Origin of the sequence: Thermomonas flagellata (assembly GCF_022419185.1) — a bacterium.
Classification (GTDB): Bacteria; Pseudomonadota; Gammaproteobacteria; order Xanthomonadales; family Xanthomonadaceae; genus Thermomonas; species Thermomonas flagellata.
Window position 1 is genome coordinate 225,706 of the sequence record NZ_JAJOZK010000003.1, and the last position, 55,414, is coordinate 281,119.

Here is a 55,414-nt window from a genome sequence, read left to right on the forward strand (position 1 = left end):
CGATCTTGCCCAGCCACAGGAAGCTGACCACGAACACCAGCAGCATGACCCGGCTCAGCCAACCGCGGTAGCGGTAGGACTTGACCGGCGCCTTGTCCAGCCACGGCACCAGGAACAGCACCGCGATCGCGCCGAACATCACCAGCACGCCCCACAGCTTGATGCCGAAGAACGAGGGGATCACGCGCAACATGGCGTAGTACGGGGTGAAGTACCACACCGGCTTGATGTGCTCGGGGGTGACCAGCGGGTTGGCCTGGGTGAAGTTGTCGTGCTCCAGGAACCAGCCGCCGAAGGTCGGGGCGAAGAAGATGATGAAGGCCGCCAGGATCAGGAAGAAGCCGGCCCCGAACAGGTCCTTGACCGTGTAGTACGGGTGGAACGGGATGCCGTCGGCCGGGGCGTCCGGCGACCAGCGGTTGCCCTTCGGGCCCTTCTTGATCTCGACCCCGTCCGGGTTGTTGGAGCCGACCTCGTGCAGCGCGCCCAGGTGCAGCACGACCAGCAGCAGCAGCACCAGCGGCAGCGCGATCACGTGCAGGGCGAAGAAGCGGTTGAGGGTGGCGTCGCCGGGGTTGTAGTCGCCCATGATCCACTCGGTCAGGCCGGGGCCGACCACCGGGATCGCGCCGAACAGCGAGATGATCACCTTCGCGCCCCAGTACGACATCTGGCCCCAGGGCAGCACGTAGCCCATGAACGCCTCGGCCATCAGCACCAGGTAGATGACCATGCCCAGCAGCCAGACCAGCTCGCGCGGCTTGCGGTAGCTGCCGTACAGCAGGCCGCGGAACATGTGCAGGTAGACCACGATGAAGAACAGCGACGCGCCGGTGCTGTGCATGTAGCGGATCAGCCAGCCCCAGTCGACGTCGCGCATGATGTATTCGACCGAGTCGAACGCACCCGCCGCGGACGGGTTGTAGTGCATCGTCAGGAAGATGCCGGTGACGATCTGGTTGACCAGCACCAGCAGGGCGAGCGAGCCGAAGTAGTACCAGAGGTTGAAGTTCTTCGGCGCGTAGTACTCGCTCATGTGCTTGCGGTACATCGGCACCAGGCCGGGCGCGCGCGCGTTGACCCAGTCCATCACGCTGCAGGCGGTACGGGTGATCAGGTTCGCCATGGCTCAGGCCGCTCCGTTCGGGCCGACACCGATCACCACCGTGGTGTCGTTCTGGAAGTGGTAGGGCGGGATCGCCAGGTTGAGCGGCGCCGGCTGCGCCTTGAACACCCGCCCGGCGAGGTCGTAGCGCGACTTGTGGCAGGGGCAGAAGTAGCCGCCCTTCCAGTTCGGGTCGAACGGCTCGGGCTTGACCTCCGGCTTGAACTCCGGCGCGCAGCCGAGGTGGGTGCACACCCCGATCACCACCAGGATGTCCGGCTTGATCGAGCGCCACTCGTTCTGCGCATAGGGCGGCTGCTCGGACGCCTTGGAGTCGGGGTCGGCCAGCAGCGGGTCCATCTCCGGCAGGGTCGCCAACATGGCCTTGGTGCGGCGCGCGATGTAGATCGGCTGGCCGCGCCAGCTCAGCACCAGCTGCGCGCCCTCGGCCAGCGCGCTGATGTCCTGGGTCACCGGGGCGCCGGCGAAGCGCGCGCGCGCGCTCGGGTTCCAGGACTTGATGAACGGCACCGCCGCGAACCCCGCCCCGACCGCGCCGACCACGGCGGTGGTCGCGGTCAGGAACCTGCGGCGGCCGGTGTCGACTTCTTCGTTGGCCATCCCCACTCCGAAACGGTTGTCGGACTGCATCCGCCGGCCGCCACATCCCGCGCGGGCATGTCGCTGGCGGCAAAAGACGCCGAAGTGTAACGGAAGGCTTAACGGGCGGACAATCCGGCATTGCCGCCGGCACCGGAACCCAGTACGCCGCGGTAACGCTCGGCCAGCACCGCCACCCGCTGCACGTAGCGGCGGGTCTCGTCGAAGGGCGGCACCCCGTTGTACTTGTCGACCGCACCCTCGCCGGCGTTGTAGCCGGCCGCGGCCAGGGTCAGGTTGCCGCCGTAGCGGCGCAGCAACCAGGCCAGGTACTGCACCCCGCCCTGGATGTTCTGGCCGGCGTCGAACGGGTCGCCGACCCCGAACCGGCGCGCGGTGGCCGGCATCAGCTGCATCAGGCCCTGCGCGCCCACCCGCGACAGCGCCAGCGGGTTGAACGCGGACTCGGCGTGGATGATCGCGCGCACTACCGCCTCCTCGACCCCGTGCGCGCGCGCCGCGGCACGGATCTCGTCCTGGTAGGCGGTGGTGTTCAGGCGCACGCTGGAAAAATCCACCCCCGGCCGCGCCGCGCAGGCGTAGCAGGTCTCCATGTAGCTGTAGTGGATGGTGCGGACCGCGCTGGCGGCGATCCCGGTCGGGCGGGTGCTGGTGTAGTTGCGCACGCCGTTGCGATCGACGTAGGCATAGACCTGCCCGCGCACCAGGCGCGGCCCGGGCGGCCGCGGCGCGGCGGCGCCGGCCACTGCCGGCGGCGATGCCGGCACGCCCTGGGACGGGGCCGGTGGCGTCGAGGCCGGCACCGGCGCCGGCGCGGAGGACGCCGCGGCGGCCAGCGCCGGGGCGGACGCCGGGACCGCCGGACGCGGCGCCGGCCGGCGCGGCGGGGCATAGCTGCCGACCAGCCGGCAGCTGGCGCCGGGCACGCGCTTGCTGCCGTATACGACGGTACCGTCGCCGCCGTCGCAGCGGTACACCCGCCCGGCCAGCGCCGGCATGGCCGTGGCCGACAGCAGCAGCAGCGTCAGGCAGGCGGCTCCCCTCATGGCGCGCAGTCTTGAGCAGTTCGGCATTGCCGCGCAAGTCCTTGATTCCCGGGACGTGACCGCGGTCCAGCGGCGGGCCACGCCCGGCCGACGCCCGCCGCGCACAGCGGCTAGAATGCGCGCCCCGGCGCGGAATCACCGCCGCCCCCCCGGAGCCTGCCATGTCCGCCACGCCCCCCCTGCCCGCCCCCGGCGGCGCGTCCGCCGCGCCCGCGCGCGGCAAGGTCTTCATCGAGACCCACGGCTGCCAGATGAACGAGTACGACTCGGCGCGCATGGCCGACCTGTTGGCCGCGCACGAGGGCCTGGAACTGACCGCCGACCCGGCCGAGGCCGACGTGGTGCTGGTCAATACCTGCTCGATCCGCGAGAAGGCGCAGGAGAAGGTGTTCAGCCTGCTCGGGCGCTGGCGCCAGCTCAAGCAGGACGGCCGCCCGGTGTTGATCGGCGTCGGCGGCTGCGTGGCCAGCCAGGAGGGCGAGGGCCTGCTCGCGCGCGCACCGTTCGTGGACCTGGTGTTCGGCCCGCAGACGCTGCACCGCCTGCCGGAGCTGATCCGCGCCCGCCGCGCCAGCGGCCGGCCGCAGGTGGACGTGCGCTTCCCGGAGATCGAGAAGTTCGACCGCCTGCCCGAGCCGCGCGCGGAGGGGCCGGCCGCGTTCGTCTCGATCATGGAGGGCTGCTCGAAGTACTGCAGCTTCTGCGTGGTGCCCTACACCCGCGGCGAGGAGGTCAGCCGCCCGTTCGAGGACGTGCTGGTCGAGGTCGCGCAGCTGGCCGCGCAGGGCGTGCGCGAGGTCAACCTGCTCGGGCAGAACGTGAACGCCTACCGCGGCCGCCTGGGCGAGGGCGAGACCGCCGACCTGGCCCTGCTGATCCGCGCGATCGCCGAGATCGACGGCATCGGCCGCATCCGCTTCACCACTTCGCACCCGCTGGAGTTCAGCGACTCGCTGGTGGAGGCCTACCGCGACGTGCCCAAGCTGGCCAACTACCTGCACCTGCCGGTGCAGTCCGGCAGCGACCGCGTGCTCGCCGCGATGAAGCGCGGCTATACCGCGCTCGAGTTCAAGCAGAAGATCCGCAAGCTGCGCGCGGTGCGCCCGGACATCTCGATCAGCTCCGACTTCATCGTCGGTTTCCCCGGCGAGACCGAGGCCGACTTCGAGAAGACCCTGGCGCTGATCGCGGACGTCGGCTTCGACCAGAGCTTCTCCTTCATGTACTCGCGGCGCCCGGGCACGCCCGCCGCCGAGCTGCCCGACGACGTCCCGGACGCGGTCAAGCACGACCGCCTGGCGCGCCTGCAGGAGGCGATCAACGGGCATGCGCGGCGCATCTCCGAGGCGATGGTCGGCAGCGTGCAGACGGTGCTGGTGGAAGGCCCGTCGAAGAAGAACCCGGACGAGCTGACCGGCAAGACCGAGAACATGCGCTCGGTGAACTTCGCCGCGCCCAAGCGGCTGATCGGCCAGTTCGTGCCGGTCGAGATCACCGCCGCGCTCAGCAACTCGCTGCGCGGCCGGGTCCTGACCCGCGAGGCCGCCTGAACGCGCTGGCGGCGGCCACCGGCGCGCGCTACCCTGCGCGCGCATGAGCGCGCACCGCGACTTCACCCTGGAGCCGGCCGACAGCGAGCGCCTGGCCAACCTGGCCGGCCCGTTCGACGCCCACCTGCGCCTGCTCGAGCTGCGCCTGGGGGTGGAGATCGCCAACCGCGGCAACGTGTTCCGGGTCAGCGCCGCGGACGCGCGCAGCGCCGAGCGCGGCGAGCGCCTGCTGCGCCGGCTGTACGCCGAGACCGCGCACGAGACCCTGGACGAGCACGCCATCCACCTGCGCCTGGGCGCGCACGCCGAGCCGGCGGAGGCCGGCGGCGGGTACGTGCCGCAGGAGGTCGCGATCCGGGTCAAGCGCGGCACCCTGCGCGGGCGCGGCGACAACCAGCGCAAGTACCTGCATGCGATCGCCACCCACGACATCAACTTCGGGATCGGCCCGGCCGGCACCGGCAAGACCTACTTGGCGGTGGCGATGGCGGTGGAGGCGCTGAACCAGTCGCGGGTGCAACGGGTGGTGCTGGTGCGCCCGGCGGTCGAGGCCGGCGAGAAGCTCGGCTTTTTGCCCGGCGACCTCAGCCAGAAGGTCGATCCCTACCTGCGCCCGCTGTACGACGCGCTCTACGAGATGCTCGGGGTGGAGAAGGTCGCGCGCCTGCTGGAGAAGTCGGTGATCGAGATCGCCCCGCTGGCCTACATGCGCGGGCGCACGCTCAACGACGCGTTCGTGATCCTGGACGAGGCGCAGAACACCACCATCGAGCAGATGAAGATGTTCCTGACCCGGCTCGGCTTCGGCAGCACTGCGGTGATCACCGGCGACATGACCCAGATCGACCTGCCGCGCAGCGTGCGCTCCGGGCTGAAGGACGCGGTCGAGGTGCTGCGCGGGGTGGAGGGCGTGAGCTTCACCTTCTTCGAGGCGCGCGACGTGGTCCGCCACCCGCTGGTGGCGCGGATCGTGGACGCCTACCAGGCGCGCGACGCGCGCGACGCCACCAGCGGCCCCGGGGCCGGCGCATGACCCGCGGCCCGGTCCGGCTCGAGGTCAGCGTCGGCTACGCGGTGCCGCGCAAGGGCCTGCCGGCCGCGGTCAGCTTCCGCAAGTGGGTGGCGGCCGCGCTCGACGGCCGCATCCGCGAGGCCGATCTGGCCCTGCGGCTGGTCGGCGCGCGCGAGGGTCGCGCGCTCAACCGCCACTACCGCGGCCGCGACTACGCCACCAACGTGCTCAGCTTCCCGGCCGAGCTGCCGCCGGGGCTGCCGCCCGGGCTGCGCCTGCCGCTGCTGGGCGATCTGGTGCTGTGCGCGCCGGTCATCGCCCGCGAGGCGAAGGAGCAGGGCAAGCCGCTGGCGGCGCATTACGCCCACCTGACCGTGCACGGCGCGTTGCACCTGCTTGGCTGGGACCACCAGGACCCGCGCGAGGCGGAGGCGATGGAGCAGCTGGAGCGGCAGATCCTGGCCGGGCTCGGCCTGCCCGACCCGTACCGCTGAGCCGCCCGGCCCGCATTCCGCTTCACGGCCGGTCGCCGCGGTCGGCTAGACTTGCGCCGGCGGCATCCGCCGCGCACCGCTGCCAGACCCACACGATGTCAGAGGACGACAGTCGCCACGAGGCGCCCGCCCCCGAACGCCACCCCGACAAGCCGCGCCGCTCCTGGCTGGACCGCATCGGCGCCGCCCTGTCCGGCGAGCCTACCACCCGCGAGGACCTGGTCGAACTGCTGCGCGACGTGCAGGCCGACGGCCTGATCGGCCCGGACACCCTGCGCATGATGGAGGGCGCGATCGCGGTCGCCGACCTGACCGTCGCCGACGTGATGGTGCCGCGCGCGCAGATGGTGGCGCTGCCGGTGGACGGGCGCTTCCTCGACCTGATGCGGCAGGTGGTCGAGTCCGGCCATTCGCGCTTCCCGGTGCACGGCGAGGACAAGGACGAGATCCTCGGCATCCTGCTGGCCAAGGACCTGCTGCGCGGAGTGGTGGCCGACAACGGCCCCGGCAGCATCCGCGAGCTGCTGCGCCCGGCGGTGCTGATCCCCGAATCCAAGAAGCTGGACGTGCTGCTGCGCGAGTTCCGGCAGTCGCGCAACCACATGGCGATCGTGATCGACGAGTACGGCGGGGTGGCCGGGCTGGTCACCATCGAGGACGTGCTCGAGCAGATCGTCGGCGAGATCGACGACGAGCACGACGACGGCGAGGAGGAGGCCGCGCGGATCGCCGCGCGTGCCGACGGCGCCTACGTGGTCGACGCGCTGACCCCGGTCGCCGACTTCAACGCGCGCTTCCACGCCGACTTCGACGAGGACGAGGCCGACACCATCGGCGGCCTGCTCACCGCGCGCATCGGCCATCTGCCGGAAACCGGCGAGGAAATCGCGCTCGGCCGCTTCCGCTTCCGCATCGCGGACGCCGACGCGCGCCGCCTGCGCAGCCTGCACGTGCGGGTCGATGGCGACCGCTGAGCGCCTGCGCCGCGCGGCCGCGGGCGCCGTGCTGGCCCTGCTCGCCGTGCTCGCCGCCGCGCTGTTGCCGGGGCCGGCCGCACGGGCGCAGCCGGCCGCGCCGGCGCCCATCGTCGCCCTGCAGCCCGAGCCTGCGCCGGTGCCGGCGCCGCGGATCGGAGTGGTGACGATGGGGCCGGGCGAGGTCTTCTGGGAGCGCTTCGGGCACGACGCGATCGTGGTCGAGGACCCCGCCACCGGCACGCGCACCAACTACAACTTCGGGTTCTTCGACCTCGACGAGCCCGGCTTCCTCGGCCGCTTCCTGCGCGGCGACATGCGCTACAGGCTGGTCGCGCTGCCGCTGGCCGAGGACCTGGACTACTACCGGCAGGTCGGGCGCGGGGTGCAGGTGCAATGGCTGGATCTCGACCCGGCGCAGGCGCGCGCGCTGGCCGCTGCGCTGGCCGACAACGCGCGCCCGCAGAACGCGCGCTACCGCTACGACTACTTCCGCGACAACTGCAGCACGCGCGTGCGCGACGCGCTCGACCGCGCCCTCGGCGGGCAGCTGCAGCGCACCCTGATCGGCCGCTCCAGCGGCGACACCTGGCGCAGCGAGGCGCTGCGGCTGGCGGAGCCGGCGCCGTGGATGTGGCTGGCGTTCGACATCGGCCTCGGCCCGCGCGCCGACCGCCCGCTGTCGCGCTGGGAGCTGGCCTTCATCCCGAGCCGGCTGGCCGAAGGCCTGCGCGAGACCCCCCGCGCGGACGGCCGCCCGCTGGTGCAGTCCGAGCAGGTGCTGCTGCCGCAGCGGCTGCCGCCGGAGCCGCCCGGCGCCGCCCCACGGATCTGGCCGTGGCTGCTGGCCGGGCTGCTGGCCGGCGCCGGCATCCTCGCCCTCGGCGCGCGGCGGCCGCGCCTGCTGGCGGCGCTGGCGCTGCCGTTCTGGTTCGCCTGCGGGCTGCTCGGGCTGGTGCTGCTGTTGGGTTGGGCCTTCACCGACCATGAGGCGATGTGGGCCAACCGCAACCTGCTGCTGTTCGACCCGCTGTGCCTGCTGCTGCTGCCGGGTGGCTGGGCGCTGCTGCGCGGGCGGCCGCCGTCGCCGCGCATGCGCGCGCTGCTGGTGGCGGTGACCCTGCTCGCGCTGCTGGCCTGCCTGCCGCTGTGGCTGCAGCTGTACCCGCAGCGCAACGGGCACTGGATCGCGCTGCTGCTGCCGATCCACGCCGCGCTGGCACGGGTGTGGACCCGGCGCGCGGCTTGATGGCGACGCGCGCCACCGGCAGGATGCGGGCATGTCCAGCATGAGCCATGCCCAGCGCCAGGCGGTCGTCAACTGCGCGGTGTACGACCGCGCAGGCCGTCGCCGCGACATCCCGCTGGAGGCGATCAGCGACGTGCTGGCGCAGGACGACGGCAGCTTCGTCTGGGTCGGCCTGTACGAGCCGGAGGAGGCGGTGCTCGACCTGCTGCAGGAGGAATTCGGCCTGCACGACCTGGCGGTGGAGGACGCGCACAAGGCGCACCAGCGGCCCAAGCTCGAGACCTACGGCCAGAGCCTGTTCATCGCGGTGCGCACGGCGCAGCGGATCGACGGCGAGGTGCGCTTCGGCGAGACCCAGATCTTCGCCGGCGCGCGCTACCTGGTCACCGTGCGCCACGGCGCCTCGCTCAGCTATGCGCCGGTGCGGCAGCGGCTGGAGCGCGAGCCGGCCCTGCTCGCGCTCGGCCCCAGCATCGCCCTGCACGGGGTGCTGGACTTCGTGGTCGACAACTACCAGCCGATCGTGGCCGACTTCGAGGACGAGCTGGATACCCTCGAGCAGGACGTGTTCGCCGAGAGCTACCGCCGCGCCACCCTGCAGCGCCTGTACCGGCTGCGCAAGGACCTGACCCGGATGCGGCTGGCGGTGCTGCCGATGCAGGACATCCTGGCCCAGCTCAAGCGCGCGCCGGCGTTCCCGATCCCGGACGAGGTCAAGCCCTACTTCCGCGACATCCACGACCACGCCGCGCGCGAGGGCGACACCATCGACACCCTGCGCGAGATGGTGGCCGCGGCGATGAACACCAACCTCGCGCTGGTGACGGTGGCCCAAGGCGAGGTGGTGAAGAAGCTGGCCGGCTGGGCCGGGCTGCTGGCCGCGCCGACCCTGATCGCCAGCTGGTACGGCATGAACTTCGAGCACATGCCGGAGCTGCACGGGCGCTACAGCTACGCCGTCCTCACCGCGACCGTGGCGCTGGTCTGCCTGCTGCTGTACGCCTACCTGAGGCGCATCCGCTGGCTGTAGCCCCGGCTCAGGCGGCCAGCGCGCGCAGCGCCAGCCCGGTGAGGTAGGCCCCGTAGGTGCCGAGCGCGTAGCCGAGCACCGCCAGCAGCACCCCGACCGGGGCCAGCGCCGGGTGGAACGCACTGGCCACCACCGGCGCGGAGGCGGCGCCGCCGATGTTGGCCTGCGAGCCGACCGCGAGGAAGAACAGCGGCGCCCGGATCAGGCGCGCCACCGCCAGCAGCAGCGCGCCGTGCACCGCGATCCAGATCAGCCCCATCGCGAACAGCCACGGCCGCTCCAGCAGCGCGCCCAGGTCCATCTGCATGCCGATGGTGGCAACCAGCAGGTACAGCATGGCCGAGCCGATCCGCGAGGCGCCGGCGCCCTCCAGCGCGCGCGCGCGGGTGAAGCTCAGCAGCAGGCCGAAGGTGGTGGCCAAGAGGGTGATCCAGAAGAAGCCCGAGGTCAGGCTGTAGTCCTGTAGCCGCCATTCGGCCGGCAGCGTCTTCAGCCAGTCCACCAGCGGCCCGGCGAGGGCGTGCGCCAGCCCGGTCGCGCCGAGCCCGACCGCGAGGATCAGCATCAGGTCGGGCAGGCCGGGGACGCGCGCGTGCGCGGCCTGCCAGTCCGCCATGCGCTGGCGCAGCGCGTCGATCGCGCGGGTGTCGGCGCGCAGCCACGCATCCACCCGCGGCGCGCGCGCGGCCAGGAACAGCAGTACCGCCATCCACACGTTGGCGACCAGCACGTCCACCGCGACGAACTGGCCGAACAGGTCCGGGTCGACCGCGAACACTTCCTTCATCGCCGCCTGGTTGGCGCCGCCGCCGATCCAGCTGCCGGCGACCGTGGTCATCCCGCGCCAGGTGTCGCCGGCCACCGTCTGCGGATGGATCGCGCGCATCGCCAGGAACGCGACCACCGCGCCGAGCATCACCCCGAGGGTGCCGGTGAAGAACATCACCAGCGCCTTCGGTCCCAGCCGCAGCACCGCGCGCAGGTCGATCGCGATGCACAGCAGCACCAGCGCCGAGGGCAGCAGCACGTCGCGCGCCACCGGGTAGAGCGCCGAGCCGCGGCCGTCGATGATGCCGGCGCTGTTCAGCAGCGCCGGCACCAGGTAGCACAGCAGCAGCGCCGGCACCCAGGCGTAGAAGCGCGCCCAGAACCCGGACGGGCGCGCCGCGGTCCAGAAGATCGCGCCCAGCACCACCGCCAGCACGCCGAGCACGACGATGTCGTTGCCGATCAGCGCGGCGCGCGCGGGGGCCTCCGCCAGTGGTGCGCTCATGCGCGTCCCCGGGGCCGGCGGCTCAGCGGCCGAGGTAGCGGCGCAGCCAGGCGTTCACCGTTTCGTGCCACTGCACGCTGTTCTGCGGCTTGAGCACCCAGTGGTTCTCGTCCGGGAAGTACAGGAACTGCGACTCCACGCCCTTGCGCTGGGCCGCGGTGAAGGCGGCGATGCCCTGCTCCACCGGGATCCGGAAGTCCTGCTGGCCGTGCACGATCAGGATCGGCACCCGCCAGTCCTTGACGTGGTTGGCCGGGTTGAACTTCTGGTAGCCGGCCGGGTTGGCGTACGGGGTACCACCGTTCTCCCATTCGCTGAACCACAGCTCCTCGGTGGAATACCCCATCATGAAATTGTCGAACACGCCGTCGTGGGCGACGATGCACTTCCACGGCGTGTTCCACACCCCGGCAATCCAGTAGGCCATGAAGCCGCCGTAGCTGGCGCCCAGCGCGCAGGCCTTGTCGCCGTCGAGGAAGGGATAGGCCTTGAGCGCGTAATCCCAGCCCTTCTGCAGGTCCTCCAGCGGGCGGTCGCCCCAGTGGCCGGAGATGGAATCGGTGAAGGCCTGGCCGTAGCCGGTGCTGCCGTGGAAGTCGATCATCACCACCGCGTAGCCCTGCCCCGCGTAGGTCTGCGGGTTCCAGCGGTAGCTCCAGCCGTTGCCGAAGCTGCCCTGCGGGCCGCCGTGGATCAGGAACGCCACCGGGTACTTCCTGCCCGGCTGGTAGTCCCACGGCTTGACCACGTAGCCGTACACGGTCTCGTCGTTCCAGCCGCGGAACTTGAACTGCTCGAACTGGCCCCAGGCCACGTCCGGCAGCATCTGCGCCGCGCTCGGGGTGATCTGCCGCAGCGGTGCCTTGCCGTCCGGGCTGGTGATGTAGAGCACGTCGCCGGTCTGCAGGGTGCTGCGCGCCACCGCCAGGGTCGGCCCGGCGAGGGCGAACGCGGAGACGCTGCCGTCCTTGACCACCGTCTCCACCTCGCCGTTGGCCAGCGCCACCCGGAACAGCGGGTGCTGGCCGAGTTCCTGCGCGGTGGTGTAGATCCACCGGCCGTCCGCCGAGAGCTGGATGCCGTCGGCCGAGGCGTCCCAGCGCGGCGCGATCTCGCGGATCTTGCCGGTAGCCAGGTCCATCGCCATCAGCGCGAAGCGGTCGGCCTCGAAGCCGGGGCGCTGCATCGCGCGGTAGTACAGGGTCTTGCCGTCCGCGCTGAACACCGGGCCGGCATCCCAGGCCTTGTTGGCGGCGGTGAGGTTGCGCGCGCCGCGGCCGTCGGCATTCACCAGCCAGATGTCGAAGTTGGTGCTCCACGGCTCCTCGCGGTCGGCCTGGCGCACGCTCATCGCCACGGTCTTGCCGTCCGGCGACCACGCGAAGTCCGACAGGTCGCCGAACGGCTTGGACGGGATGTCGCCGTGGATGTCGCCGCTGAGCAGCGTCGCCGATTTGATCATGTCCTCGCCGCCGAGCCGGGCGGCGAACACGCGGTTCAGGCGGCCGTCGTTCCAGGCGTCCCAGTGGCGGATGAACAGGCGGTCGAACACCTTGCCGGTGGCCTTGGCCGCCTCGGCCTCGTCCAGCTTCTTCCTGGTGCAGGCCAGGTCGGCCTGGCAGTCCGGGAACACCGCGAATGCCAGCGCCACCTGCCGGCCGTCGGGCGCGAGCTTGTAGGCCTCCACGTCCAGCGGGAAGTCGGTCAGGCGCCGCGGCTCGCCGCCGGCCAGCGGCTGCGCGTACAGCTGCATCGACCCCGACTTGGCGCTGAGGAAATACAGCGTCTTGCCATCCGGCGCGAACGCCGGCGAATTCACGCTCCAGCCTTGCGGCGAGACCTGCTGCGGCGGGCGCAGATCGCGGGTGACCAGGTTGCGCATCCACAGCGAGGTGCTGGCCTTGTTGGTGGCCTTGTCGACCACCCGCTTGGCGAACACCAGCACGCGCCCGTCCGGCGACAGGGTCGGTGCGGAATAGCGGTCCATGTAGGCCAGCTCCTGCACGGTGAAGCCGTGCCTGGCGGCCGGCGGCGCGTCGGCGGCCAGCGTCGGCAGCGACAGGGCGAGGGCGAGCGGAAGGAGGGCGTGGCGGAGGCGCATGGCGAAGGTTCCGTGTTGCTGGGACAGGAAGACGCCCGCGCAGGCGCGGGCGCCGCTGGATCAGGCGTTCGGGTTGGCGCGGGCGCCGGTGCGGTAGAGCAGCCAGGCCACCACCGCCAGCACCGCCAGGCCCACGTACTTGCCGAATTGCCACGCGGGCGGCAGCGCGAGCACGTCGGCGCGGCCGGAGACCACGATCGGGATCGCGATCAGGATGCCCATCAGCGCCTCGCCGGTGATCAGGCCGGCGGCGAACAGCGTGCCGGGGCGGTGCAGGCGGTCGCGCGCGGCCTCGTCGTGGCTGCCGGCCAGGCCGTGGCGCTTCTCCACCAGGTAGGCCAGCAGGCCGCCTAGGAAGATCGGCACCATGAGTTCCAGCGGCAGGTAGATGCCGATCGCCGCGGCCAGCACCGGCACCCGGAAGTGGCTGCCGCGCGCCTTCAGCCATTCGTCGAGCGCGATGATCGCCGCGCCCACGCCGGCGCCGATGGCGATGATCGTCCACGGCAGCTGGCCGCCGAACAGGCCCTTGGCCACCGAGGCCATCAGGGTCGCCTGCGGCGCGGCCAGCGAATTGGGATGCTGCGGGGTGGGCGCGCCGATGCCGTAGGCCTGCGCCAGCAGGTTCAGCACCGGGGCCATGATCAGCGCGCACGAGAACGCGCCGATGCCGAGCATCAGCTGCTGCTTCCACGGGGTGGCGCCGACCAGGTAGCCGGCCTTGAGGTCCTGCAGGTTGTCGCCGCCGACCGCCGCCGCGCAGCACACCACCGCGCCGATCATGATCGCGGCCACTGCGCCGAGCGGCGCGCCGGCGACCCCGACCGCGTGCTTGCCGCCCTCGCCCAGCAGCACCAGCAGCACCACCGAGGCGAACAGGATGGTGGCGATGGTGATGCCGGAGACCGGGTTGTTGGACGAGCCGACCAGGCCGGCGAGATAGGCCGAGACCGACACGAACAGGAAGCCGGCCACGATCATGATGATGGCCATGGGGATGCTCACGTGCCAGACCCCGACGATCGCCTGGTACAGCAGCAGCAGCGGCACTACGAACGCGACCAGCGCCACCAGCATCCACTTCATCGGCAGGTCGCGCTCGGTCTCGGCCACCGCCTCGCCGCTGCCCTTGCGCGCCGCGGCGATGCCGCTGCGCACGCCGGACAGCAGCGACTTGCGCAGCGAGAACAGGGTCCATACCCCGCCGATCAGCATCGCGCCCACGCCCAGGTAGCGGATCTTGGCCGACCAGATCGCGCCGGCGATGTCCTCCGCGCCGGCCCCGGCGATGCTGCTCGCCAGCGCCGGATCGGAGGCGAGGAAATAGCTGTGGTACAGCGGGATCGCGATCTGCCAGGACAGGATCGAGCCGGACACGACGACGATGCCAATGTTGAGGCCGACGATGTAGCCGACCCCGAGCAGCGCCGGCGAGAGGTTGGTGCCCATGTAGCCGAGGTACTTGCCGAAGAAGCCCGCGCCGGCGGCGGTGTCCGGGATCAGGCGCAGGCCGCTGGCGGCGGCGGCCTTGATCGCGCCGCCGATGGCGGCCGAGAACGCCAGGATCTTCAGGCCCGGCCCGGGGTTCTCGCCCGCCTTCAGCACTTCCGCGGCGGCCTTGCCCTCCGGGAACGGCAGCGGCTCCTCGACGATCATCGAGCGCCGCAGCGGCACCGAGAACAGCACCCCGAGCAGGCCGCCGAGGCCGGCGATCGCCAGCACCCAGGAATACTTGAAGTCCTGCCAGTAGCCGAGGATGACCAGCGCCGGGATGGTGAAGATCACCCCCGCCGCGATCGAGGAGCCGGCCGAGGCGCCGGTCTGCACGATGTTGTTCTCGAGGATGGTGCCGCCGCCCAGCAGCCGCAGCACGCCCATCGACACCACCGCGGCCGGGATCGCGGTGGCGATGGTCAGGCCCGCGAACAGGCCGAGGTAGGCGTTCGCGGCGGACAGGATCACCGCCAGCACGATCGCCAGCACCACCGCGCGTACCGTCAACTGCGGGGTGCCCGCGCCCGCCCGTGCCTGTGCCGCCATGCCTGCGCCTCCCACGGCCATGAATCCGGCGCACGCTAGCCGCTGGCGGCGGCCAAGTCCAGTGCGGATCGGCCGGCCTATACTGCCGCGCCGCCACCGCGACGCCGCGCATGCCCGCCATCGCCCTGCCCGCCCGCGAGGACTTCCTCGGCCACCCCAAGGGCGTGTACGTCTGCTTCTTCACCGAGATGTGGGAGCGCTTCTCCTTCTACGGGATGAAGGCGCTGCTGCTGCTCTACCTCACCAAGTACCACCTGTTCGGCGACAAGGCCGGGCTCGACCTGCTCGGCGCCTACGGCGGGCTGGTGTACTGCGTGCCGGTGCTCGGCGGCCTGCTGGCCGACCGCTGGCTGGGCATGCGCAAGGCGGTCACCTTCGGCGGCGTGCTGCTGGTGCTCGGCCACCTCGGCATGGCCTACGAGGGCCATGCGGCCAGCATGCAGGCCGGTCTGCCGGTGCGCGACGAGGGCGCGCTGCAGGTGATGTACCTGTCGCTGGCGCTGATCATCCTGGGCGTGGGCTTCCTCAAGCCCAACATCTCCACCATCGTCGGCAAGCTCTACGCCGACGACGACCCGCGCCGCGACTCCGGCTTCTCGCTGTTCTACGCCGGCATCAACCTCGGCGCGCTGTTCGCCTCGCTGGTGTGCGGCTACGTCGGCGAGACCTGGGGCTGGAAGTACGGCTTCGGCGCCGCTGGCCTGGGCATGCTCGCCGGGCTGGCGATGTTCCTGTGGGGCCAGCGCTACCTGCATGGCCACGCCGAGCCGCCGGACCCGGCGGCGCTGCGCGCGCGCGTCGCCGGGCTGCCACGCGAATGGGCGATCTATGCGCTGGCGGTGCTCGCGGTGCTGCCGCTCGGCTGGCTGCTGTGGGCGGCGGCGAACGGCGCGTTCGCGCTGGGCGGCGAAGTCTCGCTGGCGCTGCTGCTGATGCTGCTGGTGCTGGGCGCGGTGCTGGTCTGGTTCGCTTGGTTCACCGGCACCCGCTGCACGCCGGTCGAGCGCCAGCGCATGCTGGCGCTGATGGCGCTGATCTTCATGGCGCTGGTGTTCTTCACCCTGTACGAGCAGACCTACGGCTCGTGGGTGACCTTCACCGACCGCCTGCTGACCAAGGACATCGTGCCGGCGCTGGTGGTGCGCGACGGCACGCCGTGGCCGTGGTCCGCGCTGTCGCTGCTGCTGGCACCGCTGGCGTTCTTCGTCGCGGCGCGGATGTCCGACCGCGATCCGGCCTCGCCCGCCCCGCGCGTGCTGTTCCTCGCGGTCGGCGCGCTGATCCTGGTCCTGCTGGTGCGCGACTGCGTGGCGCTGCCGCAGACCGCCGGGTCCCTGACCTACCTCGGCGCGTTCTTCCTGGTCGCGCTGGCGCCGCTGTTCGCCGGCCTGTGGGGCTGGCTGGACAAGCGCGGGGCGGATCCGAGCAAGCCGGCGAAATCGGCGCTCGGGCTGCTGTTCGCGGGCCTGTCGTTCATCCCGCTGGCGGTGGCCGCGCAGCAGGTCGCCGCGAGCGGGCAGATGGCCAGCGTGTGGTGGCTGGTGCTGGCCTATCTGGTCCTCGAGATCGGCGAGATGTGCCTGTCGCCGGTCGGGCTGTCGGCGGTGACCCAGCTGGCGGTGCCGCGGGTGGTCAGCCTGATGATGGGCACTTGGTTCCTGGCCACCGCGTTCTCGGAGACGCTGGCCGCGCTGTTCGGCAAGCTGGCCGCGATCGAGGTGCCGCAGGGCGAGGCGCTGGATCTGGCCGCGGCGGCGCCGAAATACGCGCACCTGTTCTGGCTGATGACCTGGATCGGGATCGGCTGCGCGCTGGCCGCCTTCCTCGCCGCGCCCTTGCTGCGGCGCATGATGCACGGGGTGAAATGAGGCTGAACCGGGCCCGCTGGCGCGACCGGCGGGCACTGCTACACTCGCCGCCCTGCCCGCACCGGAGCCGCCGCATGCCCCAACCGCGCACGCTCGCCCTGGCCACCGTGATGGCCCTCTGCGTCGGCCTGAGCGTCCCATCCACGGACGCCGCCACCCGCAAGAAACCCGCCGCGCGCAAGCCCGCGGCCGCGGCCAAGCACCCTGCCGCCTGCACCGATTTCTATGCCGAGGCCAATGCCGCCTGGCTCAAGGCCAATCCGATGCCCAGCAGCGGCGCGATCTCCTCGCTCGGCCAGCTCGCCGCGCTGTCGCTGCAGCAACAGCGCGACCTGCTGGATGCGGCGATGAAGGCGCCACAGAACGAGGTCCAGCGCCTGCTCGGCGACTTCTGGGCCAGCGGCCTGGACGAAGCGGCGGTCGAACGCGACGGCGCCGCCCCGATCGCGCCGCTGCTGCAGCGGATCGATGCCATCCGCAAGCCCAAGGACATCGCCCCGGCGATCGCGGCGCTGCACCAGGTCGGCATCCCGGTCGCGTTCGGCTTCGGCGCCGACCTCGACCTGCGCGACCTCGGCCGCCACATCGGCTACTTCAGCCAGGGCGGCCTGGGGCTGCCGGATCCGGCCTACTACACCCGCGGCGACGCCGACACCCGCGCCCTGCTCGGGCACTACCGCGACTACGTGCAGAAGATCCTGGTGCTGACCGGGGTGCCGCCGCAGGAGGCCCCGGCGCAGGCGCAGCAGGTGCTGGAGCTGGAGACCCGGCTGGCGGCGCTGGCGCGCCCGCTGCCCGAGCTGCGCGATCCGCGCAAGAACTACGCCCCGGTGGCGACCACCGGCCTGGCCAAGCAGTACCGCAACCTGCAGCTGGACGCGTTCCTGAAGGCGCAAGGGGTCAACGACGACACCGTGTCGCTGGCCAACCCGGCGCTGTTCGCCGAGCTCGACCGGCTGGTCGCCGGGCTCAAGCCCGAGCAGTGGAAGGCCTACCTGCGCTGGCGGGTCGGCGATGCGATGGCGCCCTACCTGTCCGCGCCCTGGCGCGACGCCGAGTTCGCCTTCCGCGGCAAGCTGCTGCGCGGCCAGGCCGCGCCGCCGCCGCGCTGGCAGCAGGTGCTGGAGGCGATCGACCTCGCCGCCGGGCCGATGCTGGGGCGCGAGTACGTGGCGCGCTACCTCGATCCGCAGACCCGCCAGCAGGCGGAGCTGATCGCCGGCCAGGTGCGCGATGCGCTGGCGCGCGACGTCGCCGCCAGCACCTGGATGAGCGAGCCGGCCAAGGCCGAGGCGCTGGCCAAGCTGAAGACCCTGCGGATCGAGATCGGCGCGCCCGCGCGCGACCTCGACTACAGCGTGCAGCCGATGGGCCGCGGAAGCTTCGGCAGCAACATCCTGATCGCCTCGACCTGGCGCCACCGCGAGGAGATGCGCCGGATCGGCAAGGCCAACGCCGAGCGCCGCTGGGACGTGCTGCCGCAGGACCCGGCCCTGCTGTACGACCTGGCCCACAACCGCCTGATCGTGACCGCGGCGATGCTGCAGCCCCCGGTGCTGGACCACACCATGCCGCTGGCCGGGCAGTACGGCGCCTACGGCGCGCTGGTCGGGCACGAGCTCAGCTACGCGGTGGACAGCCACGGGCGCATGGTCGACAGCAGAGGCAACGTGCGCGACTGGTGGACGCCGGCGGATGCGGAGGCGTGGAACGCTCGCCTGCAGAAGGTGATCGCGCAGTACGACCGCTTCCCCTACCCGGGCCTGCCCGGCACCCACGTCAACGGCAAGCTGGTCGGCGAGCAGGCGATCGCCGACCTGGCCGGGGTCGAGCTGGCGCGCGCCGCGTTCGAGCAGGCGGTGCCGCAGCCGAACCTGGAGGCCAACCGCGCGTTCTGGCGCGCCTGGGCGCAGGTCTGGGCGCAGCAGGTGACCGAGGAGGAAGCGCGCCGGCGCAGCCTGCAGGACGTGCGCGCGCCCGGCCCGTGGCGCACCAACGGCCCGCTGATGCAGCAGCCGGGGTTCGCCGCCGCCTATGCGTGCAAGCCGGGCAGCCCGATGCAGGTCGAGCCGGCGCAGCGGATCACGGTGTTCCCCTGAACCGCGCGGGCGGCGGCCGCGGCCGCCGCCTCACACCACCCGGCGGATGCGCGGCCCACCGCCGCGCCCGAACGGCGGCTGCCCGCGCCAGTAGCGGATCAACAGCCAGCCGAACAGCATCCCGCCCAGGTGCGCGAAATGGGCGACGCCCGGCTGCAGGCCGGTGAAGCCGAGCAGCAGCTCCAGCGCGCCGTACACGATGACCAGGGTGCGCGCGCGCATCGGGATCGGCGGGATCAGCAGCATCACCCGCTGGTGCGGGAACAGCATGCCGTAGGCCAAGAGCAGCCCGAACACCCCGCCGGAGGCGCCCACGGTCGGCCCGATGTCGCCGCCGCTGGCGGCCATCCAGGTGCCCACCGCCAGCTGGCACAGCCCGGCGCCGACCACCGAGACCAGGTAGTAGGTGAGGAACCGGCGCTCGCCCCAGGTGTATTCCAACGGCGCGCCGAACATCACCAGCGCCAGCATGTTGAAGGCGATGTGGGCCAGCCCGGACGGGTCGTGCAGGAAGCCGTAGGTCAGCAGCTGCCACGGCATGAACAGCTGCTCGGGCGCGCCCGGCAGGTAGGGCCACAGCGCGAACAGCGCGAACGCGCGCTCGCCGACCAGCCACATCAGCAGCCAGACGCCGACGTTGATGGCCAACAGCAGCTTGGTGATGCGGGGGAGTTGGAACGGCATCCGTGCACTCGCCGGGCGTTGCGATGCAACATGATACGGCGCGCGCGCCTAGCGCGGCGCCCACAGCAGGGCGTCCAGCGCCGGCGCTTCAGCCGCCGGCGGGGCGACCCGGCCGGCGCGCACCACCACCCCTTCCGCACGCAGCCGGCGCGCCTGCTCGCGATGGCCGGCCGAGCCCGGCGCGAAGCCGATCCGACCGTCGGCGCGCACCACCCGGTGCCAGGGCAGCGCCGGATCCGCCGCCGCGGCCAGGATCCGCGCCACCTGGCGCGCGCCGCGCGGGCGCCCGGCAAGGCGCGCGATGTGGGCGTAGCTCCTCACTTCGCCGCGCGGGATCGCCCGCACCGCGGCCAGCACCGCGTCGACGAAGGCGCCGCCTGTGGCCGTCGTTGCCATCGCGGTAGCATAGCCGCAGCCACCACGACCCCCGCACCGATGCAGAACTTCGAGCAGATCCGCAGCCACCTCGCCGCCAGCGGCTACCGCGTGACCCTGCAGGAGCCGTTCGTGGCCTGCGTGGAGCTGTCGCTGGCGCACGGCCGCCGCCACCAGGCGATCTTCCTGTCCGAGCTGCAGGACGACGACGGCCGCGACTACCTGCGGGTGAGCACGGTGGTCGGCCCGATCACCGGGCTGGATGCGCGCCGCGCGCTGGCCTTCAACTGGGCCAGCCGGGTCGGCTACCTGGCGATCGGCGACCTCGACGGCGTGCCCTACCTGCAGCTGTGCGAGAACCGCCCCTACGCCGGGCTGGACGCGGCCGAGGTGGAGCGCCTGGTGCTCGAGATCGGCGGCGTCGGCGACGAGATGGAGCGGCGGATGTCCGCCGGCGGGGACCTGCTGTGAGCGCTCAGGCCCAGCCCAGCGCGCGCGCCGCGCGCAGCAGCAGGTAGCCCACCCCGCCGGCGGCCGGCAGGGTCAGGATCCACGCCCACACGATCCGCTCCACTACCGACAGCCGCAGCTTGCGCGGGTTCTTGGCGAAGCCCACGCCCATGATCGCGGTCGAGATGCTGTGGGTGGTGGACACCGGCATGCCGTAGGCGGAGGCGGTGACCAGGATGGTCGCCGAGGCGGTCTCCGCGGCGAAGCCGTCGATCGGCTGCAGCTTCACCATCTTGTGCCCGAGCGTCTTGATGATGCGCCAGCCGCCCATCGCGGTGCCGGCGGCCATCACCAGCGCGCAGGTGGCGATGATCCAGCTGTCGATGTGCTGCTCGCCGCCGTCCGGGTGCAGGAACGCCAGCCAGCCCGGCAGCCCGTCCAGCACCCCGGACTGCTGCGCGCCGAACACCGCCAGCGCGATGACGCCCATCGTTTTCTGCGCATCCTGCTTGCCGTGGGCGAAGCCCATGTAGGCGGCGGAGAACACCTGCGCACGCCCGAAGAAAGCATTCACCCAGCGCGGCCGCGCCAGCCGCGCCAGGCGCCCGCCGGCGCGCGCCAGCGCCCAGATCAGGGCGTACAGCAGGGTCAGGATCAGGATCCCGACCAGGAACCCGGCCACGGGCGAGCTGACCATCGGCAGCAGCACCTTCCACAACAGGCCCTTGTTGCTGGCCCAGCCGCCATCCCCGGCCTGCGACCACACCAGCGCATGCCAGTTGCCGTCCGCGGCCGCCAGCGCCGAGCCACACAGGCCGCCGATCAGCGCATGCGAGGACGACGACGGCAGCCCGAACCACCAGGTCACCAGGTTCCACACGATCGCCCCGGACAGCGCGCACAGGATCACCTGCGAGGTGACCTGCACCACGCTGGTGTCCACCAGCCCGCTGGCGATGGTCTTGGCCACCGCGGTGCCGGCGAACGCGCCGACCAGGTTCATCCCGGCCGCCAGCAGCACCGCCTGCGCGGGCGAGAGCACCTTGGTCGCGACCACGGTGGCGATCGAGTTGGCGGTGTCGTGGAAGCCGTTGATGAACTCGAACACCAGCGCGGCGAAGATCACCAGCAGCAGCAGGCTCAGCATGGCGTGCACCCGGCCGGCTCAGCTGTTCTTGAGCACGATCTGGTAGGCCACCGCCCCCGCCTCGCGGCAGCGGTCGATCGCCTTCTCCATGATCTCGAAGAACTCCTTGAGCAGGAACATCTCGCCCGGGTCCATGTGCCCGGCGTAGATGTCGCGGTGCAGCTCGAGGATCAGGCGGTCGGCCTCCATCTCCAGCATGCGCAGGCGGTCGTTGAGCTGCTTCATGCGGTCCAGGCGCAGGCGCGGCAGCTCGCGCACCATCTCCACCACCACGCCGGCCGCCTGCTCCAGCATCGCCGCGCGCGGCGCGAAGTCGATGTGGTGCAGGCGGTGGCGGGCGAGGTCGAAGCGCTCGGCGAAGCGCTCCACCTGCTTGGGGATCTTGTACAGCGCCGAGCCGAGCGCCTCGATGTCCTCGCGCTCGAACGGGGTGATGAAGCTGTCCACCAGCGCCTGGTTGATCTTGTCGGAGGCCTCGCGCTCGCGCTGGCGCGCCAGCTTGAACGCCTCCAGCGACGTGGTGCGCGCCGGGTCGCGCAGCATCGCGTGCAGGGCGCGGGTGCTGTCCCAGGCCGCGCCCGCGGCCTCGTCGAACAGCGCGTAGAACTGCTTGCCTTGGCCGAAGATGGTCTGCAGCGAGAACATGCGGGGGTGCCGGGGACGGAAACCGCTATTATGACGGTTCCGTGACAGCCCTGCGCATCGGCCCGCGGTGAGCGCCCTGCTATCATCCGGGCGCGCCTCCGGCGCCTGCCCATGCAACCTCGACCACGCCCCGCCCGCGCCCGCCTGCCGTCCCCACCCCGGGGCGGTGCGGGCGCACGCCGCGCGCGGCCGCCCGGACCGCGCCGTGGCTGAACTGCTGGTGGTCCTGCTGCTGATCGCGCTGAACGCCTTCTTCGCGCTGTCGGAGATGGCGCTGGTGACCTCGCGCAAGCTGCGCCTGAAGCAGCTGGCCGAGGACCCGGAGCGCCCCAGCCGCGGCGCGCGCGCCGCGCTGGCGCTGGTCGAGCGCCCGGACGACCTGCTCTCGGCGGTCCAGGTCGGGATCACCCTGATCACGATCCTGACCGGCGTGCTCGGCGGCGACGCCCTCGGCGGGCTGATCGGCGAGCGCCTGCGCGCGCTGCTGCCGGCCGGCGCCGGCTATGCCGCGCCGCTCGGGGTGGCGATCGCGGTCGGGCTGATCACGGCCGCATCGGTGATCTTCGGCGAGCTGATCCCCAAGCGGCTGGCGCTGACCGCGCCGGAGCGGATCGCCAGCGGGGTCGCGCTGCCGCTGCAGGCGCTGGCGACCGCGGCGCGCCCGGTGGTGGCCGCGCTGGCCGCGATCAACCGCGGCGTGCTGCGCCTGCTCGGGATCCGCGACGACGCCCGCGGCGCCATCACCGAGGAGGAGATCCAGCTGCTGGTGAGCGAGGGCCACGAGCAGGGCGTGCTCGACCTGGACGAGCGCAACATGATGAACCGGGTGATGCGGCTGGGCGACCGCACGGTGGCCAGCCTGATGACGCCGCGCACCGACATCGCCTGGCTGGACGCGGCGGCGAGCGTGGAGGACAACCTGGCGACCATGCGCGACACCCCGTTCTCGCGCTACCCGGTGTACCGCGGCAGCGATGCCGACGTGGTCGGCGTGCTCGAGGCCAAGCGCCTGCTCGACCGCCTCGGCGCCGGCGGCCCGCCGCCCCTGTTCGACCAGCTGCGGCCGCCGGTGTTCGTGCCGGAATCGACCCATGCGCTGAAGCTGGTGGAGATCCTGCGCGAGGCGCAGCAGTCGCTGGCGCTGGTGGTGGACGAGTACGGCGACATCCAGGGCCTGGTGACCATCAGCGACGTGATGGACGCGATCCTCGGCCGCCTGACCGCGGGCGAGCCGCACGACGCCGAGGCACTGGTGGTCGAGCGCGAGGACGGCTCGCTGCTGGTGGACGGCGGTCTGCACCTGGACGAGCTGCGCGAGCTGACCGGCGAGCGCCTGGCCGACGCCGAGGAGCACGACTTCCACACCGCGGCGGGCCTGGTGATCGCGCATTTCGGGCGGATCCCGCAGGTCGGCGAGCACTTCCGCCTCGGCCACTGGCGGATCGAAGTGGTGGATCTGGACGGCCCGCGGATCGACAAGCTGCTGCTGCAGCGCGCGCCGGTCGCGAGCGAGACGGCCGATGCCGGCAGCTGACAGCCCGCGGCGCGAAGCCGGCACCCGCGCGGTGCTGGATGCGCTGATCGACGGCGACGCCGCGGCGGTGCCGGACCTGCGCCAGCTGTGCGAGGGCCTCGGCGAGCGCGGCTTCGGCCTGCTCCTGCTGGTGGCGGCGCTGCCGGCGTTCATCCCGGTCCCGGCCGGCGGCGCGATCAGCGGGCCGCTGGTCGCGCTGCTGGCGCTGCAGCTGCTGCTCGGGCGCCGGCGTCCGTGGCTGCCGACCTTCCTCGCCCGCCGCAGCCCGCGCCGCGAGGCGCTGCTGCGCTTCGAGCGCCTGGCCGACCCCTGGCTGCGACGGCTGGAACGGCTGGTGCGTCCGCGCCTGCCGCGGCTGTTCGAGCATCCGCTGGCGCTGGCCCTGACCGGCGTGCTGGTGCTGCTGATCGGAATCCTGCTGTCGCTGCCGATCCCGCTGACCAACTACCTGTTCGGCGGCCTGGTGCTGCTGTTCGCGCTGGCCCTGCTCGAGCGCGACGGCGGCCTGCTGCTGTTGGCATGGGGGCTGGGCGGCGGCGCGGTCGGGGCGACCGCCACCGCGTCCGGCCGCCTGCTGGCGCTGGCCGGCCAGTGGCTGGCCGCATGACCCCCGCGGCTCAGGCCTCGAGCAGGCGCGCGAACGCCTCCGCCGGCATCGGCGCGCCCAGCCAGTAGCCCTGCACCAGGTCGCAGCCGCGCTCGCGCAGCAGGTCGTACTGGCCCTGCTTCTCCACGCCCTCGGCGACCACGGTGATGCCCATCGAGTGCGCCATGGCGATGATCGCACCGGTCAGGGCGAGGTCGTCCGGGTCGCGCAGCAGGTCGGCGATGAAGCTGCGGTCGATCTTCAGCCCGTCCACCTGCACCCGGCGCAGGTGGCTGAGGCTGGAGTAGCCGGTGCCGAAGTCGTCCAGCCACACCCGCACCCCGACCTCGCGCAGCTGCCCGAGCAACTCGATCGCATGCGCCTCGTCGGCGATCACCGCGGTCTCGGTCAGCTCGATGTGCAGCCGCTCCGGCGCCAGCCCGCTGGATGCCAACGCGTCGCGGATCTGCCCGAGCAGGCCGACGCTGCGCAGCTGGCGCGGGGACACGTTGACCGCGACGAACGGCGGTTCCGGCGCGCCCGGCGCGGGCGGCCAGTGCAGCGCCTCGCGGCAGGCCGCGCGCAGCACCTCCGGCCCGATCGCCTCGATCAGCCCGCTCTGCTCGGCGACCTCGATGAACACCGCCGGCGCGACCGGGCCGTCCACCGGGTGCTGCCAGCGCAGCAGCGCCTCCGCCCCGACCAGCACGCGGTCGGACGTGCGGTAGATCGGCTGGAACGCCAGGCTCAGCTCGCCGCGCTCCCAGGCCCCGCGCAGGTCGTGCTCCATCCGCACCCGACGCTCGACCGCCTGGTCCATGGTGCGGCTGTAGAAGCGCTGGCAGTTCTTGCCCGCCACCTTGGCCTGGTACATGGCGATGTCGCCATTCTTCAGCAGCAGCGAGGCCGAACTCGCATCGTCCGGGAACACCGAGATCCCGATCGAGACCCCGAGGAACAACCGGCGGCCGTGCAGCAGCAGCGGCTGGCCCAACTGCTCCAGCAGGGCGTCGGCCAGGCGCGCGGCGAGCACGCGCACGTCCTGCCCGCCCGCCTCCGGCGCGGCCTCGAGCAGGATCACGAACTCGTCGCCGCCGAACCGCGCCACGGTCGCGCGCGCCGCCGGCTGCGCCTGCACGATCGCATCGATCCGCTCGGCCACCTGCAGCAGCACCTCGTCGCCGGCCTCGTGGCCGAGGGTGTCGTTGATCCGCTTGAAGTCGTCGAGGTCGGCGAACAGCAGCGCCAGCTGGCGGCCGACGCCGTTCAGCTCGCGCATGCGCGATTCCAGCAGCTCGCGGAACGCGAGCCGGTTGGACAGCCCGGTGAGCGCATCGCTGTAGGCCACCCGGCGGATCTCGCGGTCGTGGCGGAGCACGCTCTCGCGCATGCGCGCGAAGGTGCGGATGAGGTCGCCCAGTTCGTCGCTGCGGCGGGTGACCAGCGGCGGGCGGTCGTAGTGCCCTTCCTCGATCGCGCGCGCGGCATCGCCCAGGAGGCGGATCGGGCGCAGCAGCAGGCGCTGCAGCAGGAACACCGCCAGCAGCGCGATCGCGGCCAGCGCCGCGCACACCAGCAGCAACCAGTGCAGGTCGCGCGCGGCCACCGCGTCGAAGCGCGCGCGCAGCGCGGCCATGGTGCGCGTCTCGGCGGCGTTCATCGCCGCCAGCGAATACCCGATCCGCACCCCGCCCAGGCGCTGGTCGCCGATCGTAATCGGCGCCGACACGTCCAGCCACTGCGGGCCGGCGTGCAGGCTCGGCCCGTCCGCCGCGACCACCTGCGCCGCGAGCGGGTCGCGCATCGGCTGGCCGTAGGCGGCGATGTCGCCGGAGCCGTCGTGCAGGATGCGCCCGGCCGGGTCGTACACCAGCACGTACTCGACGTCGGACTCGCGCAGGGTGGCGCGCGCCAACGCCCCGATCGCATCGAGGTCGAAGTAGTACAGCGGGTTGGCCAGCGCCTGCGCCAGCTGCTGCACCTCGGCCTGCGCATCCGCGCGCACCTGTTCCTGGAGCAGGGCGTGCATCGCCTCGCGGGTGGCCTCGGCGACCTGGCGCCGGCTCGCCTCCTGGCGGTCCCACAGCAGCACCAGCACCAGCACCAGCAGCGCCAGCAGCAGCACCACCCCGGCCAGGAAGCGGGCCTGCAGCCCGAGCCGCAGGCGGCTCATTCGACCTCCAGCCGGATCCGCTGCACGCCGCGGGCCAGCATACCGATCGCCTCGCGGTCGGCAGCATCCAGCGGCACGAAGCGCGAGGTATTGATGAAGCGGCGCAGCGCCTCGCCGGCCTCCGGGTCCTGCGCGGCCTCGAGCAGCACCTCGCGCAGGCGCGCCTCCACCCGCGGCGGCAGGCTGCCGCGGGTGAGGATGAGCGCGCGCGGCACGGGCTGGCTCTCGGCGATGATGCGGAAGTCGCGCGCATAGGCCGTCGGCATCCGCTGCGGGTTCTGCCAGTCGAGGTTGCTCATCGCCCCGGCGTCCACCAGCCGCTTGTGCACCCAGGCGCCGATGTTGGTCTCGGTGCGTGCGAACACGTAGCCCACCATCCCCGGCGAGGGCTTGTCCATCGGCGTCAGCAGCGGCTCCACCGGCAACCCGGCGTCCAGCAGCAGGATGGTGGGCAGGTAGTAGGCGGTGGTCGAGAACGGGTTCTGGAACGCGATGCTGCGCCCGCGCAGGTCCTGCAGGCTGCGCACCGGGCTGTCGGCGCGCACGAACACCAGGCTGCGATAGTGGGTGGCGCCGTCGCGCTCGGTGCCGAGCAGGAGGTGGGCGCCGGCGATGCGCTCCAGCGACGCGGCGTTGCCGGCGGTCTCGGTGACCCAGTCGACCTGGCCGCGGCGCAGGTAGGCGGCCATCTGGCGCAGGTCGCGCGCCATCAGGATGCGGCCGGAGCGGATGCCCACCCCGGCCATGCGCGGCACCACGTAGTCCAGCAGCGGCTTGAGCTGCTCGTAGTGACTGCGCGGATCGTCGCTGATGCGGCCGAGCACCAGCACCGACTCCGGATCCTCGACCGCCTGCGCGGCCGGCGACGCCGCCGCGCCGGACAGGCACACCAGCCCGGCCAGCAGCCAGGGCCAGGTCAGCAGGCGGAACAAGCGGAATCGGGCCAAGAGATGCACTCGCACGGGGCGGTCGCAGCCTACCCGATTTTGCCGGCCGGCATCCCGGCCAGGTGCGCCATGCGCTGGGCGTCGGCGAGGATGCCGCGCAGCAGGCGCACCTCGGCCGCGTCCAGGTTGGCGCGCAGGAACAGCCGGCGCAGCTTGCGCATCGCGGTCTGCGGGTTGCGGCCCTTGTGGAAGTCGATCGCGGCCAGGGTGTCCTCCAACTGGCCGAAGAAGCCCTCCAGCACCGCGTGCGGTACCGCGTCCGCTGCTGGCGGGACGGCCCGCGCCGGCGCGGGGTCCTGCGCCGGCATCGCGGTCTCGGCCTCCAGCGCGGCGCAGCGCAGCTCGTAGGCCAGCACCTGCACCGCCGCGGCGAGGTTCAGCGACGGGAACGCCGGATCCGAGGGGATGTGCACGGCCGCGTGGCAGAGCGCCATCTCGGCATTGTCCAGGCCGTTGCGCTCGCGCCCGAACACCAGCGCCACCGGGCCGGCGGCGGCGGCGGCGGCGGCGCGCAGGCTACGCCGCGCGGCCTCGCGCGGGGCCAGCGGCTCCAGCTGGATGCGCCGGCTGCGCGCGGTGCAGCCGAGCACCCAGCGGCAGTCGGCGACCGCGTGGGCCAGGTCCGGAAACACCGGCGCGGCCGCGATGAGGTCGTCCGCGCCGGCGGCCAGCGCGAAGGTTTCGTGGTTGGGCGGTTGCTCCGGGGCCACCAGCACCAGCCGGCGCAGGCCCATGGTCTTCATGGCGCGCGCGGCCGAGCCGATGTTGCCCGGATGCTGGGTGCCGACCAGGACGATGCGCAGGTCGGGGTCGGCGATGGCGGGGCGTTCCATGCACGAATGGTAAACTGCGCCCGGGCCCGCGCGCCCGCCGCTCTTTCCCACTCCCCCGCGACCGCACCCGACCGAGGCGCCTACCGCCATGCAGAAACCCGTCGTCAACCTCATGGTCAAGGCGGCCCGCGCGGCCGGCAACGTCCTGCTGCGCAACATGAACCGGCTGGACGCGCTGGCGGTGGTGGAGAAGGAGCGCATGGACTTCGCCAGCGAAGTGGACGAGCAGGCCGAGCAGGCCGCGATCCGCGAGCTGCGCCGCGCGCACCCGGACGCCGGCTTCCTCGGCGAGGAGTCCGGCGTGCAGGGCAAGGGCCACAGCCTGTTCGTGATCGACCCGCTGGACGGCACCAGCAACTACCTGCGCGGGTTGCCGCACTGGTGCGTGTCGATCGCGCTGGTCGAGCACGGCGAGCCGCAGCACGCGGTGGTGTTCGACCCGCTGCGCAACGAGCTGTTCACCGCCAGCCGCGGCAGCGGCGCGGTGCTCAACGACCGCCGCATCCGGGTGGCCGCGCGCAAGGACCTGGGCGGCGCCCTGCTCGCGACCGGCTTCCCGCCGCGCGAGCGCGCGAGCGCGCCGGCCCAGCTGGAATGCGTGCGCGAGCTGCTGCGCGAGGCCGAGGACATCCGCCGCACCGGCTCGGCCGCGCTGGACCTGGCCTACGTCGCCTGCGGCCGCCTCGACGGCTATTTCGAGGCCGGGGTCAAGCCGTGGGACATCGCCGCCGGAGTGCTGCTGGTGCGCGAGGCGGGCGGCCGCGTGTGCGACTTCCGCGGCGCCGCGACCGGCCCGCTGGACGCGCGCGGCGTGCACGGGCGCGCGCTGGTGGCCGGCAACCCCAAGCTCAGCGAGGCCCTGCAGAAGCAGATCGTCGCCTCCGGCTACGCCGCCGCATTCGACTGACGGCGGCGCGGCCCGCGGCCGCGGATCGCGCCGGCATGACCTCCGGATCATCCGCACGCCATCTGCCCGGGCTAACGTGGCGCAAGGCTACCGTCCCTGCACGCCCATGCCGCGTCCTGCGCCCGCCCATCTGCACTGGCTGATCCAGCGCCTCAACCAGATCGACCGCGACCTGCCGGCCGATCTGGCCCGTCGCCGCGTCCTGCGCCTGGCGGCTGGCGCCGCCGCGATGGCAATGCTGCTGCCTGCCGCCGGCCGCGCGCTGGCCAAGCCGATCTTCGTGGACTATCCGTTCAAACTGGGCGTGGCCTCCGGGCATCCCACCCCGAGCTCGGTCGTGCTGTGGACCCGGCTCGCGCCGGATCCGTTCCACGGCGGCGGATTCGACGAGGTCAAGCTGCCGATCCGCTGGGAGCTGGCCGAGGATCCCGCCTTCGGCAAGGGCATCCGCAGTGGCCAGTTCTGGTGCAGCCAGGCCCTCGGGCACAGCGCCCACGTCAGCGTGGAGGGCCTGGCGCCGGGCCGCGACTACTACTACCGCTTCATCGCCGGCGACGCGGTCAGCCCGGTCGGGCGCACCCGCACCGCGCCCGTGCCGGACAGCACGCCGCCACGCCTGCGCTTCGCCTCGACCTCCTGCCAGCACTACGAGCAGGGCTGGTACCACGCCTACCGCCAGGCCATCGCCGACCAGCCGGACTTCATGCTGTTCCTCGGCGACTCGATCTACGAAAGCTCCTGGGGCGACGATCCGGTGCGCCGGCACCTCGGCGGCATCCCGGCCACCCTCGAGGACTTCCGCAACCGCCACGCGCAGTACATCCACGACCCCGACCTGCAGGCGGCGCGCGGCGCCATGCCGTGGATCGTGACCGTGGACGACCACGAGGTGCAGAACGACTGGGCCGGCGACACCTCCGCGCTGCTGGATCCGCGCTTTCCGCTGCTGCGCGCGCAGGCCATGCAGGCGTTCTTCGAGCACATGCCCTTCCCGATGGACGTGCTGCGCGCGAACGCCGACCTGCAGCTGTACCGGCGCCTGGATTTCGGCCGCCTCGCCAGCCTGCACGTGCTGGACACCCGCCAGTTCCGCGACCCGCAGCCCTGCCCGAAGCCCGGGATCGGCGGGGCCAACACGGTGACCGACGCGCAGTGCCCGCAGCGCTGGGGCCAGCCGCGGCAGATGCTCGGCGCGGCCCAGCAAGCCTGGCTGGAACGCTCGCTGCGCGAACGCCCGGCGCGCTGGAGCGTGATCGGGCAGGAGACCCTGTTCTCGCCCCTGGCCCAGCCCGTCGACGGCGGGACCGGGTACTACACCGAACCGTGGGACGGCTACCCGCAGGCGCGCCAGGCCGTGATCGCCGCGCTGCGCGCCAGCCGCGCCCCGAACCCGGTGTTCGTCGGCGGCGACGTGCACTGCACCTGGGCGATGGAGGTCCCGCGCGACGCCCGCGACCTCGCCTCCTCCCCGATGGCCTGCGAGTTCACCGGCACCTCGCTGACCTCGGCGGGCTTCCCGCAGGCGACGATCGAGCGTTTCCTCGGCTACAACCCGCAGGCGCGCTACGGCAACAGCGTGGGCCACGGCTACCTGCTGTTCGATCTCACCCCGGCGGCGATGCAGGTGCAGGTGCGCACCGCCGCCAGCATCAAGGACCGCAACGCAGCGGTCGCGACCCAGGCGGCGTTCCAGGTGCGCGCCGGCAGCCCGCGGATCGAGCGTACGGCCTGAGCCGCGAGCGCAGGCGGCGCGCGCCTCGCTGCCGGATCAGGGCCGGCGCGCGAGCGCCGCCTCGTCACGCGCCTTCGGCATCAGGTCCTGCTTGGTGACGTTCATCCACAGCAGCAGCGGGCAGGCCACGAAGATCGAAGACAGGGTGCCGATCACCACGCCGATGATCTGCGCCTCGGCCAGGCCGCGCAGCGACGTACCGCCGTACAGGTACAGCGCGAGCATGCTCAGGAACGCCACGAACGAGGTGATCACGGTGCGCGACAGGGTCTGGTTGACCGAGGCGTTCATGATCTCGATCGGGGTCGCGCGCATGCTGCGGAAGTTCTCGCGCACGCGGTCGAACACCACGATGGTGTCGTTGATCGAGAAGCCCATCACCGCGAGGATGCCGGCCAGCACGTTGAGGTCGAACTCGTGCCCGGACAGCGCGAACCAGCCGCCGACCATGACCACGTCGTGCAGGGTGGTGATGATCGCGGCGATCGCGAACTTCAGCTCGAAGCGCGCGCTGATGTAGACCAGGAACCCGACCAGCACGAACAGCATCGCGTACAGGCCCTTCTCGGCCAGCTCCTTGCCGACCTGCGCGCTGATCACCGCGCTGCTCTGCTTCTGCGCCGGGTTGTTGGGGAGCGAGGCGGCCTTGGCCACGGCGTCGCCGACGCTGCCGACCTGGTCCGGGTTGCCCTGCTGGCGGCCCTCGACCTGCAGCCGCACCAGCACGTCCTTGCCGCTGCCGAATGCCTGTACCTGCGCGTTCGGGAAACCGTGCGCCTGCAGGCTGGCGCGCACGTCGTCCACGTTCGGCGCCTGCGCGTAGCGCAGCTGCACGCCGACGCCGCCGGTGAAGTCGAGCGCGAAGTTGAAGCCCTTGAACACCATCGCGCCGATCGCGATGGCCATGACCAGGAACGCGATCGCCAGCGACACGCGGCGCAGCCGCATGAAGTCGATCTTGCTGTCGTAGGGGAAGACGTTGAACGGTTTCATGGGCGCATTCCCTTCAGATCGCGATCGACTTGAGCTTCTTGCGACGGCCGTAGATCAGGTTGGCGATGCCGCGCGAGACCGAGACCGCGGTGTACATCGAGGTCACGATGCCCAGGATCAGGGTCACCGCGAAGCCCTTCAGCGGGCCGGTGCCGAACGCGAACAGCGCCAGGCCCGCGACCACGGTGGTGATGTTGGCGTCCATGATGGTGCCGGTGGCGCGCTTGTAGCCCTCCGCGATCGCGGTCAGCGGCGGCATCCCGGCGCGCAGGTCCTCGCGGATGCGCTCGTTGATCAGCACGTTGGCGTCCACCGACATGCCGACCGTCAGGGCGATGCCGGCCAGGCCCGGCAGGGTCAGGGTGAACCCGAGCAGCGACATCAGCGCGACCACCAGCAGCAGGTTGAGCAACAGCGCCAGCACCGTGATCACGCCGAACATGCGGTAGTAGATCAGGAAGAACACCAGCGCGAACACGAACGAGAACACCACCGCGGTCAGGCCGCGCTGGATGTTCTCCGCGCCCAGGCTGGGGCCGACCGTACGCTCGTCCACGAAGTCCATCGGCGCCGCCAGCGCGCCGGCGCGCAGCAGCAGGGCCAGATCCGAGGCCTCCTTCATGCTCTCCAGGCCGGTGGTCTGGAAGTCGCGGCCGAGGGTGCTCTGGATGGTGGCGACCGAGATCACCTGCTCGTTCAGGCGGGTGCTGCGCACCTCCTTGCCGTCCACCAGCTTCACCTCCGGGATGCGCTCGCTGTACACCACCGCCATCGGCTTGCCGACGTGCTGGCTGGAGTAGTCGAACATGCGCTGGCCGCCGATGCTGGTCAGGCGCACACGCACGGCGGGGGTGCCGCTCTGCGAGTCGAAGAACGCACTGGCGCTCTGCAGCTGCTCGCCGGAGGCGATCACCCGCTTGTTGAGCAGGATCGGGACCGGCTTGCCGTCCGGGCCGATCTCCTTGCGGTTGAACAGGCGCGCCTCCGGCGGCACGTTGCCGCTGTCGCGCGCCTCGATCGCGTTGCCCTCGACCACGCCGCGGTACTCCAGGGTCGCGGTCGCGCCGAGGATGCGCTTGGCCTGGGCGGTGTCCTGCACGCCCGGCAGCTGCACCACCACGCGGTCGGCGCCCTGGCGCTGGATGATCGGCTCGGCCACGCCGAGCTCGTTGATGCGGTTGCTGAGGGTGGCGATGTTCTGCTGCACCGCCTCGCTCAGCATCTTGTCCAGCTCCGCCTGCGGGATGCGCACCACCACGGTGTTGTTCGGGCCGGTCTCGACCTGGTAGTTGGGCATGTCGCGCGCGAACAGGCGCTGCGCCTGCGCCGGATCCTGGCCGTCGGCGAGGGTGGCGACGAGCGTGCCGTCCTTGCGCGCCTCCACCGCGGTGTAGCGGATGCGGTTGTCGCGCAGCAGCACGCGCATGTCCTCGGCGGTGCCGTCGATGCGCTTGGCCAGCGCGGCCTCCTTGTCCACCTGCATCTCGAAGTACACGCCGCCGCGCAGGTCGAGGCCGAGCGACATCTGGCGCGCGCCGATCGCCTGCAGCCAGGCCGGCACGGTCGAGGCCTGGTTGAGGGCGACCACGTAGCCGCTGCCGACCGCATCCCGGATCACGCCGGCGGCGCGGATCTGGGCATCGTTGTTCGGGCTGCGCACCAGCAGGTTGCCGTCCTTGCCGATCGCGACCGACTGGAACGGCACCCCGGCCTGGCGCAGCGCGGCGGTGACTTTCTGCTCCAGCGCGGCGTCCACCTGGGCGCCGCGGTTGGCGGTCACCTGCACCGCCGGCTGCTGCGGGAACAGGTTGGGCAGCGAGTACAGCACGCTGAAGGCCAGCAGCACCACCAGCAGCAGGTATTTCCAGCGGGAGTATTCGAGCATCGGGCACCCCGCGCGGCCGGCGGCCGCGCCAGATCAGGCGGGAGGGAGGGGGATCAGGCGGCCTTGAGCGTGCCCTTGGGCAGCACGCTGGCGATCGCGCCCTTCTGCACGCGCACCTGCACGCCGTCGGCGATCTCCACGGTCACGAAGCTGTCGCCCAGGCTGGCCACAGTGCCGGCGATGCCGCCGTTGGTGATCACCTCGTCGCCCTTGGCGAGCTTGTCCAGCATCGCCCGGTGCTCCTTCTGGCGCTTGAGCTGCGGCCGGATCATCAGGAAGTACATGATCACCAGCAGCAGGATCGGGAACAGCAGGGTGGACATCAGGCCCGGAGCGGCGGGCGCGGCGCCAGCGGCCTGGGCGTGGGCGACGGGGATCAGCAGGTCGAGCGGGTTCATCGGCAATCCGTAGGGCTACGAAGGGGCTGGCCGCGGCCAGCCGGGGATTATGCCATGCCCCGGGCGGCGCCCGGCCGCCCGCCGCGCCCTACTCGGGCCGCGCGCGGCGGCGGGCGTGGAAGGCGGCGCGGAAGTCGGCGAAGGTGCCAGCGGCGATCGCGTCGCGCATCTGCGCCATCAGCCGCTGGTAATGGCGCAGGTTGTGCAGCGTGCCCAGCACCGGGCCCAGCATCTCGTTGCAGCGGTCCAGGTGGCGCAGGTAGCTGCGGCTGAAGCCGCCGGCGCAGGCCACGCAGTCGCAGCCCTCCTCGATCGGGCGCAGGTCGTGCTCGTAGCGGGCGTTGCGGATGCGCACGGTGCCGTCGGTGGTGAAGAAATGGCCGTTGCGGGCGTTGCGGGTGGGCATCACGCAGTCGAACATGTCGACCCCGCGCGCCACCGCCTCCACCAAGTCCTCCGGCCGACCCACGCCCATCAGGTAGCGCGGGCGGTCGGCCGGCAGCTGCGGGCAGGTGTGCTCGAGCATGGCGTTGCGCTCGTCCTCGCTCTCCCCGACCGCCAGGCCGCCGATCGCGTAGCCGTCGAAGCCGATCTGCTGCAGCCCCTCGGCCGAGCGCGTGCGCAGGTCGCGGTGCACGCCGCCCTGGACAATGCCGAACAGCGCTGCGTCGTTGCCCTCGTGCGCGCGCTTGCTGCGTTCGGCCCAGCGCAGCGACAGCGCCATCGACTGCTCGACCACCCGGCGCTGCACCGGCTGGCCGTGGCTGTCGTTCACCGGCGGGCACTCGTCGAAGATCATCACGATGTCGCTGCCCAGCACCTTCTGGATGTGCATGGACTCCTCGGGCCCGAGGAAGACCTTGCGGCCGTCGGTGGGCGCGGCGAAGGTGACGCCGGCCTCGGTGATCTTGCGGCGGTGCGCCAGCGAGAACACCTGGAAGCCGCCGGAATCGGTCAGGATCGGCCCGTCCCAGCGCATGAAGCCATGCAGACCGCCGTGCGCCGCGATCACCTCCAGCCCCGGCCGCAGGAACAGGTGGAAGGTGTTGCCGAGGAGGATCTGCGCGCCGAGGTCGCGCACCTGCTGCGGCAGCACGCCCTTCACCGAGCCGTAGGTGCCCACCGGCATGAACGCCGGGGTCTCGATGACCCCGCGCGGGAAGCTGATGCGCCCGCGGCGGGCGGCACCGTCGGTCTTCAGCAGCTCAAACGCCATGCGGCTCATCGGATATCGCCTGCGCCGGCACCGGCCATGGGGTACTCCTTCTCGGCGCGGGGGAACATCCCGTCCCACGCGCCGCCGCGCGCCATCCCTGGCGCGCTCTCCGGAGCACCCCATGGCCGACACCGTCGCGTGGAAGATTCAAAACAGATGCTCATGCCCCCGCCTCCTGCGGCCACAGCAGCATGGCGTCGCCGTAGCTGAAGAAGCGGTAGCGCTGGCGCACCGCGTGCTCGTAGGCGGCGAAGATGCGCGCCTTGCCGGCGAACGCGGAGACCAGCATCAGCAGCGTGCTCTCCGGCAGGTGGAAGTTGGTCAGCAGCGCATCGATGCTGCGGATGCGGTAGCCGGGGAAGATGAAGATGCTGGTGTCGCCGGCGAACGGCTGCAGGACGTCGCCCACCATCGCGCTCTCCAGCGCGCGCACCACGGTGGTGCCCACCGCGATCACCCGTCCGCCGGCGGCGCGGGTGCGGCGCACCTGTTCGACCAGCTCCGCGCCGACGTTGATCCACTCGCTGTGCATGCGGTGCTGGCGCACGTCGTCCACCCGCACCGGCTGGAAGGTGCCGGCGCCGACGTGCAGGGTGATGTGGCCGATCCCGATGCCGCGCGCGCGCAGCGCCTCCAGCAGCGGCGCGTCGAAGTGCAGGCCGGCGGTGGGCGCGGCGACCGCGCCGGCTTCGCGCGCGAACACGGTCTGGTAGCGCTCGGCATCGGCCTTGTCCGGCTGGCGCTCGATGTAGGGCGGCAGCGGCAGCTGGCCGGCGTGTTGCAGCCAGTCCGCCAGCGCGCCGTGCACGTGGAAGCGCAGCTCCCAGAAGCCGTCGTCGCCGCGCGCCACCACCTCGGCCTCGCCGCCGGCGTCCAGCGCGATCCGGCTGCCCACCTGCGGCGGCTTGCTCACGCCCAGCTGCGCCCGCGCGGCGTTGCCGGGCAGCAGGCGCTCGATCAGGATCTCCACCCGCCCGCCGCTGGGCTTGGCGCCGAACAGGCGCGCCGGGATCACCCGGGTGTCGTTGAACACCAGCAGGTCCCCCGGCCGCAGCAGCGCCGGCAGGTCGCGCACGTGCAGGTCGGCGAACGGCGCCGCGCCCGGCGGCACGTGCAGCAGGCGGCTGGCCGAGCGCTCGGGCAGCGGCGCCTGCGCGATCAGCTCCGGCGGCAGGTCGTAGTGGAAGTCGGATTTCTTCACGGGCGGCCCCGGCTGGGCGGGCGCGCATTGTAGGCGCGCGCCGGCTCAGCGCTCGAACTTGGTGGACAGGATGATCGAGGTGTTGGTGCGCTCCACCCCGTCGATCGCGCCGATGCGGTCGGTCAGCACGTCCATCTCGCCGACGCTGGCGGTGACCGCCAGCGCGATCAGGTCGTGGCCGCCGCTGATCGAATACAGCACCCGCACCTCGTGCATCGCCTGCAGCGCGCGCACCACCGCGTTCATCTGCTTGGGGCGCAGGGTGATCAGGATGTGGGCGCGGATGCGGTCGCGCTCGAGCTCGTCGTCCACCCGCACGGTGTAGCCGCGGATCACGCCGGCCTGCTCCAGCCGCGCGATCCGGTTCTGCACCGTGGTGCGCGACAGCCCGAGCCGGCGCGCGATCTCGGCGGTGCTGGCGCGCGCGTTCTCGCGCAGCAGCGAGAGCAGCAGTTCGTCGGCGGGGGAGATGCGCATGCGGGCAAGCATACCGGCGATTCGACGGATTTGCCCGGCATTCCGGTCGAATCGCCCCTACCGATCGTCCGCCAGGCAGCGATAATGCCGCTTTGGCCCGCAAGCGCCCGGAGACAGCCCATGGACCCGATCGAGACCCTTGCCCCGCTGCGCGCCCACGGCGGCCTGCGCACCACCGGGCTGGACGACGCCAGCGTGCGCGCGTTCGCCGCGCGCGACCCGCAGCTGGGCGAGGCCATCGCCGCCGCCGCCGCGGACTATGCCAGCGTGCGCGCCGAGTTCCCCGACCTGCTGGCGCTGGACGAGGACGCCCAGCGCGCAAAGGTGCAGGAAGGCTTCGTCAACTTCTACTCGCAGGACAACGCCAACCCGTACGTGGCGCTGGCCGCGCGCGGCCCGTGGATCGTCACCCTGAAGGGCGCGGTGCTGTACGACACCGGCGGCTACGGCATGCTCGGCCTCGGCCATGCGCCGGCGGCGGTGATCGCGGCGATGGCGCGCCCGCAGGCGATGGCCAACATCATGACCCCGAGCGTGGCGCAGCTGCGCTTCTCCAACGCCATGCACCGCGAGATCGGCCAGACCCGCGGCGGCTGCCCGTATGCGGCGTTCATGTGCCTCAACTCCGGCTCGGAATCGGTGTCGCTGGCCGCGCGCATCGTGGATGCCAACGCCAAGACCCAGACCGACCCCGGCGCCCGCCACGCCGGCAAGACCATCAAGCGGCTGGTGGTGAAGGGCGCCTTCCACGGCCGCACCGAGCGCCCGGCGCTGTATTCCGACTCCACCCGCAAGACCTACCTGCAGCACCTGGCCAGCTTCCGCGGCGAGGAGTCGGTGATCGCGGTGCCGCCGTACGACATCGACGCGCTGCGCAAGGCGTTCGCCGATGCCGATGCCCACGGCTGGTTCATCGAGGCGATGCTCCTGGAGCCGGTGATGGGCGAAGGCGACCCCGGCCGCAGCGTGCCGGTGGACTTCTACAACGCCGCGCGCGCCCTCACCCGCGCCCACGGCAGCCTCTTGCTGGTGGATTCGATCCAGGCCGGCCTGCGCGCCACCGGCTACCTGTCGATCGTGGACTACCCGGGCTTCGAAGGCATCGAGGCCCCGGACATGGAGACCTACTCCAAGGCGCTCAACGCCGGCCAGTACCCGCTGTCGGTGCTGGCGGTCACCGCGCACGCCGCCGGCCTCTACAAGCGCGGGCTGTACGGCAACACCATGACCGCCAACCCGCGCGCGCTGGACGTGGCCTGCGCGGTGCTGGCGCAGCTCACCCCCGCCCTGCGCGAGAACATTCGCGCCCGCGGCCGCCAGGCCCTGGCCCTGCTGGAGGCGCTCAAGGCCGACCTCGGCGGGGCGATCACCAAGGTGCAGGGCACCGGGCTGCTGTTCTCCTGCGAGCTGGCGCCGCAATTCAAGGGCTACGGCAGCGGCTCCACCGAGGAATGGCTGCGCGAGCACGGCCTCGGCGTGATCCATGGCGGCGAGAACTCGCTGCGCTTCACCCCGCACTTCGCGATGAGCGAGGACGAGCTGCAGCTGGTGGTGGCGATGGTGCGCCGCGCCCTGCTGGAAGGCCCGCGGGTGGCGCAGCCGGCCGCGGCCTGAGCCGCGGCGGTGCTGGCGGGCTACTCCCAGCAGCGGTCGGCACGTCCCTTCGGGCTGAGCGGACGCGGGCAGTCGCGCGGCGGGATGCGCCCGGCCACCTGCTCGACCAGCCCGCGCGGCCGTCCCGGCCGGCGGTCGCGCAGCTCGAACGCGTCGTACAGGCGGCCGGTCGCGGTGCGCGCCTCGTAGCGCAGGCGGTCGCCGTCGATCCGCAACACCTGGAACAGCTGGGTGTCCTCGCCGACCGGATGCATGCTGGCACGCGCATGCGCGGACAGTCGGTACTGCTTCGGCCCCGCGACCGAGACCACGAACACCGGCAGCCGCCCGCCGTCGTCGCTGCGGCGGGCATACACATGGTCGTGCCCCTGCAGCACCAGGTCGACCCGGTGCCGGCGCAGCACCGGCAGGATCGCCTCGCGCAGGGCCGCGTTGTCGCGCCCGTCGCGCGGCGAATGCAGCGGCTGGTGCACCATCACCACCGTCCAGCGCCGCGGCTGCGCGGACAGCACGCGCTCCAGCCACGCGGCCTGCGCCGCGGCGGTGCCCAGATCCAGCGCGGAGGTGCCGTCCAGCACCGCGACCCGCAGGTCGCCGGCATCGAACCAGTAGGTGGTGGCCGGCGCACCCACGGCGCCGTCGTCCGGCAGGGTGAAGCTGTCGGCCCAGAACGGCGAAAGCACCCGGCGTTCCTGCGAGGTGCCTTCGTCCAGTTCGCGGTATTCGTGGTTGCCGGCGGCCGGCGCCAGCAGCATCGCAGTCGGCAGTGCCCCGAGCGCCTCGAACCATTCGCCCCATTCGGCGTCGTCCTCGCCGTCGCCGCCGCTGACCAGGTCGCCCGCGAACAGCGCCAGGCGCGCCTCGGGCGCCTGGCGCATGGCCTCGCGCACGACCCGGGTGTTGAGGCTGACGTTCTTGTTCTGGGTATCGCCGAAGTACAGCAGGGTGAGCGGGCGCCCGCGCGCCGGCGCGGTGCGCAGCTGGAACCACGGGCTCCAGGTGCCGCGGCCCTGCACCCGCCAGGCGTACAGCGTGTCCGGCGCCAGCCCGTCGATCCGCGCGTGGTGGTGGTGGCCTGCGGCCTGCGCATCCGACGCCGGCCGCGACTCGGCGCGGATCCGGCGCGGCGTGCCCGGGTCCGGCGAATCGCTGGCCTCCACGATCTCCAGCCAAGGCTGCTGCACCGTGGTATCGGTGCGCCAGGCGACCGCGAAGCCGCGCGCCGCATCCTGCGCCGGGCTGGCCACGATCCGGTCCGGGAACGGACCGGGCGCATAGGCGACGACGCCCTTGGGCACCCGCGTGTTCGGTTCCGCGCCCGGCTGGCTGCCGGCCGCGGCGCCGGCGATGGCCAGCGCCAGCAGCGCCGCCAGCCACCTCATCGTCGGCACTCCGGCAGGCCGAGCGCGCGCGCGATGTCGCGCCAGTCGAACGCGGCCAGCGCCATGTCGTCGTGCACGGCATACAGCACGCCCTGCGGGAAGCGGGCGTCGCCGCGCGGCTCCATCCAGATGCCGTCGGTGTTGGCGGTGACCGCGCCGGTGAACGCGCCCAGCGGCGCCAGGCTGCGGCGGTCGAACACGTGGAACAGGGTGCGGTCCTTGTACTGGTCGGAGGCGATCCAGTAGCCGCCGCCGTCGGCGCAGGCCAGCAGGGCGATGCCCTCGGCCTGGGCGCGGAAGCGGTCGGCGCCGACGTCGCGGCCAGCATAGCGTGCGTCCGACAGCCGGTATTCGCGCAGACGGGTGCCGGTGGCCACGTCCTCCTCGGCCAGCAGCAGGCGGTCGTTGTCCGGGTCGGCCCAGACCGACTCGGCGATGCGCACCGCGCCGGCCGGGGTGGTCTCGCCGAAGGTCTGCTGCAGGCGCGCCTGCCAGCGGCCGTCCACCTGCTGCAGGCGGTAGCGGCGGAAGCGCTGGCCGAGGTCGGCCAGCGGCGGGACCGTCTCCTCGTCGGCGCCGAGCATGTAGTTGTCGCTGACGATCACCTCCAGCGCATCGCCGGCACGACGCGCCCACAGGCCGTAGGGCTTGCGCAGCTCGGCCTCGCCGAACGCCAGCAGCGGCGTGAACTGCGGCAGCGCGAACACCTGCACGCGGTGGTTGTCGCGTTCGACCACCAGAGCGAGGTCGCCAACCACCGCGATCCCGTTCGGGCGATCCAGCTGGCCCAGCGCCCGGCCCTTGCCGCCGACGCTGCGCAGGTGGCGGCCGTCGTCGCCGTCGAACACCTCCAGGGTGTTGCTCTTCTTGCCGGTCACGATCACCCAGCGGCGGCCATCCGGTGCGGTCCAGCTCGCCGGCGAATCCAGGTTGGCCTGCGGCAGCGCCCCGCTCACGAATGCCTCGCGCACCTGCGCATGCGCCACCTGCGCGGCCGCCAGCCGCGGCTCGTTCGCACCCGCCTCGTCCGGCTCTGCCTGCCGCGCCACCGGCGCGCCCGCGCAGGCCGCCAGCAGCCCCATCAGCGGCAACAGCCACCCCGCCTTGACCCGATGCTTGCCCATCTTCCCCATTCCCGTGCGGACCAAGCCCGCCATTACGGGCCGCCGCGATGACGGTTTCGTGTCAGCGCTTGGGCGCCCCGGCCTGTCACGCGGCGTGCATCCGGCTGTCATGTGCACGCCATGACCGCCCCCTGCAATGCCGGATTCAGCCACACCGGGGAACCACCGTCATGCAACCGCACGCTCTGGCCCGCGCCGTGTCGCGGGTCCTGGCCCGCCGCGCCCTGCCCGCCTTCGCCCTCGCCTGCACCCTCGCGCTGCCGCTGGCCGCGCAGGCCGCCGCCCCCGAAGCCGCCGCCCCGGCCGCCAGCCCGGCCGAGGCCGGCACCCTGATCGGGCAGGTGCGCGAATCCCTGCGCGGGGTCACCCTGGCCGGCGCGCTGGTGCGCATCGGCGGACGCCAGGCCAGCACCGACGCCAACGGCCAGTTCCGGATCGACGGCCTCGCCCCCGGCCAGTACACCCTGGACATCGACTTCCTCGGCTACCGCCACTACAGCCAGGCGGTGAGCATCGGCGGCGAGCGCGCGACCGTGGTCAACCCGGTGCTGAGCGCGACCAACGCGGTCGAGCTGGACCGCGTGCTGGTGCGCGGCCAGCGCGACGCCCAGGCGCTGGCGCTGAACCAGGAGCGCGCCAGCACAAACTACGTGAACGTGGTCTCCGCCGACCTGCTCGGCACCTTCCCGGACAACAACATCGCCGAGTCGACCCAGCGCATGCCGGGCGTCTCGATCGAGCGCGACCAGGGCGAGGGCCGCTACGTCACCGTGCGCGGCGCGCCCAAGGAATACACCACGGTCAGCCTGGACGGCGTGCCGCTGGCCAACCCCGACAAGGCCAGCCGCGGGGTCGAGCTGGACACCATCCCGTCCGACGTGATCTCCGCGCTGGAAGTGACCAAGGCGCTGACCCCGGACATGGACGGCGATGCGATCGCCGGCAACATCAACATCCGCACCCAGAGCGCGCTCGACCGCAAGGGGCCGATCGTGCGCGCCTCCATCGCCGGCGGCCGCTACCAGCTCGGCGACGGCAAGAACCAGCGCGCCGCCGCCAGCCTCGGCGGCCAGTTCGGCCCCGACCGCCAGCTCGGCCTGCTGCTGTCCGGCTCGTTCAGCCGCCAGGGCCGCTTCACCGACAACGTCGAGAACCTGTTCGAGTCGATCGGCGGGCGCTACCTGCCGACCGAGGTGCAGATCAAGGACTACGAGGGCACCCGCACCCGCACCGGCCTGACCGGCCGCCTCGACCTGCGCATCGACGAGAACAACCAGGTCTATGCCCTGGCCTCGCTGGCGCGGTTCGAGGACCACGAGTTCCGCGACAACCTGATCATGGCGCTGGACAGGCACACCGCCGCCTCCAACGACGTCACCGGCACCGCGCGCGCGACCTTCGACAAGGAGCTGCGCGAGCGCACCTACGACAAGCGCATCAACACCTACAGCCTCGGCGGCGAGCATTGGCTGGGCGACTGGCGGGTGGACTGGCAGGCCTCGCGCAGCCTGGCCGACAAGAAGACCGACCCGCGCAAGCAGTACATCTTCCGCTCCAGCGTGCGCCCGAACCTCAACTACGACTACACCAACCCGGACTACCCGGTGTGGAGCATCGTCGGCCGCGCGGACGCGCCGGCGACCGGGCTGGTGCTGCCGGAGAGCTGGTTCGGCTTCCGCCGCTTCAACGACCGCTTCGAATCCGGCAGCGAGAGCGAGACCGGCCTGCGCGTGGACCTGCGCCACGACCAGGACTGGCTGGGCGAGGACGGCGAGATCCGCCTCGGCCTGCGCAGCCGCCAGCGCCGCAAGTCGTTCGACGACGAGCGCTACCGCAACGGCTCGGCCGCGGACTTCGCCAAGCTCGGCGTCACCATGTCCGACCTGCTGTGCACCGACCTCGGCCCGTCCGACAACTTCGACTACTTCTTCACCGGCCGCCGCTTCTGCCGCGACATCTTCGCGCGCTATACCGGCCCGCTCATCAACAGCCCGAACTACGTGCGCCTGATCCCCGACTCGATCAGCGGCGACTACTGGGCCAGCGAGGACATCACCGCCGGCTACGCGCGCCTGGACGCGCGCTGGGGCAAGCTCAACATGGTCGCCGGCGTGCGCTACGAGGCCACCCGCACCACCGGCAAGGCCAACCAGTACGACGTGGCGACCAAGGCGATCACCCCGGTCGGCGCGCAGCGCGACTACGGCGACGTGCTGCCGAGCGTGAACCTGCGCTACGCGCTGGACGAGGACCGCATCCTGCGCGCGTCCTACACCACCGGCATCAACCGCCCGAACTTCAACGAGACCGCGCCCTACCGCCTGCTCGGCGAGCGCGCCAGCGACATCGACGGCAAGCTCGCGCAGGACATCACCGAGGGCAACCCCGCGGCGAAGGAGGCCTACAGCCACAACTTCGACCTGTCCTACGAGCACTACCTGCGCCCGCTCGGGCTGGTCTCGGTGGCGCTGTTCTACAAGCGCATCAACGATCCGCTGTTCCTCTCCACCCGCACGGTCGAGACCGCGACCACCCGCACCCGCTACACCCGCCCGGAGAACGGCAGCGACGGCAGCGTGAAGGGCGTGGAGCTGGCCTGGCAGCAGGCGCTGGACTTCCTGCCGGCGCCGCTGGACGGGCTCGGCCTGTACGCCAACTACACCTACGCCGACTCCGACGCCAAGCTGCCGTTCGGTGCCGGCCGCACCATGCTGCCGGGCACCTCCAAGCACAACTACAACCTGGCGGTGTCGTACGAGTACGCGCGCTTCACCTCGCGCCTGGCCTACACCTACCGCAGCCGCTTCATCCAGTCGTTCGACGTCAACGACCGCAACCTCAACGTGTACTGGGACGGCCGCGGCAGCCTGGACTTCAGCGCCAGCCTCGGCCTCGGCCGCCAGTGGCGGCTGTTCACCGAGGTCAACAACATCACCGACACGATCCAGCGCCGCTTCCAGGGCAGCCGCAACCGGGTGCTGGAGATGGAGGGCTTCGGCCGCTCCTGGCTGGTCGGCATCCGCTACGAGATGTAAGCGGTGGCCCCGCGGACAGCCATGCGACGCCGGCCTCGGCCGGCGTCGCCGTTTCCGCCGCGGCCGCGATCCGGCACACTGGCGCGCGGAGGTGATGCATGCAGGTCGTCGAAGTCCGCCATCCGCTGGTGCAGCACAAGCTCGGCAAGCTGCGCGACATCCGCACCGACCCGGTGCACTTCCGCCAGATCGCCGGCGAAGTGGCCGCGCTGCTGGCCTACGAGGCCACCCGCGACCTGCCCACCGAGGCGGTGACCGTGCAGACCTGGGCCGGCCCGCTGCAGGTGCAGCACGTCCGCGGCGAGCACCTCACCCTGGTGCCCATCCTGCGCGCCGGCCTCGGCTTCCTGCCCGGCGTGCAGGCCCTGCTGCCGGCGGCGCCGGTGAGCGTGGTCGGCCTGCGCCGCAACGAGACCACCCACCGCCCGGAAGGCTATTACCAGCGCCTGGCCGACCGCATGCACGAACGCACCGCGCTGCTGATCGACCCGATGCTGGCCACCGGCGGCAGTGCGATCGCCGCCATCCAGCTGCTGAAGGACGCCGGCTGCCCGCGGATCAAGGCGATCTTCCTGGTCGCCGCGCCGGAAGGCCTGCACGCGCTGGAAGCCGCCCACCCCGACATCGAGGTGTACGTCGCCGCGATCGACCAGCGCCTGGACGAGAACGCCTACATCCGCCCCGGCCTCGGCGACGCCGGCGACCGCCTGTTCGGCACCCCGGTGGATTGAGCGGGCACCCGCACCGCCCGGCCCTGCGCCCTCACCCCAGCGCCCGCCACACCCCGGCGAGGGCCATCAGCAGCAGCACCAGCCAGGTCAGGGCGGTGCCCCAGAAGCGGCCGAAGGAAGGCCCGGCGCTGCGCGAGAAGCCCCACGCGTGCAGGACGCGCGCGACCAGGAGGGCCGCGCCCAAGCCCCAGACCCAAGCCGCCGGCAGGCCGGACAGCTCCAGCAGCGCGAGCAGCAGCAGCGCCATCGGCACGTGCTCGGCGAAGTTGGCGTGCACCCGGATGCAGCGCGCCAGCTCCGGGTCGCCGCCGTCGCCGAGGCCGATCCGGCGCGCATGGCGCAGGCGCGAGATGCGCGCCAGCAGCACCAGCTTGAGCAGCACCAGCAGGGCGGCGAACAGCAGGGTGATGTGCGGCGCCGGCATCGCTCAGGCCGCCAGCGGACGGGCGTGCAGTTCCGGGTATTCGTGCGCGGTGGCGAAGCGGCCCTTGGCGTCGCGCACCACCTGCGCCAGCGCGCAGCCGGGGTCGTGGGTGAAGAACAGGCGCACGCCGCGCGCCAGCTTGTCCTCGAGGAAAGCCTGCTTCTCGTCGATCAGGCGCTCCGGGCAGCGGTCGTAGCCCATGGTGATCGGCACATGCACCCACGGCCGGCCGGGGATCAAGTCGGCGCAGAACACCACGCCGCCGTGCGCCTGCCCGTCCACGATCTCAGGACCGACGATCTCGGCCAGCAGCAGGCCCGGGGTGTGGCCGTCGCTGTGGTGGAAGCGCACGGCCTCGCCCAGCGCGGCGCAGTGGTCGCCGTCCACCAGCTCCAGCCGGCCGCTCGCCTCCAGCAGCGCGGGCAGTTCCGGGATGAAGCTGGCGCGGTCGCGCGGGTGCGGATGGCGCGCGCGCTCGAAGTGGTCGCGCCCGACCACGAAGGTGGCGTTCGGGAACAGCAGCTCCGGCGCGCGGCCCTCGGCCCACGGCGCGAGCAGGCCGCCGGCATGGTCGAAGTGCAGGTGGCTGAGCACCACCACGTCCACGTCCTCGTGGCCGAAGCCGGCCTGCGCCAGCGAATCCAGCAGCACGTGGCGCTCCTCGACCACGCCGTAGCGCTCGCGCAGCGGCGGCGGGAAGAACGCGCCGATGCCGGTCTCGAACAACACGGTCTTGCCGTTCAGCGGGCTGGCCAGCAGCGCGCGGCAGGCGAGGTCGATGCGGTTGTCGGCATCGGCGGCCATCCAGCGCGTCCACAGCGCCTTCGGCGCGTTGCCGAACATCGCGCCGCCGTCGAGCTTCTGCGAATTGCCGAGCAGCGACCAGAGCTTCATGCCGGCAGTGTACGCTCGCGGCCGCGCTCAGTGCACCCGCGCCGCCTCGAGCAGCACCGCACCGCGCCCGACCGGGTTGCGCGGGTCGCTGGCCGCGCGCAGCACGCCGGCGCGGCGGTCCCACTCGACCGTGTTCATGTTGCCCCAGCTGTCGCTGGAGCGGCGCCCGCCGCCCTCCTCGCCCGGCACCTGCACGGTGTGCCCCATCGCGCGCAGTTGGGCGATGGTGGCAGCCGGCAGGGCGTCGCGCTCGACCGCAATCACGTCCGGCTCCCACTGGTGGTGGTAGCGCGGCAGCGCGGCGACCTGGGCCGCGTCCAGGCCGTCGGCATAGCCGAGCACGCCGAGCAGGACCATGGTGATGATGCGGCTGCCGCCGGGGGTGCCGAGCACCGCGATCTTGTCCCGCGACTCCATGAAGGTCGGAGTCATCGAGCTGAGCATGCGCTTGCCCGGCGCCGGCGCGTTGGCGGCATAGCCCATCACCCCGAAGGCGTTGGGGGTGCCGGGCTTGAGCGCGAAGTCGTCCATCTCGTTGTTCAGCAGCACCCCGGTGCCGGGCGGGATCAACCCGGAGCCGAACAGCAGGTTCACGGTCTGGGTCGCGCCGACCATGTTGCCCTCGGCGTCGATGATCGAGAAATGGGTGGTCTCCTCGTCCTCCAGCGGGGTCGGCTGCCCGGACAGCAGGTCGCTCGGGGTCGCCTTGTCCGGGTTGATCCCGGCGCGCAGGCCTGCGGCGTAATCGGGCGAGAGCAGCAGCCGCTGCGGGATCTTCACGAAATCCGGATCGCCCAGGTAGAAGGTGCGGTCGCGGAACGCGCGCCGCATCGCCTCCACCACCAGGTGCACGCGCTGCGCCTGCGGCAGCTTGTCCAACTGCCACGGCGCGAGGATCTGCAGCATCTGCGCCAGCGCGATCCCGCCGGAGGACGGCGGCGGCGCGGTCACGATCTTCCAGTCGTGGTAGGCGAAGGTGATCGGGGTACGCTCCTTGACCCGGTAGCCGGCCAGCTCCTCCAGCGTCCACTGCCCGCCGGCGGCATTCACGCCCGCGACCAGGCGCCTGGCGGTGATGCCGCGGTAGAAGCCGTCGAAACCCTCGCGCGCCAGCCGCTCCAGGGTGGCCGCCAACTCCGGCTGGCGGAAGATCTCACCCTCGCGCGGCGCGTGGCCACGGCGCAGGAACACCGCGCGGGTGCCGGGGTAGCGCTCCATCACCGCGCGCCGCTGCTGGTAGCCGATGGCGAAGCGGGCATACACCGGGAAACCCTCGCGCGCGATCCGGATCGCCGGGGCCAGGGTGGTCGCCAGCGGCAGCCGCCCGTAGTGCTGCGACAGATGCACCAGCGCGGCCGGCAGGCCGGGGATGCCGGCCGCCCACGGGCCGTTCTCGGCGCGGTCGCGGTCGAACTCGCCGCTGGCGGTCAGGTAGCGCGCCTGGGTCGCGGCCCCGGGCGAGGTCTCGCGCGCATCCAGGAACACGTCGCGGCCGCGCCGGGCGTCGTGCAGCAGGAAGAAGCCGCCGCCGCCGAGGCCGGAGCTGATCGGCTCCACCACCGACAACACCGCCGAGGTCGCCACCGCGGCGTCGAAGGCGTTGCCGCCGCGGCGCAGCATATCGATCCCGGCCTCGGTGGCCAGCGCGTGCGCCGAGGCGACCGCCCCCCCGGGCGGGTGCGCCGCGGGCGTGGCATCTGCCCACGCCAGGCGCGGCAGCAGCAGGAACAGCACCAGCAGGGCGTGGCGGATCATGCGTTCTCTCCTGCCCCGGCCGCGGCCAGCCGGCGGGATTTCTCCAGCAGCTGCGCGCGCGTCTCGGGGTGTTCGGGATCGGGGGCGATGCACTCGACCGGGCAGACCACCACGCACTGCGGCTCGTCGTGATGGCCCACGCACTCGGTGCACAGGGCCGGGTCGATCAGATAGATCTCCGGCCCCATGCGGATCGCCCGGTTCGGGCACACCGGCTCGCACACGTCGCAGTTGACGCAGGTGGAATCGATCTTCAGCGACATGCGCGCTGGCCCGCGCCGGCACCGGCGCGGGCGCGATGGCTCACTTGGCCTCGACGAACACGTAGTTCACCCCGGCCGGGGTGACCGCGGCCTTGACCCGCTCGCCGTCGATCGCCGAGCCGATGAAGACCACCTTGACGCCCTTCATGCTGTTCGGGCCGACCTGCTTGAACGCGGTTTCCACCAGCTCGGCCATCTTGGTCGAGGCCGGCGAGGCGAACACCAGCATATTGCCCTCGAGGATGCCGCGGCCGAGGTCGCCCTCCAGCTTCTCCAGCTGGCGCTCGTACTGGCCGCCGAAGCCCTCGCTGCTCTCGCTCGGCAGGAAGTACACGTACGGGCTGTTGGTGATGCCGTCCATGTTGCGCTTGGCGACCTCGGTCACGTAGGCGCGCCAGGCGCCGGTGTCGTCGTTCTTGGGCGCGGTCAGCGGCGCCTGTTCGGCGGCGGCGGCCTTGGGGGCCTCCTCCTGCTTCTTGCAGGCGGCGAACGGCAGCGCGAGGCAGGCGATCACGAGCAGGCGGGTCAGAGTGTGCATGGCGGTCTCCCCTTGGAGGCGATGGAACACGGTGGCGGTGGCGGATCAGGACACGGCGTCGCGCGCGCGGCGCCGGGCTTCGAGCGCCTGCGCGACCGGCGCGGGCACGAAGCCGGACACGTCGCCGCCGAGGCGCGAGATCTCGCGCACCAGCGACGACGAGATGAAGCCGTACTGCTCGGCCGGGGTCAGGAACAGGGTCTCGACCTCCGGGATCAGCCGGCGGTTCATGCTGGCCATCTGGAACTCGTACTCGAAGTCGGACACCGCGCGCAGGCCGCGCAGCAGCACCCCGGCGCCGACCCGGCGCACGAACGTCGCCAGCAGGGTGTCGAAGCCCTGCACCTCGACGTTGGCATGGTGGCGCAGCACCTTGCGCGCCAGCTCGACCCGCAGCTCCAGCGGCAGCGCCGGGCCCTTGGCCGGGCTGGCGGCGACCCCGACCACCAGCCGCTCGAACAGCGGCGCGGCGCGGTCGACCAGGTCGACATGGCCGTTGGTGATCGGGTCGAAGGTGCCCGGATAGACCGCGATGCGCCGTGGCGCGCTCATGCAAGCTCAGGACCGGCGTGGGAATCGGCGCCGAGTGTAACGCGCCGGTACAGCGCATAGCGCACTTCGCGGGTACGGCCCTCGCGGTGCAGCGCCCACTCCGCCGGTAGCGCCGGGGCCAGCGCGGCCGGGCTCTCGAGGTACAGCCAGGCGTCCGCCGTCAGCCGCGCCGGTAGCCGTTCCAGTACCGCCGGCCACAGCCCGGCGGCGAACGGCGGATCCACGAAGGCGACATCGAACGGCGCTTCCCGCGCGGCCGCGGATTCCAGCCAGCGCAGCGCATCGGCCTGCACCAGCTGCGCCTGCGCCCCGGCTTGCAGCCGCGCCAGCGCGGCCGCCAGCGCCTGCGCCGCGCGCGGGTCGGCCTCCACCAGCACCGCGCCGTGCGCCCCGCGCGAGAGCGCCTCCAGCCCGAGCGCGCCGGTGCCGGCGAACAGGTCGAGCACGCGTGCGCCCGGCAGCACCGGCGCCAGCCAGTTGAACAGGGTCTCGCGCACGCGGTCGCTGCTCGGGCGCAGGCCGGGCACCTCGGGTACCGGCAGGCGGGTGCCGCGCCAGCGCCCGCCGATGATGCGCACCTGCCCCGCGGCGGGCCGCCGGCCGGCGTTCATCGGGGGCGCTGCGGGGTGGGTGCTACCATGCGCGCCATTCTCGCCCACCGCCGCGACGCCCGCACGCCGCCGCGCCCCCATGGTCCGCTGGTTCCGCCGCAACAAGCTCGATCCGATCCCGCCGCGTCGCCTGTCCGACGCGGACCTGGCGGCCGCGCTGCCGCCGTTCGCCGCGCCCGAAGCACCCGAAGCGTCCGCGCCTGCCGCGCCACCGGCACCGGCCGTGGCGGACGCCGCGGACGCCGCGCCCGCCGCGGCAGCGGCCATCGCCGGAACCGCGCCCGCCCCCGCCGCCGCCCCCGGCAAGCCGGGCTGGCGCGAACGCCTGCGCGGCAGCGCGTTCGCGCGCGCCTTCGGCGGGCTGTTCTCGCGCAACCCGCGCCTGGACGACGACCTGCTGGACGAGATCGAGACCGCCCTGCTCACCGCGGATGTCGGCGTGACCGCCAGCAGCGCGCTGGTGGAAGGCCTGCGCCGGCGCATGCAGGCGCGCGAGTTCGCCGATGCCGCCGCCCTGCGCGCCGCCCTGCGCGCCGAGCTGATCGCACTGCTCGCGCCGGTGGCGCGCCCGCTGCGCATCGATCCGGGCAAGAAGCCGTTCGTGATCCTCACCGTCGGGGTCAACGGCGCCGGCAAGACCACCACCATCGGCAAGCTCGCGCGCCGCTACAGGGACGAAGGCCGCAGCCTGATGCTGGCCGCCGGCGACACCTTCCGCGCCGCCGCGGTCGCGCAGCTGCAGGCCTGGGGCGAACGCAACGGGGTCGCGGTGGTGGCGCAGGGCCAGAACGCGGATGCCGCCGCGGTCGCGTTCGATGCCCTGCAGGCCGCGCGGGCGCGCGGCACCGACGTGCTGATCGCCGACACCGCCGGCCGCCTGCACACCCAGGGCGGGCTGATGGACGAGTTGGCGAAGGTCGCGCGCGTCCTGCGCAAGCTCGACCCGGAGGCGCCGCACGAGGTGCTGATGGTGATCGACGGCACCACCGGCCAGAACGCGGTCAACCAGGTGCGCAAGTTCCGCGAGAAGCTGCCGGTCACCGGCCTGGTGGTGACCAAGCTGGACGGCACCGCCAAGGGCGGCGTGGTGTTCGCGCTGGCGCGCGAGTTCGGCATCCCGATCCGCTACGCCGGCATCGGCGAGCGCCCGGAGGACCTGCGCGAATTCGACGCCGAGGCGTTCGTGGACGCGCTGCTGCCGGAGTCGCTGGGCGGGTGAGCGCGGCGCTGCCCGCCGCTCCGCGCCGGCCGCGGTGGCGGTGGTGGGGCGTCCTGCTGGCGCTGGCCCTGCTGTTCGCGCTGGCCGCCTGGCTGCTGCAGCCGCCGCGCGCCGGGCGCGCGCTGCTGGCGCTGGCCGGCGATGCGCTCGGGCTGGAGTTGCACGCCGACGCCATCGACTGGCGCCTGCGCGGCACCCCGCAGCTGGAACTGCGCGGGCTCGTCGCGTGCGAACCCGGCGCGCCCCGCGCCCTGCTGCGCGCGCGCCGGGTGTTCGTCGCACTGCCGTGGCGCACCCTGCGCACCCTCGGCGCCGACCTCACCGTGCAGCGGATCGCGCTGGACGCCCCGGTACTGGACCTGCCGGCGCTGCAGCATTGGCTGGCCGGGCGGCCGCCCAGCGAGACCCGGCTGCCCACCCTCGTTGATGGCCTGCGCGTGCGCGACGGGCGGATCGACAACGACGACTGGCGGATCGAGGCGCTGGCCATCGACCTGCCCGCGCTGCATCCACGCCAGCCACTGCGCCTGGACGTGCGCGGCCGCTACGTCGCGGGCACGCTCACCCTGCCGGCCATGCTCGCGCTTTCGCTGGATACCCCGCAGCGGCTGCTGGACCGGCAGCCGGCGCAGCTGGTCGCGCGCGGCCGCCTGGAGTTTTCGGGCGAGGGCTGGCGGATGCCGGCGCAGGTGTTCCTGGCCGGGCCGCTGCGGATCGGGCGCGACTCGGCGCTGATGCAGCCGGTGCGGCTGGGGCTGGATGCGCGCTACCAGTCGGCCGCCGGCAGCACCGCGTTCCGGCTCGGGCTGGCCGCGCCGATGGCCTTCAACGATGCCAGCTGGCGCTTCGTGCCGGCCAGCGTGGTGCTGGAAGGCGATCCGCAGGTGCCACGGGCCCGCGCGCGCGGCAGCCTCAGCCTCGGTGCGCGCCTGCGCCTGCAGCTGGCCGGCGAGATCGCCGCCTGGCCGGCGGGATGGCCGCCACTGCCGGCACCGCTGCACGCCTCCTCCACGCCGCTGGCCTTCACCCTCGCCTACGACGGCGCGCCGGATGCCTCCGGCCCGGCCCGCATCACCCTGCGCCGCGACGCCACCGCGCTGGAGGCGGGCTTCCGCCTGCCCGAACTGCTGGCGTGGCTGGACGCCGGCGCCAGCGGTTCGCCGCTGCCGCCGCTGGCCGGCACCCTGACCACCCCGCGGCTGGTGCTGGACGGGGTGACGCTGGACGGCGTGCAGCTGCAGCTCGACGCGCCATGAGCGCCATGCCCGACATCGCCGCGCGCCTGCTGGCGTGGTTCGATCGCCACGGCCGCCACGACCTGCCGTGGCAGCACCCGCGCACGCCGTACCGGGTGTGGCTGAGCGAGATCATGCTGCAGCAGACCCAGGTGTCGGTGGTGGCGGGCTATTTCGAGCGCTTCGTCGCCGCCCTGCCCGACCTGCCGGCGCTGGCGCGCGCGCCGCAGGACGCGGTCCTCGCGCTGTGGTCGGGCCTCGGCTACTACGCCCGCGCCCGCCACCTGCATGCCGCCGCGAAGCTGTGCCTGGAGCGCCACGGCGGCGAACTTCCACGCGACCTCGACGCGCTCGTCGCGCTGCCCGGCATCGGCCGCAGCACGGCCGGGGCGATCCTCGCGCAGGCCTGGGGCGATCGCGCGCCGATCCTCGACGGCAACGTCAAGCGCGTGCTGTGCCGGGTGTTCGGCATCGAAGGCTGGCCGGGCCAACCGGCGGTGGAGAAGCGCCTGTGGGCGATCGCCGAAACGCTGCTACCGCCCACCCGGCTGGCCGACTGGACCCAGGCGCAGATGGATTTCGGCGCCACCCTGTGCACCCGCGCCCATCCCGCCTGCGCGCTGTGCCCGCTGCAAGACATCTGCGTGGCGCGTCGCGACGGGCGCACCGCCGACCTGCCCACGCCCAAGCCGGGCAAGCCGCTGCCGCAGCGCGAAGCGCACCTGCTGCTGGCCGAGGATGGCGAGGGCCGCGTGCTGCTGCAGCGGCGCCCGCCCACCGGGGTCTGGGCGGGGCTGTGGTCGCTACCCCAGCTGGACGACGCCGCGCAGGCGCTCGGCTGGTGCCGCGACCACCTGCACGGCGATCCCGCCGCGGCGCAGGCGCTGGCCCCGATCGAACACGCCTTCAGCCACTACCGCCTGCGCCTGCACCCGCTGCGCGTGCACACCGAGGGGCTGCAGCCGCGCATCGCCGATAATGACGGACTGCGCTGGGCGCGCCGCGCGGAGCTTGCCGCGCTCGGCCTGCCCGCCCCCATTCGCAGACTGCTGCAGGAGCCAACCGCATGACCCGCCAAGTGCATTGCGTGGTGGACGGCATCGACACCGATGGCCTGGACTTCCCGCCGTGGCCCGGCGAACTGGGCCAGCGCGTATACGATAGCGTCGGCAAACCGGCGTGGCAACGCTGGCTGGCGCACCAGACCATGCTGATCAACGAGCACCGGCTGTCGCCGCTGAACCCGCAGCACCGCGCCTTCCTCGAAGGCGAGATGGCCAAGTTCCTGTTCGGCGGCGGCGCCGACAAGCCCGCCGGCTACGTGCCGGCGGACTGACGGCCCCCAGGCGCGGCGGTTACGGCTGCGCGCCCTGCTTGGGATCGGCCGGCCGCTCCACCGGCGCGTCGATCTTGCTGGCATCGCGCTCGGCCTTGCGGATCGCCTTCATGTCGAGCGGCTGGATCGACTTGATCGTGCACGGGATGTCCGGCATCAGCGGCCCCACCCCACGCGGGATCACCCGGTCGAAGCCGGCCCACACCTGGCCGACGCTGCGGCTCAGGCTGATCATCGGCGCGAAGCTGAGGTTAGTGCACGGCCCGTACAGCTTGAGCAGATAGGCCCGGCCCGGTCCCGACCACACCGCCAGCGCGCTGTCGCCCAGCGGCGTCCAGCCGTCCATCGGCATGGTGTACATGAAGCTCGAGACCGGCGCCCCGGCATGCTGCTCGTACAGCGCCAACTTCTCTGCATCGCTCATGCGCGGCCCGCTGGCGCAGCCAGCCAGCACAGCCGCCGCCAGCGCCGACGCCGCCAGCCATCGCGTGTTCGCATTCATCACGGTGTCCTCCCGTCCGTTGGATACGCGCCCCGATGGGCGCGTATTCATCCTGCGCCCGCGCCGCGCGCCATGCGCAAAGCCGGCGTGAAGACCGCCGCGCCCGCCGCCACCCGCCAGCCGGTGTTCAGGCATCGCCCCCGGCTTGCGCCACCTGTCCCGCCTCCGTATCATGCGTGGCTCGCACGCTCATGGCCGGGTAGCTCAGTTGGTAGAGCAGGGGATTGAAAATCCCCGTGCCGGGGGTTCGATTCCCTCCCCGGCCACCATGTTCAAACGCAAGCCCTGCAACGGTTCCAGCCGATGCGGGGCTTTTCGTTTCTGGCCTGCCACTTGGCCTGTCCACGTGATCGATCGGCGTTTCGTTGCCGTTTGCCTACGCTGCCAATCCCACGGCTTGCCGCCAACCCGCCACCGCCCCGACATCACCGAAAGTTCCGGAGATTGGCCGCGCGAGTCGTCCCCCTCCTGGTTCGAGCCGCCATCCCTCAGGCGACCCTCATCCTTCAGATGCCCGGTCGGGATGCTTGTCGTTGACGAGATGAACCGCCCCGGCTCGATGCGGCTCGGATACATGGCGGAACCGCAGACCTCGCCTCTGCCTGCCTCGGCAGGTCGCCGCGAGGAAGCCCTGGAAAGCTACCCATCACGACCGGCGCACCATCCGCCGGTCGGTCTTTTTGGGCTGTTGACACCCGCGATGGATTGCGCTATAGATAAATTGCTGAGCATGCTCAGCAAGTTTGATGCAAACGCGCATTCTCCTTGCCGAATCGCCAAAAAGCGATTCGGCACTGCCCAAATGGTCGGCAGCGCGAGAATCCCGAAGTCAAGGAAAAACACAACGACGCCCCCACGATGTTGGGGGCTTTTTCTTTGGAACCCCCTGCGCAGACCTGCGCAGACGCGGCTTCGGAAGGCGGGGTTGCGCGTTTGCATCAAGCGTGCAGAATCGCATCTGCCGCCCGACCGCGTGCGCTGCCGGCTTTGGAAGCGCGTTTGCATCAAGCGTGTAGAATCCGGCGGCCACCCAGGCGCGCACGTCCGCCTGCTTCGGAAGCGCGTTTGCATCAAGCGTGTAGAATCGGATGCCGAGTTCAGGCGGGCGCTCTTTGCGCTTCGGAAGCGCGTTTGCATCAAGCGTGTAGAATCGGATGCCGAGTTCAGGCGGGCGCTCTTTGCGCTTCGGAAGCGCGTTTGCATCAAGCGTGTAGAATCCGACCTGTTCTAACTCATTGAATTACAATGGGTTAGAACAGGTCGTACTGCCTGCGCGGGTCGTAGTGGTAGTCATCGTCAGCGTTGACCAGCCGACTCTCGTAGGGGCCGTGCAGGTAGCGGAGCATCCCCATCTGGCGGTCGGTGATGAAGATGCCGTGGACGTGCCCGCCCGGTGGAACGTAGGGATGGAGCGCCGCAAGGTAGGCTTCGATTGACCTGCCCCCAATCGCCGTACCACTGATTACTGGGAGAGTCCGGGGTTGAAGGGTACTTGGTGTTGCGGGGTTTGGGTACGGTGGTGGGCGGCGAACTGTGCGGGTGGGATGCGGCCGC

At 72.2% G+C, this 55,414-nt stretch carries 47 protein-coding genes, 1 tRNA gene and 3 pseudogenes (1 of these 51 cut by a window edge); 21 read left to right on the plus strand and 30 right to left on the minus strand.

What is annotated here, in order from left to right; genetic code table 11:
• The 3 genes from ML340_RS04565 to ML340_RS04575 form a co-directional block, all read right to left on the minus strand.
• Nucleotides 1–1,126: the 5' portion of a cytochrome b gene (locus ML340_RS04565; protein ID WP_240097103.1), read on the minus strand. The gene continues 146 nt to the left of window position 1, outside the view; only the first 1,126 of its 1,272 coding nucleotides appear in the window; the start codon lies at nt 1,124–1,126; the stop codon falls past the left edge of the window.
• Between the two features lie 3 nt (nt 1,127–1,129).
• Nucleotides 1,130–1,726: a ubiquinol-cytochrome c reductase iron-sulfur subunit gene (gene petA, locus ML340_RS04570; RefSeq protein ID WP_240097105.1), complete on the minus strand. Its 597-nt coding sequence runs from the start codon at nt 1,724–1,726 to the stop codon at nt 1,130–1,132.
• Between the two features lie 98 nt (nt 1,727–1,824).
• Entirely contained in the window at nt 1,825–2,772 is a 948-nt protein-coding gene (locus tag ML340_RS04575; protein WP_240097107.1) for a lytic transglycosylase domain-containing protein, read from the minus strand.
• Between the two features lie 161 nt (nt 2,773–2,933).
• Between ML340_RS04575 and miaB the strand changes: the two genes are divergently transcribed.
• The 6 genes from miaB to ML340_RS04605 all read left to right on the plus strand — a co-directional run bounded on the left by miaB (nt 2,934) and on the right by ML340_RS04605 (nt 9,081).
• Nucleotides 2,934–4,322 carry a tRNA (N6-isopentenyl adenosine(37)-C2)-methylthiotransferase MiaB gene (miaB, locus tag ML340_RS04580; RefSeq protein ID WP_240097109.1) on the plus strand — a complete coding sequence of 463 codons (1,389 nt, stop codon included), beginning with the start codon at nt 2,934–2,936 and terminating at the stop codon, nt 4,320–4,322.
• Between the two features lie 43 nt (nt 4,323–4,365).
• Nucleotides 4,366–5,355 (plus strand): PhoH family protein, encoded by a 990-nt coding sequence (locus tag ML340_RS04585; protein ID WP_240097111.1) that lies wholly within the window; start codon nt 4,366–4,368, stop codon nt 5,353–5,355.
• Nucleotides 5,352–5,828: an rRNA maturation RNase YbeY gene (gene ybeY / locus ML340_RS04590; RefSeq protein WP_240097113.1), complete on the plus strand. Its 477-nt coding sequence runs from the start codon at nt 5,352–5,354 to the stop codon at nt 5,826–5,828. Before ML340_RS04585 ends, ybeY begins: the two co-directional genes overlap by 4 nt.
• A gap of 95 nt (nt 5,829–5,923) precedes the next feature.
• Entirely contained in the window at nt 5,924–6,802 is an 879-nt protein-coding gene (locus tag ML340_RS04595) for a CorC family transporter (protein WP_240097115.1), read from the plus strand.
• Nucleotides 6,789–8,051 (plus strand): lipoprotein N-acyltransferase Lnb domain-containing protein, encoded by a 1,263-nt coding sequence (locus ML340_RS04600; RefSeq protein ID WP_240097117.1) that lies wholly within the window; start codon nt 6,789–6,791, stop codon nt 8,049–8,051. The genes ML340_RS04595 and ML340_RS04600 overlap by 14 nt, the downstream gene beginning before the upstream one ends.
• Nucleotides 8,052–8,082: 31 nt before the next feature.
• Nucleotides 8,083–9,081 (plus strand): magnesium and cobalt transport protein CorA, encoded by a 999-nt coding sequence (locus ML340_RS04605; protein ID WP_240097119.1) that lies wholly within the window; start codon nt 8,083–8,085, stop codon nt 9,079–9,081.
• A gap of 7 nt (nt 9,082–9,088) precedes the next feature.
• On the opposite strand, the gene ML340_RS04610 is transcribed toward ML340_RS04605, so the two are convergent.
• Genes ML340_RS04610 through ML340_RS04620 form a run of 3 tightly spaced genes read right to left on the minus strand, consistent with a single transcriptional unit; the run spans nt 9,089 to nt 14,495 of the window.
• Nucleotides 9,089–10,354 (minus strand): DUF819 family protein, encoded by a 1,266-nt coding sequence (locus tag ML340_RS04610; RefSeq protein ID WP_240097121.1) that lies wholly within the window; start codon nt 10,352–10,354, stop codon nt 9,089–9,091.
• Nucleotides 10,355–10,376: 22 nt separating this feature from the next.
• Nucleotides 10,377–12,455 (minus strand): S9 family peptidase, encoded by a 2,079-nt coding sequence (locus tag ML340_RS04615; protein ID WP_240097123.1) that lies wholly within the window; start codon nt 12,453–12,455, stop codon nt 10,377–10,379.
• Nucleotides 12,456–12,515: 60 nt separating this feature from the next.
• Complete coding sequence (locus ML340_RS04620; protein ID WP_240097125.1) at nt 12,516–14,495, minus strand: OPT family oligopeptide transporter; 1,980 nt, start codon at nt 14,493–14,495, stop codon at nt 12,516–12,518.
• 110 nt (nt 14,496–14,605) lie between these two features.
• Here ML340_RS04620 and ML340_RS04625 point away from each other — a divergent pair, with 110 nt between their 5' ends.
• Together ML340_RS04625 and ML340_RS04630 are read left to right on the plus strand one after the other, a co-directional pair.
• A complete protein-coding gene (locus ML340_RS04625; RefSeq protein ID WP_240097127.1) occupies nt 14,606–16,363 on the plus strand; it encodes a peptide MFS transporter in 1,758 nt (585 codons plus the stop codon).
• A 74-nt stretch (nt 16,364–16,437) separates the two neighbouring features.
• The gene (locus ML340_RS04630; RefSeq protein ID WP_240097129.1) at nt 16,438–18,462 is read left to right on the plus strand and encodes a M13 family metallopeptidase; all 2,025 of its coding nucleotides are present in this window, start codon (nt 16,438–16,440) and stop codon (nt 18,460–18,462) included.
• A 30-nt stretch (nt 18,463–18,492) separates the two neighbouring features.
• On the opposite strand, the gene ML340_RS04635 is transcribed toward ML340_RS04630, so the two are convergent.
• Both ML340_RS04635 and ML340_RS04640 read right to left on the minus strand, forming a co-directional pair.
• Nucleotides 18,493–19,146, minus strand: coding sequence for a rhomboid family intramembrane serine protease (locus ML340_RS04635; RefSeq protein ID WP_240097131.1), 654 nt, complete (start codon nt 19,144–19,146; stop codon nt 18,493–18,495).
• Between the two features lie 48 nt (nt 19,147–19,194).
• Nucleotides 19,195–19,542 carry an MGMT family protein gene (locus ML340_RS04640; RefSeq protein WP_240097133.1) on the minus strand — a complete coding sequence of 116 codons (348 nt, stop codon included), beginning with the start codon at nt 19,540–19,542 and terminating at the stop codon, nt 19,195–19,197.
• Between the two features lie 39 nt (nt 19,543–19,581).
• Here ML340_RS04640 and ML340_RS04645 point away from each other — a divergent pair, with 39 nt between their 5' ends.
• A complete protein-coding gene (locus tag ML340_RS04645) occupies nt 19,582–19,992 on the plus strand; it encodes a hypothetical protein (protein WP_240097135.1) in 411 nt (136 codons plus the stop codon).
• Nucleotides 19,993–19,996: 4 nt separating this feature from the next.
• On the opposite strand, the gene ML340_RS04650 is transcribed toward ML340_RS04645, so the two are convergent.
• Together ML340_RS04650 and ML340_RS04655 are read right to left on the minus strand one after the other, a co-directional pair.
• Nucleotides 19,997–21,118: an inorganic phosphate transporter gene (locus tag ML340_RS04650; RefSeq protein WP_240097224.1), complete on the minus strand. Its 1,122-nt coding sequence runs from the start codon at nt 21,116–21,118 to the stop codon at nt 19,997–19,999.
• 18 nt (nt 21,119–21,136) lie between these two features.
• Entirely contained in the window at nt 21,137–21,763 is a 627-nt protein-coding gene (locus ML340_RS04655; protein WP_240097137.1) for a DUF47 domain-containing protein, read from the minus strand.
• A gap of 205 nt (nt 21,764–21,968) precedes the next feature.
• On the opposite strand from ML340_RS04655, the gene ML340_RS04660 reads away from it, so the two are divergent.
• Together ML340_RS04660 and ML340_RS04665 are read left to right on the plus strand one after the other, a co-directional pair.
• Nucleotides 21,969–23,297 (plus strand): hemolysin family protein, encoded by a 1,329-nt coding sequence (locus tag ML340_RS04660; RefSeq protein ID WP_240097139.1) that lies wholly within the window; start codon nt 21,969–21,971, stop codon nt 23,295–23,297.
• Nucleotides 23,284–23,904, plus strand: coding sequence for an exopolysaccharide biosynthesis protein (locus ML340_RS04665; RefSeq protein ID WP_240097141.1), 621 nt, complete (start codon nt 23,284–23,286; stop codon nt 23,902–23,904). Before ML340_RS04660 ends, ML340_RS04665 begins: the two co-directional genes overlap by 14 nt.
• A 10-nt stretch (nt 23,905–23,914) precedes the next feature.
• Here the strand turns inward: ML340_RS04665 and ML340_RS11995 are convergent.
• The 4 genes and pseudogenes from ML340_RS11995 to ML340_RS04680 all read right to left on the minus strand — a co-directional run.
• Nucleotides 23,915–24,661, minus strand: a pseudogene (locus ML340_RS11995) (putative bifunctional diguanylate cyclase/phosphodiesterase); the annotation flags it as partial.
• 75 nt (nt 24,662–24,736) lie between these two features.
• Nucleotides 24,737–26,056: pseudogene (locus tag ML340_RS12000) on the minus strand (diguanylate cyclase domain-containing protein); the annotation flags it as partial.
• The gene (locus ML340_RS04675; protein ID WP_240097145.1) at nt 26,053–26,988 is read right to left on the minus strand and encodes a phosphate/phosphite/phosphonate ABC transporter substrate-binding protein; all 936 of its coding nucleotides are present in this window, start codon (nt 26,986–26,988) and stop codon (nt 26,053–26,055) included. The pseudogene ML340_RS12000 and the gene ML340_RS04675, both read right to left, overlap by 4 nt.
• 44 nt (nt 26,989–27,032) lie before the next feature.
• A complete protein-coding gene (locus ML340_RS04680) occupies nt 27,033–27,836 on the minus strand; it encodes an RNA methyltransferase (protein ID WP_240097148.1) in 804 nt (267 codons plus the stop codon).
• Nucleotides 27,837–27,924: 88 nt separating this feature from the next.
• Between ML340_RS04680 and ML340_RS04685 the strand changes: the two genes are divergently transcribed.
• On the plus strand, nt 27,925–28,743 hold the full coding sequence (locus ML340_RS04685) for an inositol monophosphatase family protein (protein WP_240097150.1): 819 nt from the start codon (nt 27,925–27,927) through the stop codon (nt 28,741–28,743).
• A gap of 106 nt (nt 28,744–28,849) precedes the next feature.
• Nucleotides 28,850–30,475 (plus strand): alkaline phosphatase D family protein, encoded by a 1,626-nt coding sequence (locus ML340_RS04690; protein ID WP_240097152.1) that lies wholly within the window; start codon nt 28,850–28,852, stop codon nt 30,473–30,475.
• Between the two features lie 36 nt (nt 30,476–30,511).
• On the opposite strand, the gene secF is transcribed toward ML340_RS04690, so the two are convergent.
• The 6 genes from secF to ML340_RS04720 all read right to left on the minus strand — a co-directional run bounded on the left by secF (nt 30,512) and on the right by ML340_RS04720 (nt 36,645).
• On the minus strand, nt 30,512–31,468 hold the full coding sequence (gene secF, locus ML340_RS04695) for a protein translocase subunit SecF (protein WP_240097154.1): 957 nt from the start codon (nt 31,466–31,468) through the stop codon (nt 30,512–30,514).
• Between the two features lie 13 nt (nt 31,469–31,481).
• A complete protein-coding gene (gene secD, locus ML340_RS04700) occupies nt 31,482–33,353 on the minus strand; it encodes a protein translocase subunit SecD (RefSeq protein WP_240097156.1) in 1,872 nt (623 codons plus the stop codon).
• Nucleotides 33,354–33,406: 53 nt separating this feature from the next.
• Nucleotides 33,407–33,751, minus strand: a complete 345-nt coding sequence (gene yajC / locus ML340_RS04705) for a preprotein translocase subunit YajC (protein ID WP_240097158.1) — start codon at nt 33,749–33,751, stop codon at nt 33,407–33,409.
• An 88-nt stretch (nt 33,752–33,839) separates the two neighbouring features.
• The gene (gene tgt, locus ML340_RS04710) at nt 33,840–34,976 is read right to left on the minus strand and encodes a tRNA guanosine(34) transglycosylase Tgt (RefSeq protein ID WP_240097160.1); all 1,137 of its coding nucleotides are present in this window, start codon (nt 34,974–34,976) and stop codon (nt 33,840–33,842) included.
• 151 nt (nt 34,977–35,127) lie between these two features.
• Nucleotides 35,128–36,168 (minus strand): tRNA preQ1(34) S-adenosylmethionine ribosyltransferase-isomerase QueA, encoded by a 1,041-nt coding sequence (gene queA / locus ML340_RS04715; protein WP_240097162.1) that lies wholly within the window; start codon nt 36,166–36,168, stop codon nt 35,128–35,130.
• A 45-nt stretch (nt 36,169–36,213) separates the two neighbouring features.
• Nucleotides 36,214–36,645 (minus strand): Lrp/AsnC family transcriptional regulator, encoded by a 432-nt coding sequence (locus tag ML340_RS04720; RefSeq protein ID WP_240097164.1) that lies wholly within the window; start codon nt 36,643–36,645, stop codon nt 36,214–36,216.
• Nucleotides 36,646–36,765: 120 nt separating this feature from the next.
• Here ML340_RS04720 and ML340_RS04725 point away from each other — a divergent pair, with 120 nt between their 5' ends.
• Nucleotides 36,766–38,259 (plus strand): aminotransferase class III-fold pyridoxal phosphate-dependent enzyme, encoded by a 1,494-nt coding sequence (locus tag ML340_RS04725; RefSeq protein ID WP_240097166.1) that lies wholly within the window; start codon nt 36,766–36,768, stop codon nt 38,257–38,259.
• Between the two features lie 20 nt (nt 38,260–38,279).
• Here ML340_RS04725 and ML340_RS04730 read toward each other — a convergent pair whose 3' ends face one another.
• Nucleotides 38,280–39,641, minus strand: a complete 1,362-nt coding sequence (locus ML340_RS04730; RefSeq protein WP_240097168.1) for a purple acid phosphatase family protein — start codon at nt 39,639–39,641, stop codon at nt 38,280–38,282.
• Entirely contained in the window at nt 39,638–40,765 is a 1,128-nt protein-coding gene (locus tag ML340_RS04735) for a phytase (RefSeq protein WP_240097170.1), read from the minus strand. The genes ML340_RS04730 and ML340_RS04735 overlap by 4 nt, the downstream gene beginning before the upstream one ends.
• Before the next feature lie 170 nt (nt 40,766–40,935).
• On the opposite strand from ML340_RS04735, the gene ML340_RS04740 reads away from it, so the two are divergent.
• Together ML340_RS04740 and upp are read left to right on the plus strand one after the other, a co-directional pair.
• Entirely contained in the window at nt 40,936–43,800 is a 2,865-nt protein-coding gene (locus tag ML340_RS04740; protein WP_240097172.1) for a TonB-dependent receptor, read from the plus strand.
• A gap of 98 nt (nt 43,801–43,898) precedes the next feature.
• Nucleotides 43,899–44,531, plus strand: coding sequence for a uracil phosphoribosyltransferase (gene upp / locus ML340_RS04745; protein WP_240097174.1), 633 nt, complete (start codon nt 43,899–43,901; stop codon nt 44,529–44,531).
• A 31-nt stretch (nt 44,532–44,562) separates the two neighbouring features.
• Here the strand turns inward: upp and ML340_RS04750 are convergent, their stop codons facing one another.
• The 7 genes and pseudogenes from ML340_RS04750 to rsmD form a co-directional block, all read right to left on the minus strand.
• Nucleotides 44,563–44,955 (minus strand): MAPEG family protein, encoded by a 393-nt coding sequence (locus ML340_RS04750; RefSeq protein WP_240097176.1) that lies wholly within the window; start codon nt 44,953–44,955, stop codon nt 44,563–44,565.
• Nucleotides 44,956–44,958: 3 nt separating this feature from the next.
• Nucleotides 44,959–45,849 (minus strand): MBL fold metallo-hydrolase, encoded by an 891-nt coding sequence (locus tag ML340_RS04755; protein ID WP_240097178.1) that lies wholly within the window; start codon nt 45,847–45,849, stop codon nt 44,959–44,961.
• A 27-nt stretch (nt 45,850–45,876) separates the two neighbouring features.
• Entirely contained in the window at nt 45,877–47,604 is a 1,728-nt protein-coding gene (gene ggt / locus ML340_RS04760; RefSeq protein WP_240097180.1) for a gamma-glutamyltransferase, read from the minus strand.
• A complete protein-coding gene (locus ML340_RS04765) occupies nt 47,601–47,867 on the minus strand; it encodes a YfhL family 4Fe-4S dicluster ferredoxin (protein ID WP_240097182.1) in 267 nt (88 codons plus the stop codon). The genes ggt and ML340_RS04765 overlap by 4 nt, the downstream gene beginning before the upstream one ends.
• A gap of 40 nt (nt 47,868–47,907) precedes the next feature.
• A complete protein-coding gene (locus ML340_RS04770) occupies nt 47,908–48,405 on the minus strand; it encodes a hypothetical protein (RefSeq protein WP_240097184.1) in 498 nt (165 codons plus the stop codon).
• Nucleotides 48,406–48,450: 45 nt separating this feature from the next.
• Entirely contained in the window at nt 48,451–48,957 is a 507-nt protein-coding gene (gene coaD / locus ML340_RS04775) for a pantetheine-phosphate adenylyltransferase (protein WP_240097186.1), read from the minus strand.
• Between the two features lies 1 nt (nt 48,958).
• Nucleotides 48,959–49,568, minus strand: a pseudogene (gene rsmD / locus ML340_RS04780) (16S rRNA (guanine(966)-N(2))-methyltransferase RsmD); the annotation flags it as partial.
• 79 nt (nt 49,569–49,647) lie between these two features.
• On the opposite strand from rsmD, the gene ftsY reads away from it, so the two are divergent.
• The 4 genes from ftsY to ML340_RS04800 are packed head-to-tail and all read left to right on the plus strand — an operon-like array spanning nt 49,648 to nt 53,358.
• Nucleotides 49,648–50,787 carry a signal recognition particle-docking protein FtsY gene (ftsY, locus tag ML340_RS04785; RefSeq protein WP_425608280.1) on the plus strand — a complete coding sequence of 380 codons (1,140 nt, stop codon included), beginning with the start codon at nt 49,648–49,650 and terminating at the stop codon, nt 50,785–50,787.
• Complete coding sequence (locus ML340_RS04790) at nt 50,784–52,043, plus strand: hypothetical protein (RefSeq protein ID WP_240097190.1); 1,260 nt, start codon at nt 50,784–50,786, stop codon at nt 52,041–52,043. Before ftsY ends, ML340_RS04790 begins: the two co-directional genes overlap by 4 nt.
• The gene (mutY, locus tag ML340_RS04795) at nt 52,040–53,092 is read left to right on the plus strand and encodes an A/G-specific adenine glycosylase (RefSeq protein WP_425608281.1); all 1,053 of its coding nucleotides are present in this window, start codon (nt 52,040–52,042) and stop codon (nt 53,090–53,092) included. Before ML340_RS04790 ends, mutY begins: the two co-directional genes overlap by 4 nt.
• The gene (locus ML340_RS04800; protein WP_240097194.1) at nt 53,089–53,358 is read left to right on the plus strand and encodes an oxidative damage protection protein; all 270 of its coding nucleotides are present in this window, start codon (nt 53,089–53,091) and stop codon (nt 53,356–53,358) included. The genes mutY and ML340_RS04800 overlap by 4 nt, the downstream gene beginning before the upstream one ends.
• Nucleotides 53,359–53,377: 19 nt before the next feature.
• On the opposite strand, the gene ML340_RS04805 is transcribed toward ML340_RS04800, so the two are convergent.
• Nucleotides 53,378–53,860, minus strand: coding sequence for a DUF6491 family protein (locus tag ML340_RS04805; RefSeq protein WP_240097196.1), 483 nt, complete (start codon nt 53,858–53,860; stop codon nt 53,378–53,380).
• 193 nt (nt 53,861–54,053) lie between these two features.
• Between ML340_RS04805 and ML340_RS04810 the strand changes: the two genes are divergently transcribed.
• A tRNA-Phe gene (locus ML340_RS04810) sits at nt 54,054–54,129 on the plus strand.
• The last annotated feature ends 1,285 nt before the right edge of the window (nt 54,130–55,414 follow it).

Coding starts and splice junctions, on each gene's coding strand:
- petA (WP_240097105.1), bottom strand. CDS start 1,726: ATGGCCAACGAAGAAGTCGACACCGGCCGCCGCAGGTTCCTGACCGCG.
- ML340_RS04575 (WP_240097107.1), bottom strand. CDS start 2,772: ATGAGGGGAGCCGCCTGCCTGACGCTGCTGCTGCTGTCGGCCACGGCC.
- miaB (WP_240097109.1), top strand. CDS start 2,934: ATGTCCGCCACGCCCCCCCTGCCCGCCCCCGGCGGCGCGTCCGCCGCG.
- ML340_RS04585 (WP_240097111.1), top strand. CDS start 4,366: ATGAGCGCGCACCGCGACTTCACCCTGGAGCCGGCCGACAGCGAGCGC.
- ybeY (WP_240097113.1), top strand. CDS start 5,352: ATGACCCGCGGCCCGGTCCGGCTCGAGGTCAGCGTCGGCTACGCGGTG.
- ML340_RS04595 (WP_240097115.1), top strand. CDS start 5,924: ATGTCAGAGGACGACAGTCGCCACGAGGCGCCCGCCCCCGAACGCCAC.
- ML340_RS04600 (WP_240097117.1), top strand. CDS start 6,789: ATGGCGACCGCTGAGCGCCTGCGCCGCGCGGCCGCGGGCGCCGTGCTG.
- ML340_RS04605 (WP_240097119.1), top strand. CDS start 8,083: ATGTCCAGCATGAGCCATGCCCAGCGCCAGGCGGTCGTCAACTGCGCG.
- ML340_RS04610 (WP_240097121.1), bottom strand. CDS start 10,354: ATGAGCGCACCACTGGCGGAGGCCCCCGCGCGCGCCGCGCTGATCGGC.
- ML340_RS04615 (WP_240097123.1), bottom strand. CDS start 12,455: ATGCGCCTCCGCCACGCCCTCCTTCCGCTCGCCCTCGCCCTGTCGCTG.
- ML340_RS04620 (WP_240097125.1), bottom strand. CDS start 14,495: ATGGCGGCACAGGCACGGGCGGGCGCGGGCACCCCGCAGTTGACGGTA.
- ML340_RS04625 (WP_240097127.1), top strand. CDS start 14,606: ATGCCCGCCATCGCCCTGCCCGCCCGCGAGGACTTCCTCGGCCACCCC.
- ML340_RS04630 (WP_240097129.1), top strand. CDS start 16,438: ATGCCCCAACCGCGCACGCTCGCCCTGGCCACCGTGATGGCCCTCTGC.
- ML340_RS04635 (WP_240097131.1), bottom strand. CDS start 19,146: ATGCCGTTCCAACTCCCCCGCATCACCAAGCTGCTGTTGGCCATCAAC.
- ML340_RS04640 (WP_240097133.1), bottom strand. CDS start 19,542: ATGGCAACGACGGCCACAGGCGGCGCCTTCGTCGACGCGGTGCTGGCC.
- ML340_RS04645 (WP_240097135.1), top strand. CDS start 19,582: ATGCAGAACTTCGAGCAGATCCGCAGCCACCTCGCCGCCAGCGGCTAC.
- ML340_RS04650 (WP_240097224.1), bottom strand. CDS start 21,118: ATGCTGAGCCTGCTGCTGCTGGTGATCTTCGCCGCGCTGGTGTTCGAG.
- ML340_RS04655 (WP_240097137.1), bottom strand. CDS start 21,763: ATGTTCTCGCTGCAGACCATCTTCGGCCAAGGCAAGCAGTTCTACGCG.
- ML340_RS04665 (WP_240097141.1), top strand. CDS start 23,284: ATGCCGGCAGCTGACAGCCCGCGGCGCGAAGCCGGCACCCGCGCGGTG.
- ML340_RS04680 (WP_240097148.1), bottom strand. CDS start 27,836: ATGGAACGCCCCGCCATCGCCGACCCCGACCTGCGCATCGTCCTGGTC.
- ML340_RS04685 (WP_240097150.1), top strand. CDS start 27,925: ATGCAGAAACCCGTCGTCAACCTCATGGTCAAGGCGGCCCGCGCGGCC.
- ML340_RS04690 (WP_240097152.1), top strand. CDS start 28,850: ATGCCGCGTCCTGCGCCCGCCCATCTGCACTGGCTGATCCAGCGCCTC.
- secF (WP_240097154.1), bottom strand. CDS start 31,468: ATGAAACCGTTCAACGTCTTCCCCTACGACAGCAAGATCGACTTCATG.
- secD (WP_240097156.1), bottom strand. CDS start 33,353: ATGCTCGAATACTCCCGCTGGAAATACCTGCTGCTGGTGGTGCTGCTG.
- yajC (WP_240097158.1), bottom strand. CDS start 33,751: ATGAACCCGCTCGACCTGCTGATCCCCGTCGCCCACGCCCAGGCCGCT.
- tgt (WP_240097160.1), bottom strand. CDS start 34,976: ATGAGCCGCATGGCGTTTGAGCTGCTGAAGACCGACGGTGCCGCCCGC.
- ML340_RS04720 (WP_240097164.1), bottom strand. CDS start 36,645: ATGCGCATCTCCCCCGCCGACGAACTGCTGCTCTCGCTGCTGCGCGAG.
- ML340_RS04725 (WP_240097166.1), top strand. CDS start 36,766: ATGGACCCGATCGAGACCCTTGCCCCGCTGCGCGCCCACGGCGGCCTG.
- ML340_RS04730 (WP_240097168.1), bottom strand. CDS start 39,641: ATGAGGTGGCTGGCGGCGCTGCTGGCGCTGGCCATCGCCGGCGCCGCG.
- ML340_RS04735 (WP_240097170.1), bottom strand. CDS start 40,765: ATGGGCAAGCATCGGGTCAAGGCGGGGTGGCTGTTGCCGCTGATGGGG.
- ML340_RS04740 (WP_240097172.1), top strand. CDS start 40,936: ATGCAACCGCACGCTCTGGCCCGCGCCGTGTCGCGGGTCCTGGCCCGC.
- upp (WP_240097174.1), top strand. CDS start 43,899: ATGCAGGTCGTCGAAGTCCGCCATCCGCTGGTGCAGCACAAGCTCGGC.
- ML340_RS04750 (WP_240097176.1), bottom strand. CDS start 44,955: ATGCCGGCGCCGCACATCACCCTGCTGTTCGCCGCCCTGCTGGTGCTG.
- ML340_RS04755 (WP_240097178.1), bottom strand. CDS start 45,849: ATGAAGCTCTGGTCGCTGCTCGGCAATTCGCAGAAGCTCGACGGCGGC.
- ggt (WP_240097180.1), bottom strand. CDS start 47,604: ATGATCCGCCACGCCCTGCTGGTGCTGTTCCTGCTGCTGCCGCGCCTG.
- ML340_RS04765 (WP_240097182.1), bottom strand. CDS start 47,867: ATGTCGCTGAAGATCGATTCCACCTGCGTCAACTGCGACGTGTGCGAG.
- ML340_RS04770 (WP_240097184.1), bottom strand. CDS start 48,405: ATGCACACTCTGACCCGCCTGCTCGTGATCGCCTGCCTCGCGCTGCCG.
- coaD (WP_240097186.1), bottom strand. CDS start 48,957: ATGAGCGCGCCACGGCGCATCGCGGTCTATCCGGGCACCTTCGACCCG.
- ftsY (WP_425608280.1), top strand. CDS start 49,648: ATGGTCCGCTGGTTCCGCCGCAACAAGCTCGATCCGATCCCGCCGCGT.
- mutY (WP_425608281.1), top strand. CDS start 52,040: ATGAGCGCCATGCCCGACATCGCCGCGCGCCTGCTGGCGTGGTTCGAT.
- ML340_RS04800 (WP_240097194.1), top strand. CDS start 53,089: ATGACCCGCCAAGTGCATTGCGTGGTGGACGGCATCGACACCGATGGC.
- ML340_RS04805 (WP_240097196.1), bottom strand. CDS start 53,860: ATGAATGCGAACACGCGATGGCTGGCGGCGTCGGCGCTGGCGGCGGCT.